Source organism: Cupriavidus sp. GW822-FHT02D05, from assembly GCF_058802485.1.
In genome coordinates, this window is the sequence record NZ_JBXAOE010000022.1 from 57,672 (window position 1) to 113,055 (window position 55,384).

At 61.4% G+C, this 55,384-nt stretch carries 55 protein-coding genes and 3 pseudogenes (1 of these 58 running past the window's edge); 28 read left to right on the forward strand and 30 right to left on the reverse strand.

Annotated features, from left to right (window positions below):
- Positions 1-603 precede the first annotated feature (603 nt).
- The 13 genes and pseudogenes from AC1RQK_RS26820 to AC1RQK_RS26880 form a co-directional block, all read right to left on the reverse strand.
- On the reverse strand, positions 604-2,331 hold the full coding sequence (locus tag AC1RQK_RS26820; RefSeq protein WP_492812114.1) for an ATP-dependent helicase: 1,728 nt from the start codon (positions 2,329-2,331) through the stop codon (positions 604-606).
- A gap of 9 nt (positions 2,332-2,340) precedes the next feature.
- Positions 2,341-3,132, reverse strand: coding sequence for an ATPase (locus tag AC1RQK_RS26825; protein WP_492812116.1), 792 nt, complete (start codon positions 3,130-3,132; stop codon positions 2,341-2,343).
- A gap of 61 nt (positions 3,133-3,193) precedes the next feature.
- Positions 3,194-3,811: an IncC plasmid conjugative DNA transfer DtrJ family protein gene (locus AC1RQK_RS26830; RefSeq protein WP_492812119.1), complete on the reverse strand. Its 618-nt coding sequence runs from the start codon at positions 3,809-3,811 to the stop codon at positions 3,194-3,196.
- A complete protein-coding gene (locus tag AC1RQK_RS26835) occupies positions 3,811-4,095 on the reverse strand; it encodes a hypothetical protein (RefSeq protein ID WP_492812121.1) in 285 nt (94 codons plus the stop codon). The genes AC1RQK_RS26830 and AC1RQK_RS26835 overlap by 1 nt, the downstream gene beginning before the upstream one ends.
- A 7-nt stretch (positions 4,096-4,102) precedes the next feature.
- Positions 4,103-4,609: a hypothetical protein gene (locus AC1RQK_RS26840; RefSeq protein WP_150984873.1), complete on the reverse strand. Its 507-nt coding sequence runs from the start codon at positions 4,607-4,609 to the stop codon at positions 4,103-4,105.
- Between the two features lie 9 nt (positions 4,610-4,618).
- A complete protein-coding gene (gene traD, locus AC1RQK_RS26845; protein WP_492812124.1) occupies positions 4,619-6,475 on the reverse strand; it encodes a conjugative transfer system coupling protein TraD in 1,857 nt (618 codons plus the stop codon).
- Between the two features lie 2 nt (positions 6,476-6,477).
- Entirely contained in the window at positions 6,478-7,740 is a 1,263-nt protein-coding gene (locus tag AC1RQK_RS26850) for a TraI domain-containing protein (protein ID WP_492812126.1), read from the reverse strand.
- Between the two features lie 14 nt (positions 7,741-7,754).
- Positions 7,755-8,843, reverse strand: a complete 1,089-nt coding sequence (locus tag AC1RQK_RS26855; RefSeq protein WP_492812128.1) for a type IV secretion system protein — start codon at positions 8,841-8,843, stop codon at positions 7,755-7,757.
- 23 nt (positions 8,844-8,866) lie between these two features.
- On the reverse strand, positions 8,867-9,619 hold the full coding sequence (locus tag AC1RQK_RS26860) for a conjugal transfer protein TrbJ (protein ID WP_492812130.1): 753 nt from the start codon (positions 9,617-9,619) through the stop codon (positions 8,867-8,869).
- 14 nt (positions 9,620-9,633) lie between these two features.
- The gene (locus tag AC1RQK_RS26865; RefSeq protein WP_492812132.1) at positions 9,634-12,087 is read right to left on the reverse strand and encodes a VirB4 family type IV secretion system protein; all 2,454 of its coding nucleotides are present in this window, start codon (positions 12,085-12,087) and stop codon (positions 9,634-9,636) included.
- A complete protein-coding gene (locus AC1RQK_RS26870; RefSeq protein WP_253927847.1) occupies positions 12,081-12,410 on the reverse strand; it encodes a VirB3 family type IV secretion system protein in 330 nt (109 codons plus the stop codon). The genes AC1RQK_RS26865 and AC1RQK_RS26870 overlap by 7 nt, the downstream gene beginning before the upstream one ends.
- A 1-nt stretch (position 12,411) precedes the next feature.
- Positions 12,412-12,756 carry a prepilin gene (locus tag AC1RQK_RS26875; RefSeq protein WP_492812134.1) on the reverse strand — a complete coding sequence of 115 codons (345 nt, stop codon included), beginning with the start codon at positions 12,754-12,756 and terminating at the stop codon, positions 12,412-12,414.
- 17 nt (positions 12,757-12,773) lie between these two features.
- Positions 12,774-13,826: pseudogene (locus tag AC1RQK_RS26880) on the reverse strand (TadA family conjugal transfer-associated ATPase).
- A 435-nt stretch (positions 13,827-14,261) separates the two neighbouring features.
- On the opposite strand from AC1RQK_RS26880, the gene AC1RQK_RS26885 reads away from it, so the two are divergent.
- The 14 genes from AC1RQK_RS26885 (at position 14,262) to AC1RQK_RS26950 (ending at position 29,109) form a co-directional block, all read left to right on the forward strand.
- Entirely contained in the window at positions 14,262-14,969 is a 708-nt protein-coding gene (locus AC1RQK_RS26885; RefSeq protein ID WP_492812136.1) for a VirB8 family type IV secretion system protein, read from the forward strand.
- Between the two features lie 17 nt (positions 14,970-14,986).
- A complete protein-coding gene (locus AC1RQK_RS26890) occupies positions 14,987-15,865 on the forward strand; it encodes a TrbG/VirB9 family P-type conjugative transfer protein (protein ID WP_492812138.1) in 879 nt (292 codons plus the stop codon).
- Positions 15,866-15,876: 11 nt separating this feature from the next.
- Positions 15,877-17,103, forward strand: coding sequence for a TrbI/VirB10 family protein (locus tag AC1RQK_RS26895; protein ID WP_492812140.1), 1,227 nt, complete (start codon positions 15,877-15,879; stop codon positions 17,101-17,103).
- Between the two features lie 34 nt (positions 17,104-17,137).
- Positions 17,138-17,914 (forward strand): lysozyme family protein, encoded by a 777-nt coding sequence (locus AC1RQK_RS26900; RefSeq protein WP_492812262.1) that lies wholly within the window; start codon positions 17,138-17,140, stop codon positions 17,912-17,914.
- Positions 17,911-19,131, forward strand: coding sequence for a TrbG/VirB9 family P-type conjugative transfer protein (locus AC1RQK_RS26905; RefSeq protein WP_492812142.1), 1,221 nt, complete (start codon positions 17,911-17,913; stop codon positions 19,129-19,131). Before AC1RQK_RS26900 ends, AC1RQK_RS26905 begins: the two co-directional genes overlap by 4 nt.
- Positions 19,128-19,586, forward strand: coding sequence for a lytic transglycosylase domain-containing protein (locus AC1RQK_RS26910; protein WP_492812144.1), 459 nt, complete (start codon positions 19,128-19,130; stop codon positions 19,584-19,586). The genes AC1RQK_RS26905 and AC1RQK_RS26910 overlap by 4 nt, the downstream gene beginning before the upstream one ends.
- A 16-nt stretch (positions 19,587-19,602) precedes the next feature.
- Positions 19,603-20,208 (forward strand): toxin co-regulated pilus biosynthesis Q family protein, encoded by a 606-nt coding sequence (locus AC1RQK_RS26915; RefSeq protein WP_492812146.1) that lies wholly within the window; start codon positions 19,603-19,605, stop codon positions 20,206-20,208.
- A 10-nt stretch (positions 20,209-20,218) separates the two neighbouring features.
- Positions 20,219-22,009 (forward strand): secretin GspD/PilQ domain-containing protein, encoded by a 1,791-nt coding sequence (locus AC1RQK_RS26920; RefSeq protein WP_492812148.1) that lies wholly within the window; start codon positions 20,219-20,221, stop codon positions 22,007-22,009.
- Positions 22,006-23,349 carry an ATPase gene (locus AC1RQK_RS26925; protein WP_492812150.1) on the forward strand — a complete coding sequence of 448 codons (1,344 nt, stop codon included), beginning with the start codon at positions 22,006-22,008 and terminating at the stop codon, positions 23,347-23,349. The genes AC1RQK_RS26920 and AC1RQK_RS26925 overlap by 4 nt, the downstream gene beginning before the upstream one ends.
- A gap of 29 nt (positions 23,350-23,378) precedes the next feature.
- Positions 23,379-24,008: a hypothetical protein gene (locus AC1RQK_RS26930; RefSeq protein WP_492812152.1), complete on the forward strand. Its 630-nt coding sequence runs from the start codon at positions 23,379-23,381 to the stop codon at positions 24,006-24,008.
- 11 nt (positions 24,009-24,019) lie between these two features.
- Positions 24,020-25,834, forward strand: a complete 1,815-nt coding sequence (locus AC1RQK_RS26935; protein ID WP_492812154.1) for an ATPase, T2SS/T4P/T4SS family — start codon at positions 24,020-24,022, stop codon at positions 25,832-25,834.
- Positions 25,835-25,844: 10 nt separating this feature from the next.
- Entirely contained in the window at positions 25,845-27,068 is a 1,224-nt protein-coding gene (locus AC1RQK_RS26940) for a type II secretion system F family protein (RefSeq protein ID WP_492812156.1), read from the forward strand.
- A gap of 19 nt (positions 27,069-27,087) precedes the next feature.
- Entirely contained in the window at positions 27,088-27,723 is a 636-nt protein-coding gene (locus AC1RQK_RS26945) for a type 4 pilus major pilin (protein WP_492812158.1), read from the forward strand.
- Positions 27,724-27,849: 126 nt separating this feature from the next.
- Positions 27,850-29,109, forward strand: a complete 1,260-nt coding sequence (locus tag AC1RQK_RS26950; RefSeq protein ID WP_492812159.1) for an adhesin — start codon at positions 27,850-27,852, stop codon at positions 29,107-29,109.
- Between the two features lie 62 nt (positions 29,110-29,171).
- Here AC1RQK_RS26950 and AC1RQK_RS26955 read toward each other — a convergent pair whose 3' ends face one another.
- The 6 genes from AC1RQK_RS26955 to AC1RQK_RS26980 form a co-directional block, all read right to left on the reverse strand.
- Positions 29,172-30,017, reverse strand: coding sequence for a hypothetical protein (locus AC1RQK_RS26955; RefSeq protein WP_492812161.1), 846 nt, complete (start codon positions 30,015-30,017; stop codon positions 29,172-29,174).
- 206 nt (positions 30,018-30,223) lie between these two features.
- Positions 30,224-30,868 (reverse strand): hypothetical protein, encoded by a 645-nt coding sequence (locus AC1RQK_RS26960; RefSeq protein WP_492812163.1) that lies wholly within the window; start codon positions 30,866-30,868, stop codon positions 30,224-30,226.
- A 51-nt stretch (positions 30,869-30,919) separates the two neighbouring features.
- Positions 30,920-31,480, reverse strand: coding sequence for a hypothetical protein (locus AC1RQK_RS26965; protein WP_492812165.1), 561 nt, complete (start codon positions 31,478-31,480; stop codon positions 30,920-30,922).
- 5 nt (positions 31,481-31,485) lie between these two features.
- A complete protein-coding gene (locus tag AC1RQK_RS26970; protein WP_492812264.1) occupies positions 31,486-31,680 on the reverse strand; it encodes a YqaE/Pmp3 family membrane protein in 195 nt (64 codons plus the stop codon).
- Positions 31,681-32,261: 581 nt separating this feature from the next.
- On the reverse strand, positions 32,262-33,476 hold the full coding sequence (locus tag AC1RQK_RS26975) for a FlhC family transcriptional regulator (RefSeq protein ID WP_492812167.1): 1,215 nt from the start codon (positions 33,474-33,476) through the stop codon (positions 32,262-32,264).
- A gap of 22 nt (positions 33,477-33,498) precedes the next feature.
- Positions 33,499-34,710, reverse strand: a complete 1,212-nt coding sequence (locus tag AC1RQK_RS26980; RefSeq protein WP_492812169.1) for a hypothetical protein — start codon at positions 34,708-34,710, stop codon at positions 33,499-33,501.
- A gap of 624 nt (positions 34,711-35,334) precedes the next feature.
- On the opposite strand from AC1RQK_RS26980, the gene AC1RQK_RS26985 reads away from it, so the two are divergent.
- The 6 genes from AC1RQK_RS26985 (at position 35,335) to AC1RQK_RS27010 (ending at position 39,218) form a co-directional block, all read left to right on the forward strand.
- Positions 35,335-35,646 (forward strand): hypothetical protein, encoded by a 312-nt coding sequence (locus AC1RQK_RS26985; RefSeq protein ID WP_492812171.1) that lies wholly within the window; start codon positions 35,335-35,337, stop codon positions 35,644-35,646.
- 101 nt (positions 35,647-35,747) lie between these two features.
- Positions 35,748-36,176 carry a hypothetical protein gene (locus AC1RQK_RS26990; protein ID WP_492812173.1) on the forward strand — a complete coding sequence of 143 codons (429 nt, stop codon included), beginning with the start codon at positions 35,748-35,750 and terminating at the stop codon, positions 36,174-36,176.
- 10 nt (positions 36,177-36,186) lie between these two features.
- A complete protein-coding gene (locus AC1RQK_RS26995; protein ID WP_492812175.1) occupies positions 36,187-36,939 on the forward strand; it encodes a hypothetical protein in 753 nt (250 codons plus the stop codon).
- An 18-nt stretch (positions 36,940-36,957) separates the two neighbouring features.
- Positions 36,958-37,500, forward strand: a complete 543-nt coding sequence (locus AC1RQK_RS27000; protein WP_492812177.1) for a single-stranded DNA-binding protein — start codon at positions 36,958-36,960, stop codon at positions 37,498-37,500.
- Between the two features lie 330 nt (positions 37,501-37,830).
- On the forward strand, positions 37,831-38,904 hold the full coding sequence (locus AC1RQK_RS27005; RefSeq protein ID WP_492812179.1) for a primase-helicase zinc-binding domain-containing protein: 1,074 nt from the start codon (positions 37,831-37,833) through the stop codon (positions 38,902-38,904).
- A gap of 101 nt (positions 38,905-39,005) precedes the next feature.
- Positions 39,006-39,218, forward strand: a complete 213-nt coding sequence (locus tag AC1RQK_RS27010; RefSeq protein WP_492812181.1) for a hypothetical protein — start codon at positions 39,006-39,008, stop codon at positions 39,216-39,218.
- Positions 39,219-39,286: 68 nt separating this feature from the next.
- Here AC1RQK_RS27010 and AC1RQK_RS27015 read toward each other — a convergent pair whose 3' ends face one another.
- The 3 genes from AC1RQK_RS27015 to AC1RQK_RS27025 form a co-directional block, all read right to left on the reverse strand.
- Positions 39,287-39,418: a hypothetical protein gene (locus AC1RQK_RS27015; RefSeq protein ID WP_492812183.1), complete on the reverse strand. Its 132-nt coding sequence runs from the start codon at positions 39,416-39,418 to the stop codon at positions 39,287-39,289.
- A 70-nt stretch (positions 39,419-39,488) separates the two neighbouring features.
- Positions 39,489-39,959 (reverse strand): hypothetical protein, encoded by a 471-nt coding sequence (locus AC1RQK_RS27020; RefSeq protein ID WP_492812185.1) that lies wholly within the window; start codon positions 39,957-39,959, stop codon positions 39,489-39,491.
- Positions 39,960-39,973: 14 nt separating this feature from the next.
- Positions 39,974-40,975: a PRTRC system protein D gene (locus tag AC1RQK_RS27025; RefSeq protein ID WP_492812186.1), complete on the reverse strand. Its 1,002-nt coding sequence runs from the start codon at positions 40,973-40,975 to the stop codon at positions 39,974-39,976.
- A 1,097-nt stretch (positions 40,976-42,072) separates the two neighbouring features.
- On the opposite strand from AC1RQK_RS27025, the gene AC1RQK_RS27030 reads away from it, so the two are divergent.
- Positions 42,073-43,266 carry an integrase domain-containing protein gene (locus tag AC1RQK_RS27030; RefSeq protein ID WP_492812188.1) on the forward strand — a complete coding sequence of 398 codons (1,194 nt, stop codon included), beginning with the start codon at positions 42,073-42,075 and terminating at the stop codon, positions 43,264-43,266.
- 86 nt (positions 43,267-43,352) lie between these two features.
- Here AC1RQK_RS27030 and AC1RQK_RS27035 read toward each other — a convergent pair whose 3' ends face one another.
- From AC1RQK_RS27035 to AC1RQK_RS27050, 4 genes are read right to left on the reverse strand one after another with little or no spacing between them, the layout of a single operon-like run.
- The gene (locus AC1RQK_RS27035; protein ID WP_492812190.1) at positions 43,353-44,243 is read right to left on the reverse strand and encodes a DNA/RNA non-specific endonuclease; all 891 of its coding nucleotides are present in this window, start codon (positions 44,241-44,243) and stop codon (positions 43,353-43,355) included.
- A gap of 51 nt (positions 44,244-44,294) precedes the next feature.
- Positions 44,295-44,864 (reverse strand): hypothetical protein, encoded by a 570-nt coding sequence (locus AC1RQK_RS27040; RefSeq protein WP_492812192.1) that lies wholly within the window; start codon positions 44,862-44,864, stop codon positions 44,295-44,297.
- 37 nt (positions 44,865-44,901) lie between these two features.
- Complete coding sequence (locus tag AC1RQK_RS27045; RefSeq protein ID WP_492812194.1) at positions 44,902-45,150, reverse strand: hypothetical protein; 249 nt, start codon at positions 45,148-45,150, stop codon at positions 44,902-44,904.
- A complete protein-coding gene (locus AC1RQK_RS27050) occupies positions 45,143-45,724 on the reverse strand; it encodes a DUF5131 family protein (protein ID WP_492812196.1) in 582 nt (193 codons plus the stop codon). The genes AC1RQK_RS27045 and AC1RQK_RS27050 overlap by 8 nt, the downstream gene beginning before the upstream one ends.
- A 33-nt stretch (positions 45,725-45,757) precedes the next feature.
- Here AC1RQK_RS27050 and AC1RQK_RS27055 point away from each other — a divergent pair, with 33 nt between their 5' ends.
- Together AC1RQK_RS27055 and AC1RQK_RS27060 are read left to right on the forward strand one after the other, a co-directional pair.
- Positions 45,758-46,036, forward strand: coding sequence for a hypothetical protein (locus AC1RQK_RS27055; RefSeq protein ID WP_492812197.1), 279 nt, complete (start codon positions 45,758-45,760; stop codon positions 46,034-46,036).
- A gap of 42 nt (positions 46,037-46,078) precedes the next feature.
- Positions 46,079-46,323, forward strand: a pseudogene (locus AC1RQK_RS27060) (IS5/IS1182 family transposase); the annotation flags it as partial.
- A gap of 311 nt (positions 46,324-46,634) precedes the next feature.
- Here the strand turns inward: AC1RQK_RS27060 and AC1RQK_RS27065 are convergent.
- Positions 46,635-47,276, reverse strand: coding sequence for a glutathione S-transferase N-terminal domain-containing protein (locus AC1RQK_RS27065; RefSeq protein WP_492812199.1), 642 nt, complete (start codon positions 47,274-47,276; stop codon positions 46,635-46,637).
- Between the two features lie 148 nt (positions 47,277-47,424).
- Positions 47,425-48,093: a LysR substrate-binding domain-containing protein gene (locus AC1RQK_RS27070; RefSeq protein ID WP_492812201.1), complete on the reverse strand. Its 669-nt coding sequence runs from the start codon at positions 48,091-48,093 to the stop codon at positions 47,425-47,427.
- Positions 48,094-48,388: 295 nt separating this feature from the next.
- On the opposite strand from AC1RQK_RS27070, the gene AC1RQK_RS27075 reads away from it, so the two are divergent.
- Positions 48,389-49,108, forward strand: coding sequence for an SDR family oxidoreductase (locus AC1RQK_RS27075; protein ID WP_492812203.1), 720 nt, complete (start codon positions 48,389-48,391; stop codon positions 49,106-49,108).
- A 116-nt stretch (positions 49,109-49,224) separates the two neighbouring features.
- Here the strand turns inward: AC1RQK_RS27075 and AC1RQK_RS27080 are convergent, their stop codons facing one another.
- Both AC1RQK_RS27080 and AC1RQK_RS27085 read right to left on the reverse strand, forming a co-directional pair.
- Complete coding sequence (locus AC1RQK_RS27080; protein ID WP_492812205.1) at positions 49,225-50,529, reverse strand: epoxide hydrolase family protein; 1,305 nt, start codon at positions 50,527-50,529, stop codon at positions 49,225-49,227.
- A gap of 173 nt (positions 50,530-50,702) precedes the next feature.
- Positions 50,703-51,611, reverse strand: coding sequence for a LysR family transcriptional regulator (locus AC1RQK_RS27085; protein ID WP_492812207.1), 909 nt, complete (start codon positions 51,609-51,611; stop codon positions 50,703-50,705).
- A gap of 138 nt (positions 51,612-51,749) precedes the next feature.
- Between AC1RQK_RS27085 and AC1RQK_RS27090 the strand changes: the two genes are divergently transcribed.
- The 4 genes and pseudogenes from AC1RQK_RS27090 to AC1RQK_RS27105 all read left to right on the forward strand — a co-directional run.
- Entirely contained in the window at positions 51,750-52,415 is a 666-nt protein-coding gene (locus tag AC1RQK_RS27090) for a gamma-glutamylcyclotransferase (RefSeq protein WP_492812209.1), read from the forward strand.
- Between the two features lie 81 nt (positions 52,416-52,496).
- Positions 52,497-53,471: a LysR family transcriptional regulator gene (locus AC1RQK_RS27095; RefSeq protein ID WP_492812266.1), complete on the forward strand. Its 975-nt coding sequence runs from the start codon at positions 52,497-52,499 to the stop codon at positions 53,469-53,471.
- A 218-nt stretch (positions 53,472-53,689) separates the two neighbouring features.
- Positions 53,690-54,514: pseudogene (locus tag AC1RQK_RS27100) on the forward strand (alpha/beta hydrolase); the annotation flags it as partial.
- A gap of 247 nt (positions 54,515-54,761) precedes the next feature.
- Positions 54,762-55,384: the 5' portion of an efflux RND transporter periplasmic adaptor subunit gene (locus tag AC1RQK_RS27105; RefSeq protein ID WP_492812211.1), read on the forward strand. 559 nt of this gene lie beyond the right edge of the window; only the first 623 of its 1,182 coding nucleotides appear in the window; it begins with the start codon at positions 54,762-54,764; its stop codon lies beyond the right edge, outside the window.

The window sequence follows — 55,384 nt, forward strand, 5'->3', positions numbered from 1 at the left end:
GCGGAGTGCATACGCCACCAATCACAGTGTGCTGCATGCCACCAGAGCCCGTGGTCGCGGGATACTTGCTCATGACGGACACAAGTTCGACGAATCGTCACGGAATCTGCCGCGTCGTGTTGCGCAGATCACTCGCCTGGAACGAGCGTTGGTCGGGAGACCCAGGGACGCGTAACCACTGTACAGACGGCCTGCATGGCCGAGACAGGAGCGCTCGCTCGTCTCCACGGGACGTGTCACGGCCAAGGGCACTAACCGCCACCCAATGCGCAGGCGGCCCCATCCAAATCGGCCCGTCGCGTAACGACATATAGACAGACGGCGCCGTCCGATATGATTTGGTTGGAGGCGATAGCGACCGGCTCGCTGAGCCAGTTGGTCATTTGGGCGAGCTTGCTGCTGGATGTTTGCTTAATGACGTCCAGTGGCGCACCGCCGCAACTCAGGGTGGAGTGGCTTTGGCTCCGGGCCACTGGCTGTCGTGGCGTGCCAAGTGTTCCTTAGACTGGTTTCTCAGCCGGCGGCTAGTGCCTGTCCTTAGGGCATTCACGAAGTCAGCCATCCCGACGGTACGCGGTTGCTCTACTAGGAGCTGTCAGACAACTAGGTTTGGAGCAACCCAGCTTCAAAGACGAAGCGTGAGGTGGGGTTCTTCTTTGCCGTGCTGATGAAGAGCGAGTCGCGTGCCCTTGTCATACCAACATAAAAGAGCCTTCTCTCTTCAGCTTCGGAAGTCCCTTTCTCGTCAGGTAGCACGGTCTCCTCAACCCGAATTAGAACCACTGCGTCCCATTCCAAGCCCTTCGCAGAGTGAAGGGTGGTAAGGACAATGGCATCGTTACAAGGCTCATTGTTCTTCCGCCGTAGGAACTCTAGTCGGTCCGAGAATGGACCGTTCAACCTAGAAAGTACGTCGTACGTTGTTCGGATAGCGCGTTTTGCCGCGTCGGCCTTCGCGTGGCGCAACATCCAATCGCTGACGCCCTCGAGGACCAGCGAGAAAAACTGCCGCTCGCACAAGGCTCGCCACTCGGAGAGCCGCTTCGAGAAATCTCTAAACGTATCGACCGAGCTATCGCTGAGGGCAAGTCCAGCGAGCTCTTTTACCTGGCGGAACTGTAGGCCCGGACCGATCTTCTCGTGGAGAGAACGAAGCTCGTGCACGCTGAGGCCGGCGAAGCCCAAGAGCGTGTCCATGCCACCGGATCGAACCCGCTGCACAAGTTCCAAAAGGCTTCCCATTAGGGCCGCCTCCGGACGATTGAGAATCGAGGTTCCGGATGCGCGGTAGTACTTGAGTCCGTGGGATCTGCATACTGCTTCGACCGGGTCCAGAATCCGGTTGGTTCGAGCCAGAATCGCCCCACTCCTACCGTCGCTGAGAAAGGGCGACAGCGCTTCTACAGCTGCTACCGCCTCGTCATATTCATCGCCGAACCGGCTAAACCCGATAGTCCCTCCCGGTCCCCGTTCTGCCGCAAGCGTCTTGGGAATCCGATCGCGATTGTTGACGATCACTCGATCCGCAGCGGCTAGGATCTCCGCGCGACACCGATAATTGCTTCCGAGTATTACCGGTTGAGCGTCGAATTGTCTGATGAAGGACTCCATGCCGCGGAAGCCGAGCGCCGAGCGAAAGCCATAGATACTCTGGTCATCGTCCCCGACAAGCGTGATCGTGGCACCGTGTAGGGCATGCTCGCACACCCATTGATACTGAAGTGGGTCAGTATCCTGAAACTCGTCCACGAGAAGATGATGAAAAGGATAGGGCTTGAGTGACCCGGATTGCATCCCACTTACGCTATGACGCAGCATGTCATGGAAGTCGAGCGCCCCATTTCGTTCAAGGGAGTCTTGATAGGCAGCCAGAAGCCGTCCTTCAGGGGTTTCTGTCGGCACGATGGCTAGGGCAGTCTTGAGGTTCTCAATGACTCTTATGGCATCGTCAAGCTTCCAATCGAGCTCCGCCGCTTGCAAGGCCTGATCGACTAATGCGAGACGCTCGCCATCCATCAGGATCGTTTGGCCCTTCGATCCTTTCACGCGGATTTGCTTATAGGCCAAGGAGTGGAACGTCCCCGCAATGAGCCGCCTCTTAGCAGTTTCCCCTGCAAGCGCGAGAATGCGCTCGCGCAGTTCCACCGCCGCATCCTTGCTGAAGGTGACGGCCCCCACAACGACCTCAGGATCCGACAGCAAGTGCGCTGCCTTCGTGGCCATAGTGGAGGTCTTACCCGCACCAGGGCATGCGACCGCAACGCAGTGGCTACGCAGCAGCACGACCTCCCGTTGGGCGGCGTTGAGTTTATCGAGAGACGGGGCGGGCATCGACGAGCTCTAGATCCCGCGGATCGTCGTCATCAACTTCAAGTGCGTAGTGTAGCTACGCAACGCCAGCGGCTGGAACTTGCGCAGGAAGCTGTTCACCTGGTCATTGACGTCGGACTGATCACGGATGCCGTTCCACACCATAAAATCAAACTCGTCCATCGTCTTGTCGAAATTGACCAGAACCTGCAGCCCGCGCAGCGAGAAGCGTGAGTACGCTTGGATCTCCATCTCCAGCGATGGCCGGGTAACCGTGGGCCTGAAGATGATGTCGTTCTTTGCCTTCATTTCCGCCTCCCGCATCTCGCAGTAGGCCTTCGCCACGCGCAACTGCTCGTCGACGTAGTCCTCAAGTTTGGCCAGCTCACGTTCGAGGAAGTCGTTGACGGTAGCCAGCTCGCTTCGGCTGAACGTCTCGGCACCGAAGCGCTGCAGGTTCAGGCTCATCCGGTTCAGGTAGGGCCACGACTGGAGGAACAGCGGGCGGAGCCGCGTGTGGTTCAGCTTCAGGCCGACTGCCACCACCGCGGCACCGGCTAGCTCGCGGAACAGCTTGCGAGTCTTCTCCACTTCGGCCTTCTTCTTCTCGGCGTCAGCGGCGGTGATCACACCGTCCTTGCGTAGGGAGTCCGCCGCATCGACCATCTCTTGAAGCTCATGCTCGACCGAACCCGGCTCAAGCGGGCCCGCATCAGTAAACCCCGAAGTTCCGGCTGTGGAGGGATGGTCGCCGGAGAGGGCGACCTCGGCCGGTAGGGTCATTGCATCGTCGATCATGTCGATATGTTCTGCGGTGCTCATGTAGGTTCTCCGTTGGTGCGGTATAGGGTCCGCGAATTGAATGCAAAAAATGCGAAGCAAGCTAGCGATTGACGTGGAATGAGGCTGCAAGACGCCAGCCAAGCACCCCGACCAGAAGTGCCGCAGCCGACCAGCAGTAAGCAAGCAGCGGCACGGGAACCAGAAGCGCCGACGCCCCGATGCCGAACGTAACCAGCAAGCCGTGCGCGGCGAGGTGAAAGGAGAGTGGACTCGCAAATCCGGCGGCAGAAGCTTTGATGCGCCTGGCAACGGCGCCATCGTTGAGCATCGCGATCAGAAAGACGATGGCGCCGAATGCCCAGGTGTGTGCGACGGCTGCCCGATACAGCGCGCGATAGATGGTCATCCAGAAATTGCGCACCCACCGTCTCCCGAGGTCTGACGCCCCAGCGTCCGAGAGGGCGGAGCTGGATGCTGAACCGGATAGCGAGGAGCGCAACAGCCCAGAGTCAACGAACCACGCACGAAACCGCTCATTCGCGGCACCTGTGGCGCCAGAGGCGCGCATTTCGCCCAGGACTGCCTCGACAGAGGTTTGCTCGTCGGCGCCAATCTCGAAGCGCTCGCTCTCCGGCAGCATGGGTGCGAGCACGCAGAGCATCAGCGGTGCGGCGAGCAACCAGACGCGGATATGCCCGGCAAATCGGCTTCCTGCCATCACAGCACCCACTGACGAAGAAGGAGAATGGGCAGAACGGCCAACGAACCAACGGCACCCCAAAAATGCCTGGGCTTCACGAGCGAAAGGCGTATGAGCGAAAAGCAGAATGCTGCGCGGCCGTAGCGGAACTCTTCCGGAATGGCGCCACGCTTCTCGGCCGCCATGTCCTGACGAATCCACGCTTGCATGCCTGCAGCGTCGTCCCACGCCACGCCGGACAAGCGGCCTGCGAGCTTGACCGGGAACATCCGGACGCTCTCCACGGCGTAGCGGATGGACACACCCATCTCACTGAGCATAGAACTTTGCGACATCGTATTCCTCGAAGTAGCGGCGGAAGGTGTGACCAGTCAGCACGCGGGCGGCGAGCTGAAAGGCAGCGCTGCGCTGCGTCACGACGCCCGGGCAGGGTTCGTCGACAACGCGGCATACATAGCCTGGTTCCTGCCTTGCCTCGAACACAGGGATCGGTTCGTTGTACGGATACCAGACGTTGTACTTCTCACCTTTGAAGGCGGCGTATCGCTTCTCGTAGAGCTCGTGCGAGCGCGAAAACAGTCCTTGCATGAAGGCGATGTTCGCGTCGCCGGCCTTACGCGCGGCCCGGTACGACTGGATGGCATCGACCAGCATTTCCTTGACCAACGGCTCTTCCCGGATGCAGAAGTTGAGGCCGATGTAGTCGACAACACGGCTGCACGCGTCGATCAGTTCGGGGGACACCGTGAACGCCGGCGAGAGCTTCGGCGACAGCTTGTATTGCTTGACCACTGCGCGGAACAGACTTGATTGCATGTCGGCGTACTATCCTTCGATGATGGGAATCCGGCCTTGGTAGACGGATCCACCAGAGATGCGCAGAAAATATTGCAGGTTGGGCAGCATAGTGATCAGCTGAGTCGGGATAAGCGGCGCCTTTTCCAGTTGCGTCGACCGCGAAACCGACCCGTTGAACTCGCCGATATGTGCCTCGGATCCAGTGCTCGTGCTGCTGGTGGTGGTGATGTTCTGAATCGCCGTTTCCCCAACTTTGTCCGAGAACCACTGGGCCGTGTCCGTGTCTTCCAATCGTAAGATGATCTGGTTGTTGAGATTCCCCAAAACCTGCATCATTTTTGCTGCGTCTCCCAGTTTCGCCTCCAAATCGGAGCGGCTTTGGAAGGCGACCAGGGCATTGAAGCCCGCGCCGCGGCCCTTGTTGAGGATCTGGATCACCTGCTCATTGATCGCTTCTGCCACCTCATCGATGACCAGCACAACCTTAGGCGGCTTCGCGTAGAAGTTGTAGATGGCCCCAGCCACCGACGCGACGTCGGACAGGATCATCGAGGCGATGGCCTTCGCGACGATGCTGCTGGAGAGGGAGTCCAGGCCGACGAACAGCACGGCCTTTTGCTTGATCACCTTGTCGATGTCCCAAATCTCGCGGTCATCGGTGAAATCGTCCGCCTTGGGGGCGAGCATGAGCCCCGTCTCCCCAGTGGCAAGCATCTGCAAGAGCGGAAGGACTGAGGCGATGATCCGCATGTAATGGTCGCGGTCATGGACAAAGGTGCCGACCAGGCCGTCGATGGATTCGTGGCCGCGGCCGACGTTGAAGTACCGCTCGGTGTACAAACGAACCATGGCCTCGATCAGCGTCCCGCCAGGCCGCTGCCCGACCTGCTGCATGTACGATCCCGCCTCGTCCTCCCAGGCGGTGAAGCCCATTTCCGCGAAGAAGCGCCGCAGAGCGCGGTCCAGCAGGTTGTTGATGCCGCTCTGCGCGTAATTCAGGATGGAACGCAGGTTCGGCTTGTCACCGACGTAAAGCTCGCCCTTGACGGCACGGTCAATGAAGAGGAATGCGAAGTCCCGGAACGGACCCTCTTCTAGCAGTTGCGCAATTCGGCTGGCGATTTCCGACGGCTGCGACCAGTTTTCTAGCGGGTTGAGGCGGATCGACTCGGATGGCGCCGCCTGCTTCCAATACAGGAACTTTCGGCCGGCGCGGGCGCATTCGCGTTCGACGCGCTCCTTCCATTCGCGGTCATTTTTAGGGTCCACAATAATTAAAATGTCGTCCGGATCGTGAACGACCTGGGTGCAAATGACCTCATAGGTGCGGGTTTTGCCGCTGCCGGTCGTTCCTGCCACAGCCGTGTGGCCCGGCAGCGCCTTGTAATGGAGCGGGACGTGTACCTTCTTCGGCTCCATCCCGTGGATCCAGGACTTTCCCTGCGGAGACCGGTCCCGTAATGCATTCGCCGGGGCAAATTGCCTCTCGACGACGGCGGCCACCTCTTTGGGAAGCCACTTCGGCAAGCCGGGAATGTCGTTGGTGGGCATCCGCAGTATGTCGTGAGCGATCTGGCAATGACGCTGTGTCCATTCGAACCCGGTGCCAAGGTACATGGCGTCTTCATCGCGCCGCATCTGTGCCGTGGTGTGCAGGAGGGCCTCGATGCGGATCTTGGTCAGCCACTTCGTGGAGATGGCCATGCGGAACTTCAGGGCCTTCCAGACTTGCGCCGCCCGCAGTGAGAAAGCGGCCAGGCAGAGCAGGGCGAAGTATCCCCAGTGCGGCATCCCGGACAATGGCAGCAGGACCAACGCACCGAGCCACCCGGTCGCGGCTCGCATCTCGAAGATCGGTCGAAAGTGGTTCACATAGTGTCGCATGCTCAAGGTTCCTGAACCGGAGGGCGCGATGCGAGAACGGCACTGATCTTCTCGGTCAGCACGAGATCGGTGCCCTGGACTCGCGCCAGAAAGGAAAGCTTCTTTAGGCTGTCGATCAGCGTGTCGCTAGACAGCCCATAGTTGCCCAGCGCCCGCTTTGGCAAGACAAGCCGGTTGCCCGCCCACGTCACCGGAACCTTCCCCGCTGTCATGTCCTGCGCCAACGCGAGGAAGAACTCGCGCATCAGGTTGGATGCATTCCCGAGGACGTCTGCGAGCCCTTCGGGCGCGGCCAATTCATCCGAGCCGCGACGGAGGCTGCGCCCACTATCCAGCTGCATTGGCTGAGCACTACGTGGTACTTCTTGGGGGCTGGGGCGATCCTGCTGAGGTGTCGCGTCGCGGGTTTCAGGTGCCGGAGTCCCCTTGGCGCCAGCGGCAGCAAAGAGGCTGATGACGGAGGCTGCGGCGCTTTCGGTCGGAGGCACCACGGCATGGGGCGGGGTATCAGCCGGGGCAGCCTTGACGGACTCTTGGGGCAGAGATCCCACAGCGAGCAAGTCCGCCGGCGGTGCCGGCGTCCCCACCGGGGCAAAGTCCGCGCGACGCGCCTTGAGCTCAAAGCTCGTGGTGGCGTCGACGGCAAGTCGGACGACCTTGTGCAGCAGCGATTCGAGCGTGACCGGGCGGGGTTCGGGGTTGATGGCGGCGAACAGTTCCGACAGCACTTCGCTGTCCAGGCTGGCCAGGATGTCCTGGCCGAGAATCTCGCGGGCGAGAAGGGCAGTCCGCATCCGTTCGACGGGCAGCGCCGCCGCACGGCGTGTCACACGGTAGCTGCCATCGCCCAGCCATGGACCAAAGGCGCCGTGCAGTGCCGGCAGCCATTCGGCGCCGTCAACTGCGCGGTGAAATTGGAAATGCCTGCATGGCTCGTCCAGTCTGGAGCAGCACGCTGCGAGGAAGAGGGCGTACAGGTATTGCGGCTCAAGGCGCCGACGTTGCTCCGAGGGCTTATCCGCACCGAACTTCTGGCCACCCGACAGGCGCATGGCGAAGTAGGCCACCTCGACGGTGGCACGGAACGCGCCGCCCGGCTCCGCGTGCTCTTCAGGGCGTAGCGGCATCGAGGAGAACCAGACGGCGCACCGTTCCAGGATCGCGGTCCACTTCTTCGCGAATACTGCCGGCTCGGCCTCGTTGGCGTACTGGCGGATCAGGTCGGTGCGCGACTGGTGCGCGGCCAGAAGCTCGCCGATGGTCATTGGGGTATGCATGTTCACTTCACCATCTTCCCGCCGAGCTTCCAGGCACCGCGGCCTGCGGCACGCAGCGCACCGCCGCCCGAGACGCCCCCGCCTGTGCCGAACAGCTTGCCGGCGATAGCGGGGATCTCCAGAGAAATCAGTATCAGCATGATGGAGATAGCCAATGCGTACACGCCCGCCGCCATGGTGTCGGTGCCTACATCATTGACACTGCCTAGCGTGGAGTCCAACGTGGTTGTCACGAGACGGGAAATGATCGCCGCGACAACGATGTACAGCGAGCCGCTGAACATGTAGTCGAGCCATGCCGTGAAGTAGCGACGCGTAAAAGACGAGAAGGCAAGCGCTACCGCGATCGGGCCGACCACCACGCCTACCGCGACCTGCAACTCTCCAAGCATCGTGAAGAAGTAGAAGATGATCGCTGCAAACGCGCAGGCCAGAAAGGCAAGGAACAGAAGGATCGCAGCAACCATGGACTTCAAAATGTTCTCTAGGCTGAACCCGCTCGTGGCGATCCTGACGTACGAATCCCAGAGCTTGCCGGCCGTTGTGATGATGCTTGCGCCCGGGGTGACCTCTGCACCATTGATCCGCGTGGCTAAGGCATTGAACCACTCGAAAATCCCCGGCCCGAACTGGTCATAGCCGACATAGATCGCAGCAAAGATCCCAATGAGGGTCAATTCCTCCAACAGATCCGTCCAGGCGGCGGTGGCGTCCCCGGTCCCCGCGAAGCGGAAGCCGGCCAAGACAAGCGTGATGACGCCCAAGCCGAAGGCCAGTTTGTCTGCTTCGGACCGGACCGTATCGCTAAGCCTGAGTGCGCCCGCCGAAAGCCCGCTTCGAAGACCCTGGATCTTCGCCGCAGCCTTTCCGAGCCCTTCCCCAACCGTTCCCGGCGGGGAGGTATAGACCGACGTGCCGTTACCGGGTTGCGTGCGGCCCGTTGTCCCGCTACCGGTCGACCCGGCGCCGGCTGGCGTCCCGATTCCGGGAAGATCCACGGTTTCGCTTTGCGCGAATACGGCACCAGCCCACAAGCTGAGAAGGACCGCCGCGAAGGTGGCGACCAGCAGACGCGCGAAGCGAGACGGCATGACAGGGGCTCGAAAGGTACGCATCAGTTCTTGAACACCGTCTGGCGCAGTTTGTTGAGTTGCGCTTCCTGATCGCGCTGGATCTGCTGCGTCACGTTCGTGGCCTCGGTGTCGGCGGCGAGTGCCCTCTGGTCCTTCGTAGCATCCGACTGTGCCTTGGCACTCATGAGCTGCAGCACGTCGCTGTTCTGGCTGGCCAGCACGTCGAGCATGTGATTCGTCGCTTCGGCGGTCGCTTGGGCGGTAGGGGAGAGTGTCATGTCTTCCTGGATCTTCGCCCTCCGCTTAGCGAGAGACTGATTGCTTCGCGCAATGTCGCTAGCCAGCGAGAAGAGCTGCTTAGCTGCCTTGTCGCCTTTACCCATCAGCGTACGTTGGTCCTGGAACCATTGGTCGGGCGTCTTTCCCGACTGAACCACAAGACTCTGGACGCGCGATAGGAAGTCGGCGTTCTCGGAGACGCCACCGTAGAGGGACTGCAGTGCCTGGCCGTACTGCTCATGCTTGGTGATGTCGTCCTTGATGGCATTGGCTTGTGCCATCATGGCGGCGGGGTCGAGTCCTGTGGCCTGCAGCAGCTGATTCAGCATCATCTTGTACTGGTAGGCGATGTTGGTGTTCTCATACACCTCGGTCTTCAGGGCCTGAGCGGCCGTCAGTGTGTTCTTTAGGAAGTTGGCAGCGTCGAACACGGGCCAGCCGCTTGCGAATGCCGGCGTAGAGGCGGATCCAATCGCCAGCGCCAGGAGGCCTGCAGCAGTCATGCGTTTGATCATGATGAGAATCTCCTTTATTTGCCGGTGCGGGCGAGGATCTCGCGCACATAGCGTTGTTGCCAGCCTGGTTCGCCCGGTGCCATGTGCCGGTCCAGCACAGCTTGGGCATATCCGTCCGAGCGCAGCATGGCGATCATCTCGTCGGAAAAATTGGTTTGCAGCATGCGGGTCTGCGATCGCGTCACCAACAGGTAGTCGCGGTTCGGAACGGCATCATTGATCATCTTGACTTGATCGAGGGTCAGGCCGAAGGTCTCGCAATACAGATCGGTGTCTGTGAGCGCCTGGTTGTTTGGCAGGTAGATCAGCGAGCCGACGTTGTCCTTGAGAATCTCGAAGTCGGCAACACGGACGATCTGCCGCAGCGACTGGGTCGCCATGCGGATTGCACCGTTGAGCTTGCGGATCGTTGTGACCCAGTTCTCCAGTCGGCTATAGACATTCTTGTTCTTGAAGAAGAAGCCGGCCTCCTCGACCTCGATGACAACGTGCGCGATGCCGTCCATCGTCTGCTTGATGCGATAGAAGGCATAGTCCACGAACAGCACCGCGGCCGCAGGGAACTTCTCCATCAGGGACCCCATCTCGATGGCGAGGTCGTCGCTCACATCGAAAGCGTCTTCCACGTTGTCGAAGAAGTGTCCATATTGGCCGCCGGTGGTCCACATCTGCAGGCGCTCGCGCAGGTCTGAGTGCAGCAAGGTGCGGAGGTGGGTCAGCGTCCATTTCTCGCGCGGATAGCGAGACAGGATCTGCACAGCCTCGAAGATGTCGGTGCGCTGCTGGGGGGAGAGCCGAAACTCGTCGTCTTCCATCGCCAGACCGAGCCATTCGACCAGGTACGAGAAATTGGCGGGATCTGCCACCAGCACAAGCGGATTGACCTTCGTCGCGGCCTGGGTCTCGCCAGTGATATCAATGAACTTGCCCCCACCCAGCAACGTGGTGATGCGGGTAGAGCGGTCCTTGTCAAAGCGGATGCGACGCGCCTTTTGCCTACCAGCCTGCGACATCAGGAAGTTCAGCATCACCGATTTGCCAGCGCCGATGGGGCCCAGCATGAGCAGGTGGCCGTTGCCGCCTGGTTGATGCAGGTCCAGGTTCTGCGCGGTCCGGTACCGTGTAGGTAGGCAGGTTAGCGACGGGATCTCGATGCCGGCCTTGTCGGTGAGCCAACCGTTCAAGCTAGGACCATTGTGGACGGCTCGGACCGGCGCGATGTCGGAGAGGGCGGGCGTCTCGACGAACTGCAGCCGGCGCTGCTTGTCCCAGCGGCCGGGCAGGGTGCTGTTCCAGGCAGGCATCAGATTTGCCTTCTCCCGGATCGACCCGAATCCCGCGTTCGTCAGCGCGCCCACCACTTCGCTGACGGAGCCTTCAAGCTCATTCTCCGTGTCGCCGTAGACGATGATGGAGATGTTGGCGAATCCATGCTGCTGGCCTTCCGCGGTCAGACGCTTCAGTGCCGCCCCGGCCTCCTTGGCGAGCTGCTCACGTCCCTCGTCGTTCTCCGGCTCTTCCTTCGATGCATACTGCTTGATGATCGACCAGACGTTGAAGGCAGCGACCTTGTAGAATCGACGCACGGCCTCGATGTGCTTCGTCGCCTTGGCGGTGTCGAGGAACCGGAACATCAGGCAGATATCGAGTTCGGCATCGATCTGGGTCAGCACATCAAGGGCCGCCTCCTGAAAGCCGAGCCACTCCTTGACAGCGACGATGGCGCCATAGCGCTTGCCATGCGCGGACTCGAAGATCAGCCGCTCAGCACCGGCCGTGACTTCTGACTCGGTCAGGTGCGTGTCGAGCAACGTTATCGGATAGCGGATGCGACGCTGAGGCACAGTCGGGTTGGCGGTCTGATGGAGTTCGGCCAGCGCGTCCTGCAGAACCAGCCGTTTCAGCCCCAGTCGGACGGCGCCGCCCTTGAAGGCATCCAGCATCGATTCGAAGCGCTTTGCGTCCGCGCTCATCCTCTCGACGTCGAAGGCGAATGCGTTGCGAGCCAGCAGAATGTCCTTCGTCGTCTCTACCGCTGCTGGCACAAACGCCCGACCTCCAACGGTCATGTGGTAGCTCATCTTGTCGAACACTTTATCCATCCCGTTTTCCGGCGTGTAGGCCAGATGCAGGCTATGGGCGTTCGTGAAGTACTTCCCGGTCGTCATGTGCTGCCGGTTCAGCTCGTCAATGCGCGCATCGGACGGAGACGCAAACTCACCGCCCACGTATCGCTTAGTGCGACGGTGGCGCAACCGCCACCACGCAGTCACCCGGCTGTCGAAAGAGCGACAGGCCTGGTCAAGCTGATCTCTTGCCGAACTGATATCGCTGGCGTTTGGCGCATCCGCGTCAATACCCATGAACTCATAGCTTGCCAGCAGGGACCCGTCCTTGTTCAGGACAAGCTCGGGCGTAAAAGGGGTGAGCCAGGGAGCGATTTCCTGGAGGGGGCGGCGCTTTAGCATGGGAGGTCGCTATCGAAACCGTAGGGACGGCGGAACCGGGCGTGCATGCGACCATGCCACGGCATTGAATCGTACACGTCGCCGTAGTGATTGAAGACGTTCAGCACCTGGTTCCACCATGGATCCCGCGTGGTGATCCAGCGCAGCAGGCCGTGAACCACGATGCCGAAGACCAATGCCGCAACGGGCAACTGCCAACCGGCCCTATAGGTGACGTAGATCAGCAATGCTGTGATCGTGCCATTGGCAATGGCAAGGCCTCGGACCGCGCCACCGATCATGCGCGGAAGAGAAAGCGAGCGGCTGACGTGGTGGCTGCGCATGTCAGAATCCGGAGCACGCGGCGCCGATGCCGTAGTTTTTGAGGATCGGGACAGCTGCCGCCGCGATGCCAATACCAACGCCTGCGAACGAGACGAACTTCATGATGGTCGACTCGGCGTTGGCGATGCCAATCGCGGCCAGCACAATGATGATCAGGCCGGCCACGAACAGGAACGTGGTGTTGAAGAAGCTTGCAATCCCGCAAATGGTGTTGGTGAGACCGGACAGAAAGCTAGCGTCAGCGGCAGCTGCGGGAGTAGCGACGGCCATGAGCAGCAACAACGCGACACCGGGCGGTGTGGCCAACTGCTTCTGTGCTGCCTTTAGGGAGTTGCGAAGGGACATAGGTAAATAGCTCCTGGTTAAAAGACCCGTTTGAGTACGTAGTTGTTGTCGTCGAACCCCTGAATTTCCAAGACTTCGGAAAGGTGACGCAGCTCGCCGGTGCGGCGCATGTGGACCACATAGTGGAAGCACTCGGCGATGAGCTTGCGCATATCGTTGAGTTCCCAGCGAGACCCTGGCGGGATGCCGAGCATGGCCATGCCTTCCAGGCGCGAGAGCGCAGAGCGGGCGGTGCTCGCGTGCAGGGACCCCATGCCACCATCGTGGCCGGTGTTCAGCGCCTGAATGAAGTCGAACGCTTCGCCGCCGCGGACCTCACCAACGAGGATGCGGTCTGGCCGGAACCGGAGGCTTAGCGCGACCAGCATTTGGGTTGTGACTTACTTGTCGGTATTGCTGAGTAGCCGCACCGAGTTTGGAACGCTCAACTTGAGCTCTTGCGTGTCCTCAATGGTGATCACGCGTTCGGTGTCGGGAATCTCGCCGACCAGGGCGTTAAGCAGTGTGGTCTTGCCTGAGGAGGTGCCGCCAGCGACGAGGATGCTCTTGCGCTGGCGAACCAGGCCTGCGAGCGCGTGCATGACTTCGTCGTCCACCGCACCGGGCGGGAAGATCGGGGCTTCGGCTTCGCGGCTTTTTGCGACGGCCGCTGAGAAGGCGCCCATCCTGACGTAGTCGGCAAGGGTCAGATTGGTGTCGCGATGGCGTCGGATGCTCAGCGCGTGGCCGTCGATCGCGGTGGGTCGCATCACGGCTGCAATGCGCAAGCCTTGATGACCGGCGTTGATGATGCCTTGGTGCGTTCCTCTGACAGCCGACTTCTGTACGGACGAGGCGAGCGATCTGACGGCGCCTTCGACCATGGCGGGATCGAGCTTGATGTCGAGCTTGAGCAGCTGGCCCCTGCGCTCGATCCAGATGCTGTCGTGGCGGTTGATCATGACCTCCGCCACCTCGGAGGACTCCATGTACGGACGGACGGGCGACAGCGACTCGAAGAACATGCCGACGGCACTGTCTTCCAGTTGGCTCAGCTGTAGTGCGGGGTGGTCGAAGGCATGGGTAGACATGCCCGCTATTGTTGATTCGCTGCCGGATGACGTGAGCGTCGAAAGCTCTACGATTTTCGCGAGTTTTCTCAGAATATCGGAGAGGAGGGCTGTGCTGCGCCCGGCGCCGTGGCTGGCTGCAGCTCAGGTCACGACCTTATGCGCACCCCTTCGGGCCGCCTAACGGACTTGCTTAGCCCGGACTCCCGGTTGCGTTTCGGGATGAACGTTAATCATGATTCACAGTATTCCCCGGAAAACTCACACAAACACGTCGCCTTTCTGGTCTTGCATGATTGCCTCTGTTGGTCATATCCGGACCGGCGAACACGACGGATCGTGCGACGCAGAGACGACAATGGAATTACCCAGAAAGCTGTTGAATATCACATAGCTTTTGACGGCCGGTGGGGTAGCAATTGCTGGTTCAATTAGCAGCATCCAATAGGACGCCTCATGCGACTGCTCTCCCGAAAGACCGATTCCAAAACCGCACTGTCCCCGGCCCCCGGTATGTATGCCGGAGAGAGCGGCGAACAGGTGATCTTCGACCGTACGACCCGACTCTCAGTCGAGCGCAATCACTGGAAGCTTGCCACGTTGGGACTGGTCGCGGTCGCGCTGGCCGCGATCCTCACACGCCAGCCGCCTGAGCCGCAGGTGCGCGCGTTCGGTGTCTCGGCGGACGCCGGTGGCAAGCCCGTCGTGCGTGAGTTGGAGGCGTACCAGCCCAGCAACGTTGCGATCCAGGCCGCGTTCAAGGACCTGGTGGTGCGCTGGTTCACTATCGAGCCGATTCTGACGGAGAAGATCGAGGACTCGCGGATGTCGAAGAGTCTGCGGTCCGTCAAGGAGCAGATGATCGGTGCGGCGCGAGGCCAGTTCGATGACTGGGTCGTCGACGATGAACCCGTCAAGGCGGTGAGTGCATCGCCTGGTCTGACGCGTGAGCCGAAGGTGACGAATGTCTCGGTGCTGCCGGATAGCACGGTGGTGGTCGACTTTGTTACGACCACGGTGGAAGAGGGACGCAAGCCTAAGCCCACTCGTTATGCACTGACCGTGCGCTACCAGATCAAGCCGCCCACGGGCGAGGCCATTCTGGGCCCTAACCCTTTTGGCGTACACCCGGTCTTCTTTACCCTTCAGAAGTCCGGCGCCTGAACATCATGGATTCCCTCATGCGTAACCGACTCTCGTCGCTGGCCATCGCCGGCGGCATCGCTCTCGTTCTCTCGTCACCGTTGGGCTTTGCCGCCGACAAGGCGGCGCGCAAAGGCCTCGGTGGCGTACCGCCGCTCGGCGTTGGTGACATCAGCGATGCGATGAACCCGTTCAATCCGCTTAATGGTGGTGCCGATCCGGTCGCGCTGCCAGCGGACTCGCGTCTCGTGGTCTTCACGTACAGCCAGGACCAGATCTTCCGCGTACTGTCGGCGCCGCTCAAGACGACGACGATCGAGTTCCCCACCGGGGAGACGATCGCTTCGGAGCCGGCCTGGGGTGAGAACGTCCGGTGGAGCTATGACACCGACGGCATTAACCACATCTATCTGCGCCCGCACGCGCCAGGCCTCGTCAATACGCTCTCGGTGAACACGAACAAGCGTAGCTACGAGTTCACTCTGGTGTCGTCGCCTCTGGGCGGCATGTTTTATCAGAAGGTCCGCTTCAACGTGCCAGAGCCGATGATGGCGAAGGTGAAGGCTCGGGGCGGAGATGCGCCCGGAGTAGGCGGCGCTGAGCCGGACCAGGCTGCACAGCCTTCGCTCGGTGTCTCCCCGGACAAGCTGAATTTCGACTACTCGGTGGGTGGCGACGCGGAATTCCGTCCCGATCAAGTCTTTGACGATGGTAAGGCGATCTGGATGCGCATTCCCAAGGGCGCTGACTGGCCCGTCGCGCTGGTGAAGGACGGAAGCGACTTCGTCGTCGCGAACTTCATCCGCCGTGGCGAGTTCCTGGTGCTGCAGCGTCTCGCGGAGAACGTGGTGCTGCGCTCGGGCAATGCTGAAGTCACTGTGCGACGCGGTCGCCGCCGGCTGCTCGGCTTGTTCTGAAGGGGGCCAAGGTGAAGAAGACGCAAGTCGAGGACGTGACTGACGCGCAGGCTCGCGCGACCAAGGGGAAGCTTCCTCGCAATATCGTCTATTCGTTGGCGACCGTGGCGGCGGTTGTCGTCGGCACGCTGGGGTACTACTACCAGAGCCGCAGCGATGCGGAGACTAAGCAGAAGGCAGAAGAACAAAAGGCCGCGCGGCTGCGCGACCGCACCTCCGCGTCGGAACAGGGCAACAGCCTGGACCAGGAGATCCGCAAGCAGCAAGAAGAAGCTCGCGCCGAGGCTGCGCGCCAGAAGGTGCTTGCCGGCAAACAGATCGAACCGGCAGGCAAGGCACCCATCCTGACCGCACAGGATTTTGGTGGCAGTGGCCAGAGTCAGGGTGGCGAGAATTTGTCAAAGAAGAGCAACGAAGATGCGCTCTTCACAGCGCCCATCTTCAAAAGTGCGGGTCAGCTGAAGAATGCGCGGGCTTCGGGGCAGGCGAACCTATCGGGCCTGCCCGATCCTGCGCAGATGCGCGCAATGCAGCAGGCAGCGGCGGCGGGCGCCGGTGGCGTGGGTGTGCCCCCGGGCCAGGAACCTGCGACGGTATCTAGCGACCGGCAGTTCCTGAACGAGACGTCGGCGACGAAAACCCTGCGCACCAGTTTCTCCGGCGTACTGCCGAAGTGCACGCTGAGCCGCGGGTTCGTCATCCCGGCCACCTTCGTTGGCGGCAATAACTCGGACAAGCCAGGTGAGTTCCGCGCGACGGTGGATCAGGACGTATACGACACGGTAGATGGGACCTGCAGGGTGATCGCGGCCGGCACGACGCTGGTCGGCGCCTATAGCCCAGACATTGCCATTGGGCAGGAACGCTTGCTCGCGGCATTCATTCGGATGCAGATGCCGAATGGCAAGGTTGTGCCTCTCTTGGGTATGCAGGGTGCGGACCCGAATGGCTACGCCGGCATTAGCGGCGACGTCAACAGTCACTTCTTCAAGATCTTCTCGGGTGCGGTGATCATCGGCTTCCTGGAGCAGCGATTCAACAACACGGCGACGGCCACCACAGCGACGCCGGGGGGACTGACCACCTACGGCAACACCGCGGGGCAGGTAGCGGCGCAGACCGCGCAGACCATCCTCAATCGCAACCAGAACATCCGGCCGACGATCACCACCGAGCCGGGCCAGAGGATGCTCGTGCAGGTCAAACATGACATGGTCTTGGAGCCCTACCGTGATTGAGCGCGCATGCCTCTTAGCGACGGCGCTCGCGGTGATGCCTGCCATCCCGCACGCGGCAACGATCGAGGCGATTGTCAGTCCGACTGCGGTGGTCGTGCGTGCGGATGGTGCCGCACGGCTGCTGAGCCTCCCCGGTAAGCCAGTGCTGTACTGCGGGCTGGAGCGCTTCCTGGGCGGGTCAGCCCAGCTGATCGGTGCGCAGATCGAGGCTGGCGGCGCACAGGGCCCGGAGATTGTCCGGGAAGGAAAGACGATACCGCTCGCCAGCGTGTTTGCCGGTGAGGGCTGGCTGCGGCCGACCGAATTGACCGAGGCCGCGCAAGAGGCGATGGTCGAGCGTCGTGGCGGCTGGGCTTGCGCACCGAAGGCTGCACCGTTTGCGGCCATGAGCCGTCGCGTGGATCCGCTTATTCTGGCGGGCATCGCCATGAACGAGTCGGCCTATCGCGGCCGGCCGTGGCCGTGGACCCTCAACGTTGCCGGACGCGGCATGTTCTTCGCCACGCGCGAGGATGCGCACGCGACGGTCAACCGGCTGCTTTCCGCCCGGCGATGCGACTTCGACGTCGGGATTATGCAAATCAACTGGTGCTACCACGGCCAACGCTTTGCCTCCCCCTGGGAGGCGCTGGCGCCGGCGACCAACATCCGCGTGGCGGAAACGATCCTGATGGAGAACCTGCAACGGAGCGGGTCCGCGATGAAGGCTGTCGCCTGGTACCACAGCGCCGATCCGAGCCGCGGCGGTGCCTACTTTGCTCGCTTCATGACCCACTTCAAGCAACTCGATCCGGCGACCCATACCCAATGACCAAGTCCATTATTTTCGCCGCCGCGCTGCTCCTTTGCGGAACCGTTGCCGCTGCGCCCACCGATCCGTTCGATTTTGACTATCAGGTAATGGCAGCTGCCGCCGCACGGCCCGCCATGATCTTCAACGACGGCAGCAGCACCTACATCCAACCGCGCCCCGGGCAACAGGTCGTCGCGGAAGGGGGCCAGTCTTCCGGTCCGTACGTAGTACTCGAAGGGGTGCCCGAGGTGGTGCGCTACACGGCGAACGGGAGCGCTGTCACGGCGCGTTGGAAGCGGTCCCATGGTTTTACCGGCGAGCCTGCGAATCCGACTGGCGACCTGCCGCACGCCTTCACCAGGTTCAGCGGCCGGCTGGCGATGATCGGCGGCCACAACGGCCTCGCGTTGGTGCGCCAGAGCGAGACCACCTTGGCGCTGGCACCGATGATCAAGACCATTGCGCCGACCGGCTGGACCGGGACGGCGCAGAAGGATATCGCGCTCAGCGAGGAACTGCGCTTTGCGACGCGGGCCGGGGAGAACTGGGTGCAGGCGCTCGAGCGCCTGCTGGCGCAGCGCGGTCTGTACGCGGAAGTGGATTTCGACCGAAAGAACATCGCGTTGCGGGCCACCCCGCCCAAGTCTCTGGAGATTGCGGCTTCCGGTGCAACAGCGGTGGCAGCGCCGGCAGCACCAGCGCCCGAGCTCACCGCGGCGGCCACCGATGCCAGCGAGGCCGATGGCTCCGCGCTCAACGCCGCCTTCAATGCGGAGGCGATTCGCGACAACAAGGCCGGTCGCATCGAGATGCGATTCCCTGCAAAGCCGACGAACCTGCTGGTGCAGGGGGAGGGCGGGCGCGAGATTGATACCGATTGGAATGAAGCCGAAAAGGTTTTGTCGTTCCGCACCGCCGATCGGTTCACTGTGCGCGGTGACGGCAAGGCTGTGGAGGTCGCGCGCGTGCCCGGCATTGCCTATCAGTTCCCCCGCGACAACGCGGCTGGCCTCGAGCGCGTCTTCGAGAAGGACGGGGCCACCTACCTGAGTTTCCGCCAATCGCTGATCGCGGTGTCGGTGCGGGATGAGGCCAACCAGTCGAATGGTGAGCACAAGGACCGGTACTACAAATACAGCGGCATCAGCGCGCGTCTGATGGTGACGGCCGACGGCAAGACGGTCAACGTGACCCGCCAACCCGAAGTCCGTTTCTATGAGCGGGCGGCGTCATGAGGCGTTTGCTCAAGCGGGTGTCGCCGCTAGTGGCGCTCGTGCTCTCCCTCTGTGGACCGACTTTCGGCTGGGCGGACTGCCTGGACGATGCCGCGATGTTCCACCAGGTGAGCCCGGTGTTGCTGCGAGGCATCGCGCAGCACGAGTCTGGGATGCGGGCCAATGCCGTCAATCGCAACGCCAACGGCAGCGAGGATATCGGTCTGATGCAGATCAACACGGTGCATCTGCCGAGGCTCGCCCGATTTGGAATCACCCGGCAGGCGCTGTTCGAGCCTTGCACGAATGCCTATATCGGCGCCTGGATTTTGCGAGAGAACCTGGATCGATACGGGCCAACTTGGGATGCGGTGGGAGCCTACAACGCGGCTTCGCCGGATAAGCGTCTCAAGTACATCAACCGTATCTACAGCACGCTCCAGCGCGGAGCGCCGGCCAACCAAGCCATTAGATAACCGAAGGTAAAAAGTCATGCTTCCCATTGATCAGATGCGCCGGTTGAGCCGGACTGTTCTTGCCGCGAGCGCGTTGTGCGTGTGTGTCGGTGCCCATGCGGCCGTACCGTCCGCGACGCCGTTCGGCATAGAGCCAACAGGCAACTTCGAACCCGCGGCGCCGCTCAAGGGCGATGGCTGGCAGCGTCTCGCTGCAAACACGAAGGCGAAGTCGCCCAAGGCGGCAGGGCCAGCGGTGCCCGCTGCGAGCGATATCGCGCCCGCGTCGGTTCCCCCTGTACTGGCCCCTTCGCAACTCGTTGCGGCTTCGGCAGGTGGAGCGCCTCTCGCGGCGGGCAACGCTGCCGCGCCTGCCGCCTGGACAGTGTCGGCGACGGACGGGAACTACCGGCAGCTGATCGAGGCGTGGGCTACCCGTGCGGGGTGGACGGCCGCACCGTGGGAACTCGACAAGGATCTTCCGATTGTGGGGAACGACTCGTTCCAAGGTGACTTCAAGGCAGCGGTGCGTCACGTCTTGGAGGCGACCGAACTCACCGACTACAAAGTGAAGCCGTGCTTCCACTCCAACAACATGGTGCGCGTCGTGAAGCTGACCACCAAGTGCGATCTGACTCAGTAAGGCCATGCAAATGAACCGAATCTTTCGCCCCACCGCCGTCGCCTTGCTCGTATGTTCGACACTGGCCGGTTGCGTCTCGCCGCGCCTGCTCGAGGATACTAGGCAGGCGGCCGAGGACACCCGGGCCCAAGGTGATGCAATGACCGGCGCGCTCTATGCCCGGATGCGCCGCGACCGCGCCGCCGTTGAGGCTGAACAGGAAGTGTCCAAGCCTTTCCTCGTGGGCAGAGCTGTTCCGACAGCGCGAAACGTTACCCTCCCGCTTGCATTGCGCAACAACGTCGACACCTGGGTGATCTTTCCCGAGCGCGTCATGCCGCTGGCGGTAGCTGGGCAGCGCATCACGATGGCGACCGGGATCCCGGTGAAGGTCGAATCGGATGTCTATCTTCCGGCAAGCATGCTGCTGCCGCGCAGCATGATGTCGCAGGCCGGGCAGATGTCGCGCAACCAGCAGGCCGGTGGCGCGATGCCGCAGGCGATGCCCGTGCTGGGTCAGGCACCTGCCCTTGGTGCCCCGCTTCCGACCGGCCTGCTGGGCGGCACGCCCAGCATGGCCCAAGCGACACCGCTGGTGGAAAGCGCCTTGAACGTTGAGTTCAAGAACAGCGAGAAAATGCCACTCGCCAACATGCTAGACCTGATTGCGACGCGCCTGGGCATCAATTGGGAATACAGCGCCTCGAAGGGCGTGATTCGCTTCTACCGCCTCACTACCAAGACCTGGCAGTTGCCGATGAAGGCGGGCACCAGTTCCTTTACCACCGAGTTCAAGGAGAGCGCTCGGGGCTCGAACGGCAGTTCCGGCGGTAGCGCCGAGCAGACCGCGAAGATCGATGGCGCGGTGAAGTCCGAGAGCAAGGACATCGACGACCTCGACGGTATCAAGAAGAGCATCGTGCCGGCCATGTCGATGGTGGGCAGCGCCGAGATCAATCCGGCCACTGGCATTCTGACGCTGCGCGATACGAAAGAGGCTGTCGAAGCGGCCGACGAGATCGTGCGTCGCCAGATCGCTATCTACTCACGGATGGTCTACCTGAAGTTCCAGACGGTTGATTTCACGATCACCGACAACGGCGAGGCGGGGATGGACTGGAATGCGGTGCTCACCAAGGCACTGGACCGGGTGCCGGGCTTCACCTTCAGCGCGCTTTCGCCAGCGTCGCTGGTTTCGTCCAGTGCCGGCAGCTTCGGCCTTGGGATCACCTCGGGCGGATGGAATGGCACGCAGGCGATCGTGACTGCGCTGAAGCAATACGGCACTGTCACGACGTCCGTTGCGGTTCCGCTGGCGATGCGTAACCGCCATGCAGCGCAGTACAACAATCGTCGCGAGTATGCCTATGTGTCTGCCACCACGCCAGCGGCATCGACGGTCGGCGGCACCGGCGGTACACCGGGCATTACCACGTCCACGGGTACCGTCGGCTTCAAGCTCACGGTGTTTCCGGACGCGACTTCACGCGACGACGTCAACCTGACGCTGGCATTCGACCAGTCGGCCCTCGACGGCCCGATCCAGACGTTCACCTCGGGCAGCGGCGTGAATCAGCAGTCCGTGCAAGTGCCAAAGACGATTGCCAAGGGCATTCCGGCCCAGGACTTGATTGTGCGCAACGGGCAGACTGTGATTGTGACCGCGTTCGATCAGACGGATACGCAGATGACGCACCGCACTCTCGCCGACTTGCTCCCGACGATCGCCGGCGGCTCTCTGACCGCGACGAAGTCCCGCACCCTGACGTTGGTCCTGGCCACCGTGATGATTGAAGATCAGGGCGAGGCCCAAGCGCAATGATTCTCGACATCCACGGCAAAAAGCTGGTTTTCGGCATGCAGTGGCGCACGCTGACCGGCAGCGGCGCGCCTGCGACGCTGGCGGCCAATATTGCGCGGGAGGTAAAGGCCGCGCGTATCTGGCACGAGGATCAGTCGCTTCACATGGGCTATCTGGACGCCGCGGACGGCCAGGCCAAGATCAAGGACAAGCTGTACTCAGGTGCCGCCACGTTGGCCCGCATCCCTGACGTCGTGCCCAATGCGTTCTTTGTGTTCCGCCTGGACGCGCCTGCCCAGCCACCGATCTATCTGGTCTGCGGCGTCGTCAAAGGCCGCCCCCGCGTGGGCTTCGACCAGGTGGTGCACGACGAGAAGACGCTCGCCCAGCTTGCAGCCGATTTCCCGACGAAGTGCGACGGCGACTTCAAGCTGGTGGGCAACGCGCCGGAACTGATGGCCTTGCTGCCGGCCGACCGCCGGATCACACATTTGCCTTTTGCGCTGGAAGCGCTGGCCGCGCAAGCGGGGCCTGGCGCGCTGCTGAAGAAGCCCGGTGCATCTTCCCAGCGCAAACGGTTGCTTGTGCTCGCCACCCTTGCGCTGGTGGGGGCGGTCGGATGGAAGTATGGCAAGGCGGAGTACGACGCCTATCAGCGCCGCCTGCACCCACCGCCTCCACAGAAGACGCCCGCGGAACGCTATGCCGAGGACCTGGCCCAGCGAGCGGCAACGCCCGTCGCGCCGGTGGCCACCGCGATGGCGTCATGGTATCGCTGGTTTGCCGATGCAGTGCCGCTGCAGATCGGCGGCTGGACGCTCGCGGCCATCGCCTGTCATGACGTGTCCACGCCGGAGACGACATGCCTGTTGACGTATGAGATCCAGCAGGGTGCCAAGGGGCTGACCAATCAGACGTTCCTGGCTGCGCTGCCCGACCAGTTCGGTGTGCCGACCTTCCTGGCCGGCGACACCAAGGCCGTGGTGTCCGCCCAAGTGCCGGTCGGCGCCCGTACACCTCTCGGGACAGTGCTGGAGAAGCTGCCGACGGCGATGGACTTGCGCGTTCGGTTTGGCTCTCAATTGCAGACCCTCTGGCCGGTTGCGTCCAAGGCCGAGCTCAAGGACGTCGCGATCTTCGGCACTGTCCCGACGGAAGGGGCTGCCTCCCTGACGCACCCGGTTGTCTCCAGCGCCTGGGAAATCACCGGACCGCTGCGCAACCTGAGCGAGTTCAAGGGATTCGGTCCGCAGGTCGTGGTGAAGACCATCGAACTCGCCGTGAACCTGAACGCCGCTCCCGACCTCAAGCAATCGAAATTCATGTTGACGGTCAAGGGCGATGCCTTTGCCCGCAACTGAGAAGGAAGACTGAAATGCGTGCTTACCCGATGACAATCCGCCGCGCGAGCGTGGCGATGTTCACACTCCTTGCGTGCGGCGTGGTGCTTGCCGATGACGACGTGTCGATCACACGGAAGCTGATCGAGGCCGATGGCAAGGTTGCGCTGCAGAAACTGGAGCAGGATCTTGCCAAAACCGCTCCCGCTCCGACCTTGACCGCCGCGCCGGCTGGCGCCACGACGGTCAAGGCCCCCGAGCGCTCGCCGCAGACAATCGCCCTTTATGGCGTCGACGGCCGCGGTGCTGGCGGCGCCGTGAATCTGCGCAGCTACGTCAGGTGGGGTGATCAGGTCTATCCTGCCCGCGTTGGCGCGAAGTGGCGCGGCTTCACGGTGGCCGACATTTCGGCAGCCGGCACGACGTTTGCGCGAGGCAAGACCAAAGTATTCGCCCCGTTGGTGGAAGAGGACGCGGCCGTGCTACTGGAGTCTGGGCGAGCGGGCGCACCCGAGGCAGCAACAGCCAGACAAGCCGCGCCGCTGCCTGCTCAGGTCCCAGGGATGACGCCGGGCTTCCCACCGGCGCCTCAGATGCCCGTGCCCCAGCCTGCATTCCAGCCTCCGGTCCCGACGCCGCCATTGCCGGCGGCGGCGCCGGCGTCCGTGGCACAACGGTGAGGGGCGCCGCAATGGCACTGTTCAGCAGGCGCGACCGAGCGGACGCCAAGGTCGCCGGAGTCGGGGGCGTGACGGTTCTCACCGGCGCGGCGCCGGCCTTTGCCGCGTCTGCGCCCGCGAGGCCATCAATGACAGGCGCCGCGGCGATCGCTGCGCCGGCGGAAGAGATCGGCACGGTCGACGAGCTCCCCATCTTCATCAAGACGCTCTACGACGAGTTGGACATGGCGCCATCGCTGCGGCATGGCATCTGCCCGGTGCTGGTGGAAGCTGCGGGTGGTCCGGGCGTGCGCGGAAAGTTCGCCCTGGTGGTCTCGCGGGAGATGGCCACGTCGGACGAAGCGGAGGAGATCATGCGGCAGGCTCGCCTGCTCTATGACCAGGCCGCACCGGCCACGCACCTCGCGGCCACGCAAGTCATGGTCGCGCTATCCCGTGGCAGCGTCGATCCGCGCGGTGGGGTCGAGACCGACTACGTCATCGGCCGCCGGCGCCCCGCCAGCGCGCTGTGGAACAACTTCGAGGCCGCAGCGCGCTTTGCGTTGCGAGAGAAAGCCTCGGATATTCATTGGGAGGTGGAAGACCAGGGGACGCATTCCCAGATTCGATTTGCCATCGACGGCTATCTCGTGGCCCCGGCGGAGTTCCGGATGGAAACGGGCGTGATGCTCGATACCCTGTCCCATATCTGGCAGAAGGGGAAAGGGGGATCGCAGGGCGTGTTCAGCCGGGTCCTGCCCCAGCAGACCAGCATTCGCACGCGCATCGACGGGGAGGCACTGGTATTCCGCTGGGCATCGATGCAGAGCGCCACTGGCCATGTGACGGTCATGCGGATGCACCGCGAAGAAGCCCAATCGCTGGAAGTGGACTTCGTCAACGACCTCGGTTACTTCGAGCAGCAGGCCCAGCTGCTCGACCGAAACACGATGCACCTCGGCGGCGGCACTGTTCTCGTTGGCGTCGTTGGCTCGGGCAAGACCACAACGGCCCACGCGATCATGCAGCGCCTGCCGGCCTGGATGAACAAGATGGCGATCGAGGATCCGGTGGAGCTGCTTGCCAAGGGCACGCACCACTTCTCGGTGTCGCGCACGCTCGACGGTGCGAACCGGGATGAAGATCCCTTCATTGCTGGGAAGCGCCAGATCAAACGGATGAACCCGCATTTTGTGATGGTGGGTGAGCTTCGAGATCACGAATCGGCCGGGCTGTTTCGAGACGTGGCGGGCGCTGGGCTGCGCGCGCTGACGACTGTCCACGCGCCGAGTGCGCTGACGGCGGCGGACCGGCTCTCTGACGGTGAACTGCGTATTCCACGCAGTGTCCTCGCCACGCCTGGCTTCATCAATCTCTACGTCTATCAGGCATTGATGCCGAAGACCTGCAGTTGCGGCCTCCGGCATACGGCGATGAAGGAAGCCCTTGGCGCGAGAAAGCTGCAGCAGATCGAGCGCCTCTTCCGCTTCGATGTCGAAGGCATTCGGCTACGGAACCCGCAAGGGTGCGAGCTTTGCCGGCGTCCCAATCTGCCGGAGCTGAACGGCGCCCGCGGCCGGACCGTGGTGGCCGAGATGTTCGAGCCTGACGAGCAGGACCTGGCCTATATCCGCGACGCCAAGAACGTCGAGTTGGCGGCATACCAGCGCAGCAAGCGCCAGGTCGGCTTCGACGTGCCGGACAGCACCGGGAAGACCGTGTTCGAGGTCGCCATTTACAAAGTCTTTGCCGGCGTGGTGGACCCGCGTGAGGCGGAGCGCCTGTGCTCGCTCGACGCCTATGAAGCCAGACTTGCCCGCCAGCGTGCGCGCGGCGAAAAGCACTGAGAGGAACGGCATGTTCAACAAACTAGCACAGTGGCTGGTTGGGCTGGCCCAACGCAAGGTCGGCGGCCAGATGCTGAAGGCGGGCGATCAAGTATTCATGGACCGCTTGTTCTGGGCCAAATATCGCTTCCGCAGCATGCGAGCGACGTACTACGGCGATCTGGCAAAGCGAATTCTCCACATGCCGGGGGAGCCGGTTTCCAACCATTTCGCCAAAGACGCGGCGCGGCGCGTTGGCGAGCCGGTAGGCGTGCTCGCGGCGCACTGGCTTGCACGGTCCGAGGGGATCGACGGGCAGATGCAGCGCTCCCGGCTGACGGAGATCTTCCGGGGCACGATTCCGGACGAGGACATTCCCATCCTCGCCGTGGCGGAAGAGGGCGGCGACATTCGGGAGGGCCTGGAAACGCTGTCGCGCAACCTTACCGCGCTTGGCGAGGCGCGCGCTGGCATTGCCATGACGCTGGCCGGCGTGGTCATGACGGTGGTGATCCTCCATGCCTATCTCGGCGCCCTGGCGTTTCTGATCGGCCCGGCCATCGACAAGTCATTCAGCGCAATGCTGGATGTGAGTCAGTACGGTCCCATTGCATCGACCTTCCACCACGCCTCGACGTTCCTGCGGCACTGGGGATGGTTGCTCGTGATTGCCGAAGTCGCCGCCGGCGTGTGGGTGGTTCGGGCCCTGACCCGCTACGTGGGGCGCTACCGCGGGTGGCTGGACCGCAGGATGCTGGCGTTCGATTTCTTCCGTCGATTCCAAAGCGCCCAGTTTCTGGCCGGTCTCTCGGCCGTGACGAAGAAGTTCGGTGGGGATGCACGCAACCTGTTGGACGGCCTGGTGCTGATGCGGGCCAATGCCTACCCGTACCTGGCGTATCACATCGAGCGCATCGAGTTGAACTTGGAATATGCGCCGAATGAGGGTGGGAAGGTGTTCGATACGGGTCTGTTTGACCGCGATACCAGCTACCGGATTCAGGACATCGCCGAGTACGAAAGCGACCTGTCGAAGATGCTCCACACCGTGTCGGAGGACCTGCTCAAGACGACCCCCCAACTCATGCAACAGCGCGCGTCGCGCTTCAATCGTCGCGCAACGATCATCCTGATCGTGATCATCACCGCGCTTGCCTTCATGCCGGCCTTTATGGCCCAGGAAATGAAATCCCGCACCGCCATGGCGGCCATGGGCGGCAAGCGCCCGATTCCCACCCAGACGCAACAACCCTAACCCAACGAGGAATACCAACATGAACGCATTGCAGAAAGAAACCAGCCTGGAACAGGTCGAGATGGACGAATCGGGTGCGGATTCGGGCGCGCAACCGGTGCGCGATGTGAGCCGTATACCGGAGGGCAGCCGCAATCGCCGTACGCGCCGCCAGTGGGGCGGGGTACTGGATGAGTATGGCTTCTACCTGCTGCTGGCAGGCCTCGCGCTGGTGGCCATCCTGGTACTGTTCTCGCGCAACCAGACGGATACTCAGGTCCAGCAGCTGACCACTGAGCTGAACGGCGTCATTGGGAAGGTCAAAACCAGCTACCGCGGCCAGTACAGCAAGGTCAGTATTTCCGCACTAATGGGCAACGGTGTATTCAAGGACTTGACCACGATGACCGAAACCGGCTCCGATATCATTCTGCAGCCCGGTGGTGGCAAGCTGACTGTGACCGCCGGCCAGTTGCTCAGCGCGAACGACTCGCTGCAATGGTCCGTCCCGCAGCAGCCGGACGCCGCTTGCATCTCTATCGTCGCGTCATACCAAGGTAGTGCCGGCAAGATCGTCGTGAACGGGACGACCATCAAGGCAGTTGGCGGCTCTGTCGACCCGAGCAAGGTGTCATGCTCGGGTGGCAGCAATACCATCGACCTGTACATTGCCTGACCGGCGAAAGCTATCGTGTTTTGGTGAGTTTATGCCGGTCAGCGACACCGGCTCTGCTGGCATAGTCGTTGGTATTGCCGCCGCCCTGCCTCGTTCAGGGCGGCGTTCTACTTGGAGGTAGGCTAGATGTTTCTGACCGAAGCGGCGCTTCAACTATCCGTCGCGGCGATTGGCGCTGCTGTGATGATTCACAACACCAACAACCTCATTGACGACGCGTTGGCCGCCGGTACTGGCCAGTACATGTCCAACGTGGCGAGTGCCGTCAATACCTATGTCTTCGACAACATGACGTTGCTCGCCGGTAGTCCGAATGGGCCGACGACGATCAATGCGGGTAGTGTATCGGCGACCGTCGCTAGCCCGCTTCACCCCACGGTGCAGGATCTGATTAACCTGAAGTTGCTGCCGATCGGGCTCAGTGACACTAGCCCGCTCGGGCTGTCCTTTCGTGTGGACCTGGTGCCGACCAACTGCAGCGCGGGTCTGACGTATTGCACCATCCCTGGATCGATGTACTCGACCACGGCATACCGTGATGCCAGCGGCAACATTCGTACGGACCAGATGGCTACGGTTGTCGCGGCCGCGGGCGTCGATGCTGGCGTGTCCTACGCGGAGAGTCCCGCGGTCATTACCGGGATGGCCGCGAGCTGGTCTGCGCCCAATCCCCTGTCTGGAGGCAATGCGGGCGTGCTGATGATGCGGGTAGGCAACACGTCGCTTCTGGCGCAGAGCATGAACCAGTTCTACAAGCGGGATGGTTCGTTGAACCTGACCGGGCCGATGGATGCGAACAACCAGGCGATGAATGCCGTTGGGAACTTGCAGTCAAACGGTGCGGTATCGGCGAATGGCACCGTGACTGGAGGGGCCCTACGCTCCAATAGCGATGCTTCGGTCGCTGGGAATGCGAGCGCGAATGGTGTGTACGGGAACTACGTGCAGTCCAACGGAAATGCCTATGTAGTAGGTACTGTTCAAACAGGCAAGGTCAACGCGAACGAGGTTCAATCATTCGGAAATGTGACCAGCTCTGGATCGATGGTTGCCAGCGGCTATCTGTACGCTGCAGGTGCCGTCGTGCCGTCCACCGGCGGCGGCCAGCAGGTCTATGACGGGTGGGGCTGCGGCGATCCTCAAGGCGCGATCCGTAGCGATCCGAACGGGAAGATTCTGTCGTGCCAGTCTGGTGTTTGGCGGGCGGCGTCAGGGGGCACGGGCATAGTCGACTTTACGGCTTGGTATCATCCGTGCGGCACCGGGACGTTTTACGACCCGTATGGGAACGGTTCGGGTTACGTCTACACGATTACTTACGCGAACGGTTCGACCAGGAGTTTTATCGCGTCGGACTTTAACGATTGCAGCAGCGGCGGAGGCTGAGGCAGGCGTTCCAATGCAAAAGAGCCGGCACTGCCGGCTCTTTTGCATTCAAGCTTCCCAGCTTACTGGCATTGCAGGACCACCACGCCGGTCACATCGCCGCTGGACGGCGTGGGCATGGCGTAGCCGATGGCGAGGAGCGGCTTCGCCTGGGACGTCCCCATGGTTTGGACGTGATGAAGCACACCGGACGACTGGAGCACGCCATTGAGAACGGTGCCCGTCACGGTAGAGGTGGCGTGCGAGTCGGAACCGATAGCAACGTCCAGCGTGAACGACTGAAGCGAAGGACCGGCCATGTCGATTACGGCTGTCGCGGAGTTTAGCTTGCCGGGTGCATAGTTGCCACTAACAGCCGTGGGCGCCGTGCTGGCGATGGCGCTGCAGTTCCGTTTCGGAAAGGAAAGATCGGGTTGTAGTGTGAGGTCTCGAAGCAGCGTCAAGGGCTTGCCCGCTGCATAGTGAGCCCCTTGATTTACGCTGAAATTGCCAATGTTGCTTGACCCGTCCGTCCAGCGACCAATAGCGAAGTCACCATTACCGGCCACATCGACAATTTTGCCGGTCGTCAGCGAGATCTGGCTGTTTGCATCGATCCCGATCTGCTTGTAGGCGCCTTCGGCCGTTGCCTTCTGCAGCGAGCCCGGGAATGCGTTGGAGGCGATGGACTGAAGCACCGACTTGGTGGAAGTCTCGGTCTGCGGCACGAAGATAACGGCCATCGGATCAGCGGTGACAGCCGGCGCGGAGCCTTGCACCACTATGGTCGGGGGCGGCGGTGCCGGCGTGACAGCGGCCGGGGTCGCTGAGCCACCGCCGTCGCCACCGCCACCGCCACCGCAGGCTGCCAGTGCGAGGAGCGAAGCGACCGAGATCGCGGAGAGAGACAGTTTGATCTTATTTTGCATTTTTCTTCCCTTCTAAACGTTGAACATTGCGGCCCGCCCTCGGATCGCATAAGTTCATCCTACTTGGCCCACAGCGAAGTCAAGTTGCGCTGGCATCTCGACAAAAGTAAACGAGAACTTTTGCGTCTTGTTCGATGCCCTATTTGGGCACTGCAGAACCACAACGCAGCTGACGTCGACGCTCGAAGCGGTTGGCGGCAGGCTCTCTACTTGGTGCCACTGTTCCTGAACATTCGCTCGTGCATCCAGCCTTCGCCCGTTGCGACCAGAACGGTCTCGGCGCGTATCTTTTCGCTCGTCGCTTTGAGTTGCGGGTATGCAGCTATCATCTCCGGAACTCTGGCCCAATCCGCGGCATCGACGATTTCGTACGTGTAGTTGACCTGAGAGACCTTAGAGCCGAGCATGTCCGCTGGTTGGGTGAAGTTGTCGACATCGACGACCTTTGCTCTGCCGGTACAGAAGCCGTCCCAGTTGTCAATGTTTCCGCCCGCACCCTTCACCAGGAACTTCTTTCCTTTATTTGTTAGCGCGTACTCGGTAGCTGGGATCGGAGTTTTGTTCCAAGGATTCCCACTAGGCATCTCTGCGTTCGTCTCGGACAACAGACCTACGTCTGCCAGGGCAGCCGCCTTCTCGGGATTCTTCAGAAAGCGAAGGCCATCTTTCTTCTCGATCGTGAACGGAAACGACTTGGCGGGTGCCATGACGCAGGCGCCGTTGGACTTGTCGTAGTAGTCCTGAATGGCCGCCTTGAAGTTGCTCTTGTTGGCATCGTGCTTGCTGCCGCAGCCGCCGAGGGCAAGCAGTGCCGCCGTCAACACGATCAGGCGTGCGAACTTAGTTTTCATTTGGTCGTGTAATATGCGAGAGCAAACGTTCTACATGGATCGGCGAGACAATCAATACCACTGAAACAACCACTCGCCATTGGGCTGCTTGACTGCGGTGTAAGTCCTCCTTGTGCTCTCCTCACTCTGAGGGGAAACATAGTCGGCGGAGAAGGAGATAGCATTCGCCGTTCTACGCTGCCAGCCTGCAATTCGGACTGGATTCAGACAGCCTGATTTGTGATATTGCATCGCCGAAAGAGGGCTGTGGAATGCCCAGGTCCCTGAGTTTGGGTCAGTGAATTGAGTCATCCGGCTACTGCTAGCGCCGCAAGCCGAGAGCGCGACCATATTCTCGATCGCGGGGCGTGCATCAGCGATCATGCGATTGATCTCCTGCGCTTGCCCCGCAGTGATCGCGTTTGCAGTCCGCTGCTTAATCTCCTGTGGAACGTAGACTATTGTGCCAGCGGGCGAATTTCCGTAGGTGCCATTGGGCCTTGAACCTAAGGTAGTGTTAACTGTACTGAGCACCTGATTCACAGAAGCCAGTCCGCTGTTCAGGTCCTGGCAACCGCTGATAAGAAGTGCCATGGTCGGGGCAATGAATGCGAGCAATCTGCTGTTATCCATCGTACTTACCTCCGTGCGCCTATGGCGGCGTCTATCTTCTTATTCGTCTTGTACTGGCTGAGTGCATAGGTCGACCAGATTGCTGCTGGGACCCACCCTATCAGCGTAATCTGGAGAAGCAGACAGATGAGACCGGCAAAGGGGCGGCCGATGGTGAAGAACTGAATCCACGGTAGGAAAATGGCGAGAAAGAGGCGCAATTGTTTCAAGTCCGGTGACGGTTAGTTGGAAATGTCGACGGTAGTGAAGCTGCAGGTGCACAGCGCGACATCTCGATGTATCGGCAGATGCGAGCGAGCCTGAACCCCCAAAACGAGGGGGGCCTTCACCCCATTTCGTGGGGGGCGGCTTCAGTTGGAGCGCTTTCCTCCGAGGGGCGGTTCAGCCGCTGTAGAGATGCGTGCGGCAACGGTTGCAGAGATGCGGCTTCTCGTTGGACAAGATGCCCTCACGGACCCAGAGCCTAATACTTCGAGATCCGCACTTGTTGCACGCCACGCCACGCCATGGCCAGCGGCGCAACCTGGATTTTCGGCGAGATACTTCCTGAGCGTCGGGGTCGCTCGGGCCACCACCACGCGGAGTATCACAATCGAGAGATACGGTACGAGGAATCCAATCGCGGCCCATAGCAAAATGTTCCGCTTCCATTTTCGAGCGAGAAGCGCCGTGAGCACGGCCGAAACGTACAAAACCAAATTCCAGTCTTGTGCCGCGCCAACATAAATAGTGGAGGACGTGCTCATCGAAAATCCTGACGATTATGGCAAAAGCGCCGATTCTAATGGAAAGTCAAAAATCTCGGCTCTGACCCCCACTTAGCGCGCCGCTTGCGTTTCGCGACGGTCTGATGGCTGAGGGAGGCAGAGCAGCTCGGGCACGCGAAGTTGTGAGACAGCTCGATCCGGGGGCCAGTGTTTGCGATCAGATATGGCGTGCTGCAAATCCGGCAAGGCGCCAGTTCGACTTCCGCGCTGGACGCCATCGCTCGGCAGATGTGGCAGGCGCGATCCGCGGTCAGCTTGAGATCAGATCCGAAGAGGCTCTGCATGATGTCGAAGGCCGCAATGAATGCGGCTGGGACGTTGGAGCCGGTGGCCAGGGCCATCCGATACAGCGAGACCATCATCGTTGCTTGTTGACGATAGGTTGGGGCCTCGAAATACCAATTCAGGGAGCTGGGTACCTTGCCGCTCGGTGACGAGACGCCGTGGATGTCCATGTAAAGGCGGCGGCTGGTCGTCAAGCTGATGGCGAGCAGGGAGCCGACAGTGGAAGCGCGGCAGTGCTGCCGAATCAGCATCTCGCTGTAGACCTTAGATTGGTATCGGTGCAGTCGCAGGTTGGACCATGAGTGCTTGTGCTCTAGGCGATCGGCCCGAATGGGCGTCGATGCCAAAAAGTAATGCGCCAGCGCTTCTGGGCTGATACGGTCCGATTGATACTCAGTCCAGAAGAGCTTGCTGGAGATCCGCCACCGGAAGATCGGAAACTCGACCTGGGCGATTCCGAGATCCAGCACGTGCTGGGGGACCTTGCGCAGGTGGTCGGCCAGTTCCTGGCTGATGCCGAGCAGGGGGGCGGCAAGGACGCCGGTATGAAGCAGCTCGACCAGCATCCACAGGTATTGCCGGTTGTTGTAGAACAACCGGATCTGATCCTGGCCGTTGAGCCTGGGGGTGTCCTTGCGCAGCTTGTCGATGGCCAGTGTGCTGGTGGTATGGTCGGTCAGGCTTTTCCAGTCGTTGACCTCCGTGAGCGTGGGTGTCACCACGAGGAAGGGTGTTCCCATCAGGTCCCGGTAGGCAGCCTCATTGGTGCGAATCGAGTCTAAGTTCTTCTTGCTGACACGCAGCGTCAGCTCAAAGTCCCGATGCGAACCGAGGGCTTCGGTCAAGAAGTCCGTCAAATAGTAGTTCGCGGATCGAATGCGATCCTGTGTCATGCGGGAAAGTTTCAGTCCGTTGAAGGTGTTGCTGCCCTGGCTAATGATCATTATATTTTCTCGACCCTATTATTTATTTAGAAATGTAGGCTTGCAAGTCGTTGCTCAAGCGGTTAGAGAAACTCGCTAGCACCTCAAACGTTGGCCGATACATGTCCTTCTTGTTTTCAAGTTGAACGGTGAGCTGCAGTGCAGAGAACGAGGAAATAAGGCGCTCAAAATTTGTTAGGAGCTGCGTCAACTCGTTATGTACGTCGCGACTCGACGCGAGTCTATTTTCGGCGTCGCGTACTTCAACTTCCAGTCGGGTGCGCTCTGCGAGAAGACTATCCATTTCGCGCTTCGCCGCCGACATGCGGTCGTTCATCGCGGTGAGGGCGTCTTCCAGGCTCGCATAGCCAGGCGGAATTATCTCAACCGTATCGGGTTGGGTACCTTGCTTACCCTTGGCGTTGGAGACTGCGACCGCTTCCTTCAGGCGCTGGTTTTCCTTCTCAGTCTCGTCAATAGCCATCTGTAGCCGGCTGAAGGCGGAATTGGCGCGCGAAAGATCGTTCTTGCTGGAGGAAAGGGCGGCTTCGGCTTCCTGCCGTTCACCTTTCAACTGCGTGATCTGCTCGCGTAACCGGCGAATCTCGAAGTCTTTCTCCGAGTGCTCCGATGCGCTGTCGGCTAGCTCGTTGGCGGCCAGTTCGAGCTTGTTTTGAACTTCTTGAATCTCAATATCTTTCGCACGAAGCCGTTCGATAAATGGGCGAATTTCGGATCGCTTCATTTTCGGGTTGTTCGCTTTCTCCTCTGCGAGAAGATCGATCTCTTCGGTTGTGATGTCGGACCGAATAAGAATCGCCATCTCTCCCTGGTTGAATGTCGAAAGAGCGCCGTTGTTGTTCAGAAACTTCCGGTACGACGACATGTAGATGCGGGCGCTGGCCTTCTTGAGGTCGAAAGCTCTCTCGGCGATCACGTAAAACAGTGAAAGGGCCTTATTGCGAGCGCCGCGATTATCACCGAGGGCCATAATCAGGTCTTCGGTCAAGGCATTGTCAATTAGCGAGAGCTGGCCGCCGATAGTGACGTGCTCCGTCTTGATGCGCTGTATCGACCCGCGTACTACGCGCGTGGCCTGGACAATCGCCTCAATCGTTTCATCGCTAATCTCGCCTCGCAACGTGTCTCGAAGTTCGTGCGCCACTCGATCGATCTCATTGGAGATAGGGAACTCGAAGGCCGGGGGCAACTGAGGCTGGTGCCTGGCAATCTCCTGACGGTTAGGTTTGGTCATCCGCGTTGTTTCTTCCGATTGTCGTTATTTGCGCAAAGGTGCGCGTAGTCCTTAGCCTAGCCCGAACTTTTTTTGTCAAGGGCGGCGTGTCGCGAGTGAAAGAGTACGAAAGCAGGGCGCGGTTGTGCGCGGTGAAAGCTCCGATCTTTTGCATCGCTTTTTCGGCTAGGCCAGAAAAGACGCCCAAGAACTAGCAGCTATCGGCATGAATGACTCTAATATTTAGGGGTTTACCCCTACGGTTGGGGGCCGACTCAAGTAGGATTTATATCTGTCGTAAAAGAAGAGGTGCCCGTTATGCGTTAATCATGATTGACACTATTCCCTGAAAAGATCGCACAAATATGCGAGCTTTCTCCCGAATAGTCGGACCCCACAAGATGTAGAGTGAAGGCACATCAGCGTCCTAGACGCATCGACTTCGCAGGGGTTCCACGCCCTTGCCCTCTGGATGCCGGCATCACCGGTTTCCGATATCCCCGCCACGCCTCGGCGTGCTTGCGTGATGCCTTGGCATGACGCAAGCGCTTTGTCGTTTGAAGGATTCCTTGCTCTTCCGAGCATCGAACTTTTCCTGGCCGTCGCCAGGACATCCACTGCAATCTGTTTTCTGGAGAGAAAACCATGGAATCCTTCTTCGTTCGCGCCATCAAGTCGCCAATCCGTTTGTTCATCTACGTCATGGTTCTTTACCTGGCATCGCATAGCGCGCTTGTCGCGTTCTTCGTGGTGATTGTTGTCGTGTCGATGGTCTATCACTCGGTGGCAGGCACGGCGAGCAAAGCGACCCCTGCCGCTCCTGACGTTGTGGTACCGCGCCATATATCGTCGCAGGCAAGCCCGCCTGTTGACGAAGATCGCAGCATCACGCCGCAGTATGCGAAGTCTGCTGTGATCACACCCTTCCCGCGCTCGGGAATGAGCAGTCGTTCCTAAGCCATACCTGCCCTCGTCAAGAGGGTGGGCCCCTCACCTGTTCCGGGAACCCGCTACCCGCCGACAGGTGGTCCATCGGGTGCTCGCATGGAGAACCCAAAATGGAAGCCAATCTCATCGGCTGGCAACTCGATATCTTTGGTGGCGAGTCAGCTGTCGTTGCTCCCGCCAAGAACCCCGACCCCCTTCCTGACCCTCACACCTGGAATGAAGACGTGCGCGAGAAGATGGTCGACGCGCTGATCGGCCTCGCGTGTGACAGTCGCCGCGGGGACAACATGCCGGAGTCCCTGCTCGACTGCGCAGAGATGCTCCGTGCTCGCATGACCAACCGTGCCGTCGACCATGAGGATTACGCCATGACGCTTGGGTGGATCTTCGAGATGTGGGACGGCGCGATTCCATACCGCTATGTCTGCGTCGTCAACGCAATAGACCCCGAGACGATGCAGGACGTGATTCTCAACAATCCCCGGCTGGCACGGGACCTCGACGAGGTTCGGCTGCTGTCGCGAGGCACGCTGGTATGAGGTGACGAATATGCGATTCCTCAGAACCATGTTGGACGCCTTGTTGGGCACTTCGCCACCCCCTGCTACGAAGGATGTTCGTGTCGGCATTGGCGCGTCGAATGAGGCGCAGTTGGCAATCGATGGCATCCCCCACCTGTTCCGCAAGGAAGCCTCTGGCGTCGCGCATTTTGTTGCGACCTTCGAGCGCGTGGTCGGCACTACTGAATTCGGTCAGAAGCTGCTGCCTTCGGTGGTTCCCTACTGGAAGCTGGTATCGGTGAGCCAGGGCCTCTCGCTTGGCGAAGCCGTTGAGCTTGCTGTAAGGGCAGGCAAGGTGCCGGAGGTTGCTTCACCGCATGCTTCCTCGCGTACAGGCCAGGAGGGAAGCCCTGCGGCGAGGACGGAGCCGACGCCTGCGCGGCCGGCGACACCGACTGTGAGAGCTGAGTCTGGCGCCGGCGATGCAAGGTACGCCGAGGCGGGGGGAACGCTCAAAAGTTGGGGCTTGGCCACCTATCCGGATCGCAAGAAGCCTGGTCGATCCTACGAATCGTTCACGGTGTGGCTGGAGACCCCTTCAGGGGAGCGCAGTCTTCACGGTGAAGGGCTCAAAGACGCGCTGGCGGAAGCCGGCTGCAAGGTGGGTGACTCCGTTCGCATCAAGCGATTGCGAAAGGTCAAAGTGCAGGCGTTCCGCGCCAGCGGCGACCCGAAGCTCGACGCCATGGGCAATCAGATCTTTTGGGACAAATGGCTCTGGTCTGTGTCCCGCATTCATTAACACTTCAAAGGAGGGCCAATGGCCTCTATCAACAAAGTCATTCTTGTCGGCAACCTTGGAGCGGATCCCGAGACCCGCTATCTGCCCAGTGGTGACGCCGTGACCAACATTCGCCTGGCCACGACCGATCGCTACAAGGACAAGACCAGCGGTGAGATGAAGGAATCGACCGAGTGGCATCGCATTGCATTCTTCGGCAAGTTGGCCGAGATCGCAGGGGAGTACCTGAAGAAGGGCTCCCAGGTCTATATCGAGGGCCGCATCCGCACTCGCAAGTGGACCGACCAGGCGGGCGCGGAGAAGTACAGCACGGAGATCGTGGCTGAACAGATGCAGATGCTGGGGTCGCGCCAGAGCAATAGCGGAGGCCTAGACGACTCGTATGGTGGCGGTGAGAGCCGGAATAGCGGTTACGGTGCGCGCAATGGTGGGACCCCTGCAGGCGGTGCTAACGCCGGCGCAGGCGGTCGAGGGCAACAAGCCAGCGGTGCTCGCCGACAGCAATCTGCTCCTGCTCCGTCCAATGGTTTTGAGGACATGGACGACGACATACCGTTCTAGCGGTTTGCTAAGCCGTGTGCGGGAAAACTGCAAGCACGGTTTGACGAGAGGCCGCTGGGGAGATGATTTCAAACCAGAGGCCTACTCTACAAAAGTGCTTTTAGACGGCACATTAAGTAAGCTGATTTGGCTTTCTGTCCCACGAATACTGGCTTACGCCGGCATTCGTGGCGCATCTCTACGGCACGCAGAAGCGTGCTCTCGTCTGTCTGTTCCCAGTGGTAGCTCGTCATGCTGAAGACACGACCTGGTCACCCGGGTCGTGCCTTGAGCAAGCGTTCCTCCGCCTGTCTCAGGCATCGACCCATCCTCCCATCTGGAGAAATCACAATGAAATTGCGAGACATCATCGCGAATTGGACTCCCGCACAGTGGGAGGCCTTGTTGCTGCAGTACCAGCTGCCAGCCAGCTGCTTGACCGGCAATCCTGGTCCTTGCCCTATCTGTGGTGGCACCGATCGCTTCACGTACGACAATAAGTCGGGCCGAGGTGATTGGGTCTGCCGCAAGTGCAAGGATGGCAGCCCGATGGCGGGCGATGGGCTTCAGCTCATTTGCCGGTTCACTGGCATGTCTTTCATCCAGTTGGCCCTTGAGATCGAGGGGGAGCGCATGCCTGCACCGGTGGCGCAACGCGATTGCGCACGGCCCGCTGTTGCACCTCGTCGTCGGCTGGACCCCGCGAAGGCCGCGGCTCGTCTAGATCGGATCTGGGGAGGCGCGCAGCCCTTGCGCCCAGGCGATCGTGCCATGTCCTACTTGAGCCAACGTGTCCGAGGGTTGGATGCGGCACCGTCTACGGCAATTCGTCTGGCGCAGTTGGAGTACTGGTACGGCGGGAAGGTGCTCGATACCTACTGGGCGCTTGTGTGTCGCTTCACCTTACCGGATAGCCGCATGGCTACCTTGCATCGGACCTATCTGGATGCCGAGAAGCCAAGCAAAGCCACAATCGTTTGCCCTGCCGGCGAGATCCTGAATAGCAAGCGCAACGAGGTTAGCGCGCTCCCCCTAGCGGGCGGGGCGGCGCGGTTGATGGCGCCGGTCGATGGTGTGATAGGCGTCGCTGAGGGGCTGGAAACGGCCTACGGCGCCTACATGTTGCATGGGGTGCCGGTCTGGTCTTGCCTAAATCGTGTGTTGCTGAGCCAGTTCGTCGTTCCACCAGGGCTTGGTATCCACACGGTTCACATCTTTGCGGACTTCGACCAGATCGACGCAAAGACTGGGAAGTCTCCTGGCATGGCCGATGCGTTGAGGTTGCAAAGCCGGCTCCGCGCGGAGGGTTTCACGGTGGTGCTGCATCGGCCGCTGGTTCGCGGAACCGATTTTTGCGACCAATGGGCTACGGCCTATAGCCTGCGCGGGATCGCTGCACGCGCGCCGGGACTGGTCATCTCGTAGTTTTTCAAGCCGCGCACGTAGGTGCGCTTTTTCCAACACTGCCCTGTGGGTTCGCCCGTGGGGCGAATCCGTCTGCGGGCAGCTCTCTGAGAGAGGTCGATATGCAGAAGGGTTTCACTGTTTTTGTTGGCCACCTGGCCATTCGTGCTATGCGCACCACGGCGGACGGCGACGTACAGGCCGCCAGCCAGTCGGAGGCGCAGAGCTTCCATGTCTACCGCCGCGGACCCAACCGTGCGGAACAGTTCCAGCGCACGGAGGAGAGCTTCGACGCTGCATTTGCCTACTGTGTGCAGCCTACAGCGGTGCACTAAACACGACGACCATGACGACAAAGCCCGGCAAATCTGCCGGGCTTTTGTCGTTTCTAGGATCGGGCGAATTATCCGCGCGTGCGGGCGAGCCACGCCTTTCCCAGCATGAGGGCGCATTCGTAGAGTGCCCACGCCGCGCCGGCCGCAGCCCAGAGGCGTCCCATCCTGTTGTAGTCGAGCGATGCGAGGTAGTCGAACATTTGGCCTCCGAAGAGTAGCGGTGATGGTTTCAGTCTATCGTCCAGCGGTACGTGTCAAGGCGCAAGCTGGCTAGAAGAACCGATTCATCGCGTTGTTGAGATCGAGGAGCGCGGTCGCGGGTAGTCCGGCCTCCGCCTCTGCTTGCTCCGCTCCGGCAGGTAGGCCGACGGTCGGACCATTGTGATCTGCTGCAACGACCTCCGATATGCTGGCCGGCGTTGGTGCCGGCGTTGGAGCTGGCAAGGGCGCGAGGGGCGGCGTGGAGGGGATGGCGACGTGCTCGAAGCTCTCCTGTGCGGGCTTGGGAGTGCTAGGCGCTCGCGTGGCCTGGGCATGGGTGGGGCGAACGCTCGGCGCCGAAGCCTCGAGCAATCCGGAGGGTGGCAATCGCAGGCCCATGCGTTGGGCCGCCAGTCCAATCTCCGCCAGACGCCGGAGCGCACGGGCGCGATGGCGAGCGCTCTCGATCGCGGTGAGATGGTCAATCAGATCCGGATTGTCGAACTCCGTGAACGTCAACTTGATCGTTAGCTTGTCCATCGCGACCGTCCCATTCAAGCTGCAGCGCGTGCCTGACGCGATGCCCCGATTTCGTAGAAGCCGTTGACGTTGCCAAAGCACGGAGACTTGAGCACTTCGATACGGGTGCGCGGGAACGCAGCCCGGATCGCCGGAAAGTAAAGGGAGCCACCACCACCGGTGAGCACGATCGAGCGAATGTCCTCGGTCCGACCAACACGGGTCTGCATTTCCTTTACCGCGGTTTGGCACACCGCGCGTCCTTGTTCCAGCAGCGGCTGGAGCGCAATCTCCTTGTCGTAGAAGAGAAACGGCTTGCTCTCGCGCAGTGCCTTGTCAATCCGCTCGATGCTCGTGACGGTTTCGCCTTCCTGCTCGGAGATCATCGCGGCGATCTGCTGGTAGATACGGGCTGCACCGCCAGGCACGCCGCCACTGCGGCGGTCGTCCATCGTGAAGCCACGGGCCACAACCCAATCGGTGGTGAAGTAGCCAACATCAATCACCAGGTGAGAGTTCTCGCTGTCGTAGGCGCTACCGCTTTGGCGCATGAACGTGACGAGGGAGCCCAGGGGCTGGGGCAGTCCCACCACGTTATGCACGACGACCTGCCCATGGCCGAAGTCGTGCCGGCCGCAGAAGCGTTCCTTGAGGTAGGCGGCATATTTCTGGACGGTGTGAACCGGGAGGCCCAGCATCAGTTGCGTGATCTCGGTTGCGCCAGTGTAGTGGAGCGCGCCGCCCAGCAGCGCAGCGTATTCGGGCGTGGTCACGAAGTCCTCGGACAGTGTGCGGCCGGTGTTGCCATAGGCCGTGCTGATTGAGACGTCAGGGCCGACCTCATAATGGCTGCCCTCGACCGTGACGTTGACGATGTCGCGGGCCTTGAAGAAGCCGCCGCCGTTCCCAGTCAGCGTGTTCGCAGATGCCGGCGGCGCGAGGGAGGGGAACATACGGTGTACCGTCTCGGCGCCCATGCCATAAGCGAATTTCGTGTTTCCATAGCCAACGTCGACCGCGACCGTACCAAGTTTCATTTTTTGCTCCAATTGTGTGATGAGAGTCGTCGGCTGGAAGGGCCCGCGTGCGCATAGGGCGCTGGGCTTTCCGGGTGGCGTATCGGGTCCGTAAAGTGCCCCCAATGTGCCCTTGAGCGGTATGGACTGAGCCGGTGCCGTATGCGGGCCATGATGGTCCCGCAAACTGCCCCTAATCTGCCCCGAAAGTGCCCTTGCTGCCGACCCTTTGAATCTACCTGCCCTGAAGCGTTGTCAAGGGCGCGAGATCTTCGAAATGGCGCGCTCTTTCCCGGTTGCGATGTCCAGCGCCATCCCTTATTCTCTGTCCCACACCCAGCGCCCCCGACGCATCGACCTCGCCGCCACTTGCGCGGCACCCCTCAGCAGCTGCGCGAACACGTGCGGATCGCTTCTATGTTCATGCCGGACAATGCACCGGCATTTTTTTCAATCAAATCAAGTGGCCAGTGTTGGACAGTGAGGACACCGGACACCGCGATAACAAGCCGATCAGCGGGCTACTTGTGAAAGTAGACCAGAGTAAGGACGAGTCCGAAGCCGGACACCGGACAGTGTTCGGGCCTTTCCTACATGACACGCACCCTTTCAGCCGGATGGCTGGGCACGGATCACGAAGCTCGACACACTGCGGTGGAGATGATCTGGCTTTGGGGTGGGGAGTAATACGTGCAGGCCATGACGGTCTGTCCTACGTGCTCCTGAAGATGACGACCCGGTAGGCGCAGCCGGCACCAGAAATGCGCAACAGGAATCGGCCCCCATAGGTTTAAGGGTGGCGTCGGGCAGGGCATGAACCCTGGTCGTCGCCAACCGGCATCGAACGATGCGACGGGGGAGGTCGGCCGCGGGCGCCAGGCAGCTAGCCTGAGCGCACTGTGGACAGTCGGATGGCATTGCTTCCATGCATCTGGCTGATCGGTTGCTATCGCTAAAGGATGGGAAGTGGGACCAGGTTGAGGGGGGACTCAGCAAACGCGGTGGTGGTGCGCCGCGAGGAAGGTTGGATGTGGCGTTCGGGGCGCCGCACCAAGATGGCTCGCAACGGTGCGAGTTGGCGTTGCTCGTCTATCGCGGGCACACAGAGCAGAGACGGCATGCTTCGTACAATTCAGCTTCGGCCACTACTGGCGGCCTATTCTCTTCCCGAGCGGTTCAAATCCGGGTTCGCAGTACTGGCGGGCGAGAACCTGCATCGCGCCCACAGTGAGACCCGGGTCAGCGGGCGCGGGTTGTCGCAGACCACCCAGCGCCAGCGCGCGCAAATTCTGCTGAGCATGGCCGTGGAGCTGCACGATGGCGGCTTCGGGTTGACCTCTCCCTACAGCCTGCGGCAGAAGCACATCCGATGGCTGGTGCGCCGGTGGGTGCTGGAGCGCGGGATGGCGGTCGGCTCGGTCGAGCTACGGCTATCCCACCTGCGCGCGCTGTGTGCGTGGATGGGAAAGGCAGGATTGGTCGGGAAGCTGGATGACTATGTGGATCGGCCGGAGGGCTATCAGCGCAGCTACGTGGCGCAGTCGGACCGGTCCTGGACTGGCAACGCGGTACGGGCGACGGAGCTGATCGAGAAGATCACCCAGACAGATCGCTATGTCGGCCTTCAGCTCCGTATCGAGGCGGGGTTCGGGCTGCGCGCGCAGGAAAGCTGGCGGCTGCGCCCGCGGATGGACTTGCTGCCTAGCGGGCAGCTGTTCGTGCGGGAGGGGACGAAGGGCGGCCGGCCCCGGCATGTCCCGATCGAGTTCGATTGGCAGTATGACCTTCTAGTCGAGGCGGCGCAGGTTGCAGCCCAGGTGAACCCGGGCCGCGAATCGATGATACCGGCGCAGTACAACCAGAAGCAGTGGCGTCGACGGTTCTACGCGGTGCTGGAGAAGCATGGGGTGACGAAGAAAGGCGAGGGCGTGACGGCGCACGGTCTGCGGCACCAATATCTTCAAGAGATGTACGAGCGCATCGCTGGGCAGCAGGCCGCGGTCAAGGGAGGCCGGAAGGTCCTAGACCCGGCCGCGCACCGGGACGCGATGGAGCGGGTAGTGAGCGCGGCTGGACATAGCCGGGCCAGCAAGGCGAACGCCTACCTATCGAGCTTCCAGACGATGTCGACGCTGGGAAAGCCCGCAGTCACCTTAGAGCAGGTGCGGGGGGCGGTGCTGGCGGCGGCCGGAAACAAAGCGAGCGCCGCGAAGGCGCTCCGGATCTCGCGTGCAAAGCTGTATCGGGTCTTGGGGACCGAAGGCTCACAGGCGCTACTTGCCAAAGCACCAGGAGAGGTAGGCGAACAGTAAGACCAAGGCTGTTGCGTCGATGATGCGCCCACGGTAGCGGTGGAGCAGGCGGGAGATGGATAGGATCGAGTGCATGGGTAGTCGGATTAGAAATGGAGGGCGGCCACAGCCATGACGAATCGCGCGGCGGGCGAGTCTTGAAAGCGCGTAGCCTCGGCCTCGCTGGAGGACTCAGCCTTTGTGAGCGCGCCAAGGGGTGCGAGGCGACCAGTCTTCTCGCCCGGGTGCGGGGTCGGTGGCGGCAGGTTGATGGCGTTCTGCCGCGCAGAACGGGAGAGCGCCGGGAACGGATCGACGCCGGCGAATCGGGCGAGTTCTTCGATGCTGACGACCGAGTACAGCAGCTTGCCATCATTGCGCGCAATATAGGCTGCAGCGCCGGCATTCGGGATAGCGATCGCCTTCCAAAGATAGCGGGGCACTGCCACCCGGTCTCGCAGGCGCAGCGGCGCGGGGCCGTAGACGGCGCCGGTCACGACGTAGACCACGCCATGCTGGCGGGCCAGGCGCCTGGTGGAGGTCTCGATGTGGCTCCACAGGCGACGGTTACTTGCCGGGTCTTGCGGCACCACATTGGCAAGGCTGAAGCTCTCGGCCTGCCCGGCCTTATCGGCGAAGTCTCCCGAGGGCGCGAGGTGGCCCCGATCGTAGCCGGAGCGTGCGAAGTCGGCCAATGCGGCGCGGCCGGACGGGGGGAGACGTGGTTCTTCGTAGAAGTCGCTGTCGCGGGCCAGCTGACGTGCCGACATCACAGCATCCCCCGTGAGCCGTTCTGCGGACCAATGCGGCGCGCGAAGCGTCGTGTTCGACAGCACGGCGTAGCTACTGAGGCAGAGCTGCTGTGTGCGTCCCTGTGCAGTGACCACGCTGGGCGGAGTGGAATTGAGGAAGAGCTTTCCGCATGCGGCGGAGCCGTCGGCGTATGCGAAGCCCGCTGCGGTTGAGATCAGGCCGGCGAACAGGAAGTGGCGAAGCATGGTTTCTCTTGGGAGTGATCGTGCTTCTATCTTGCCGTGCGCCCGCCGATGTCAAGGCGCCGCTGCCGGCAACTGATCGACTGCGTTTGCAACCAGGTCCTCAATCAGCCCGAACCCCTCCCGGTCTTCATCCATGAGTTCCGCAACCGTCGCTTCGAATGGATCGATCCGGATCCAGGGCTTGCCATCGATGCGGATCAGCCTGGCACGGCGAACGAGCTTTCGGTACCGTCCTGCATCTTCGAGCACGGGCGCGACAGGCAAGAGCGTCTGAAGGCGCGTCTCCGGCTGCGCCAGGTGTGCGGCCATGGCAGCGAAGATTGGGCCCTGTATGGCCCAGTCCCCATTGTTTGCGGCAAGCAGGTTCAGGAAATAGGGGAGGTCGGAAGTGGTCAGCTCCTGTCGCGCCAGCGCCGCAATCTTGTGCTTGTCGGTGGGGCGATGGTCCGCCCGCGTGTTCCAAATGGCCTGCAGGCGGGCAAAGACGGCGTCCCGGCCCTCATCCATCGCGCAAGGGGGCGTCGAGATCCCGCACTCGGCGCAGGTAACGACGGCTTCCAGGCGGCCGGCGAGAAAAAGCGCCTCACCTTCACAGTGGGCGCAGGGTATGAGTCCGTCCATGGCGAACATCCGGGTGGAAACCCGGGATTATGCCGCTTCAAGGAATGGTCGCGGACATTAGGTAGCTGTAGGACTTCTCCAGCACCTCCTGGGCGGCCTTGCGCTGGAAGCCGGAGACAACTTGGGCGTCCTGGGCCGCAGCTTGCCCAACCAGCCAGAATTCGTTTAGCCAGTGGCCGGCCGGCCACTGAGGGCCACCCCGCATGCCCAGTTGAATGGCACCGCGGATAGCCAGAATGGTCGCGATGCTTGCCTCGTCGGTAAAGTCGTTTGAGTTGCTATTCATTGCTGCTGCGATCGGTGGTCGAATGTTGCCGTCGGCATTGCTCGGCCATTTGTTGTCGAAAGGTTGGAAACCCGTCATGCAGTTGGCCATCGAGGTGCCGCCCGGCTACTGTTCTCCCAACCATTTTCATGAGCGCGGCGGCTGAGCGGCACTCGGTCGGCGTGTCGATTGCATAGACCATCCGGCCAGGCGCTGTCGGCACCTCATTCAGAGGCAGCCATTCTCCGTGTTGCTTAAACAGGAACGGAACGCCGGCTTCACGGCATTGGTCACGGAGGTCGCGGGGCCAAATGGGATGCATCGGCCGTGCGTTGGGGCCGTTCTCTCCGCCGACGACGACCCAGTTGACCTGTTCGGAGCCCACGTGCCGCGGCGGTTGGGTCTCAAAGGGATCGCTACGCAACCAGATAGGATTCAGCGAGATCCTGCTGAGAAGCGGCTCGACGCTGAGCCAATGGATCGCCGCAGGCACGCTCAACAGCTTTGGCACGTCGCGATCGGCCTCGGTCTGGTTGCAGACGGTGGCGCCGAGCCACACATTGCGCCAGCCGGCGCCCCAATCCGGGGGCAGCATCGACGGGGCATTGCCAATGCGCTTCGATAGGCAATGCCCACGCCCTGGACCGCAAAGCAGATGCACGCCTCCAGATTGTTGAAGACCGTCGACGTGGGCAGTGGGCTTCTCTTCATCGCGCAGCAGGTAATACTACTAGACTGCTGCAGCGGCAGCACCCTTAACGATGGCCCGCTTGGCGTCGAGCCAAGCATGAGCTTCCGCCATTTGGTGTCCCTGCTGTTTGCGCCACCGGTGGCAATGGCCTCGTATGCGCTGTCTTTCGACCTTTGCTGGATCTTTGGCCCATCCTTCAGTGCGAAGGAATACTGAAATTTGCGCGGCGAGAAGGCTCAGGATAGGCCGAAGTCTGGCGGCGCACGGTGGCGCGACGAGGCCATCGACGGCATTGCGCGGCAGGGGCGAGGGGAATGGAAGAAGGTCTGCGGCAACCACCCCGCTCGCTGGTGGAGAACCTGATGTACCGGCTCAAGACGTTCACGGGCAATCGCCTGTGGGCGCGTGGCATCGGCTCTCAAGCAACAGAAGTGGCGATCCGCGTAGGTGTACTTAACCGCATGGCGGCTCTCGCACGCCCGCATTCCGTCCGCATCGCTTGAATTTCGGATCACACGGCGGTCCTAGCGCCGGGCGGCTCGTGCTCAGCCGACGTGTGACATGAGTGTATACGGTAGCGGATGCAGCATTTTTTGGTGGACGCCATCCGCATGCAGTTCCACTCGCAATACCGTTTTGTACCCGCATTGACCGGGAGCCCGACGCAGTGGCGATTGTTCATGCCTTTGAGGATACGCACGAACGTCGCTTCGCACGTGGCCGACCTCCGCTCGTCGCCTTCGTTTATACGCAGGCCACGTTTGGAGGGCGGCGATAGTTCCGGGCCGCACCTGAAATCCCGGCGTTAAGGGACTTAGGCAGCCTTCGCAGCCTCATGGATGTTGACCATCTCGGTTTCGTCCTTGATTGCTTTCAGTGCAGAGGGCCGGGCATTGATGCGTGCGATGTATGCCATCAGATTTTTCAGGTGGCCAATTTGCGCGCCGGAACGCTCGTGCCACATCGTCGCCCAAACATAAGCATCGGCGACCGTGAACTGTTCACCGGTCAGGTAAGCGCGGCCGTCTGCAAGGCGTTCATCAAGCACGGTGTAGGCGCTGACGAGTTTGTTCCGAGTCCACTCCGCGCCCGCTTCCGTCTGCAGCTTGCGCATTAGCGGGATGTGCTTCTGTGCGATTTCCGTTGCGATGAACGTGAGCAGTTGATCGAGCTTCACGCGCTCAAGCGTGCCATGCGCCGGGATCAGCCCGGCTTCCGGGTGCTGGTCTGCAAGGTACGACGCGATGATGGTCGTTTCGGTTAGCAGATCCTTCTGGTCGTTCTCGAGGGCAAGGACCGGCACGTATGCGAGGGGATTCACTTCCAGGAAATTGTCGCCGTTAGACGTGGTCTTGCCGAACACATCGTAATGAACCAGTTCCGGGTTCAGGCCCAGTTCGTTGGCAATGAGTTGGGCTGCAAGGGAGCAGGTGGCTTGGGCGATGTAGAGTTTCATGATTGGGTCCTTGGGGGTCTCGTAAGCGTTGCGCTTCGAACCACCAGGTCCGTCGCGCCAACTGACCCAACTCTAGTGATCGCCCGGAATAAGATAAACAGGCCAAAGTGACCTGCTGTGTCTCCGCGTTGGAGACAATCCAAAAACCTCAGGGTTGTGGCGTGTCCGGCGTGTGAGTTGTCCCCTTGGTCATCATCGTGCTCACGAACTTGGTAAACTTCTGCAGCTCCGGACGCGCAGCCGAGCTCTCCGCCCATACCAGCCGGAAAGTGTGCCGGCTCCGGGTGTAGGGTTCCAGGACAGCCTCCAGCTTTCCAGCCTGGAGCGCGTCCTGCACTGAGAACTCCGACATGCAGGTCAACCCCAACCCCTCAAGCGCGAAATGCAGCCGCGCTTCATTGCTATTGCAGACGACCCGTGGCGCGAGTTGCGGCGGCTGTTCACCCTCCTCGAGGAGCAGTGGCCACTGCATAAGCTGGCCATTGTGCGGCATTCGGTACTGAACGATTGCGTGGTTGGCCAAATCGCTTGGGCGCTGGGGCCGACCATGCCGCGCGAGGTAGTCGGGCGCCCCCACGATGAACAACCGGAAGCTGCCGAGCTCGCATGAGGCGAGGCTTTCGTCCTCGACGTTCCCTGTACGGATGACCACGTCATAGCCCTCTTCGACGAGTTTGACCTTGCGATTGTCGCAGTCGATATCAAGTTTGATGTCCGGATTCTGAATCTGGAATGCAGTCAGTGCCGGCAGAAACTGCACGCTGACGAGCGGGATGCTGATGCGGAGTCGCGAGCGCGGCGTTTGAGTAATGTCCATGATTCCCTTCCACTGACGAAGCCACCGAAACGATATCACGAGCCTTGGGACCCCAGTCGGCGGTTTCCTAGGCCCACGATGACTGAGTGTCGCCTTGAGGGAGACAGATTGTATCCGCGCCGGGGATTTATCCCAGCGAAGGGGATCGGTATGTTCGTAGCTGCCCGATTCAGGGGCCCGAGTTCGCCTGCTCCATTGTTTTGGTGACCTCGCGGGCCAGGGCTTAGTCCATACGAGCCGGAACAACTTCTGGCTGCCGTCTATCAGTCTCCTCGAGACGCTTTTAATCGGAACCATGTTGACTCAATCATTTGCAGGTAAAACCATTCTTATCGCTGGCGGCAGCTCGGGCATGGGCCTGGCGCTCGCCCGGAAGGCCGTTGCGCTGGGCGCGATTGTTCATGTCATCGGCCGCTCGCAAGAGAAACTCGACGCCGCACGCCTAGGTATTGGCGACATCGTGACGCATCGCGCTGATATCGGGGTCGAAGCCGATGTGGAAGCCTTGGCAGTGAACATCCCCCACGTCGACCACCTCGTATGCACCGCGGCGGACCTGGCCTTCAGGCCCTTCGCCGGTACTTCGAACGAGGATATCGAGCGGATGCTCGGCGGCAAGTTCTGGGGCCCGATCTACCTGGTGCGCCACCTTACGAAGCGCCTTGCGAAGGATGGGTCGGTGACGTTCTTCAGTGGAGCGGCAGCCTACAAGGCGATTCCAGGCGCAAGCATTGTTGCGGCGCTGAATGCCAGCCTCGAAGGCCTGGCGCGCACCCTGGCGCTCGAGCTCGCCCCCATTCGCGTCAACGTCATTTCTCCTGGCGTCGTTGACAGCCCGGTTTGGGACTTCCTTCCTGGCGACGCACGTTCCGATACGCTTGGCGCAATCGGCACCGCCTTGCCGCGCGGACGTGTTGGCACCGTTGATGAGCTTGCCGATGCAGGACTATTTGCGATCAGCAATGGCTTTATGACCGGTTCGGTTCTGCATATCGATGGCGGCAACAACGCCTGAAAGCGGGTCGCAATAATGAAGATGGGGCTGGCTGTCAGGCCAAACTCATGTTCACCTTGGTCAGCCACTATTGCTTCGGTGGCTGGCCAGGATTGCGGTAACAAGCTCTCGTAGTGCTACGCGGTATACTTGCGCGCAAACGCCTTCCGCAGTTCATCGACGAAGATCGTCGGTTGCTCGAATGCTGCGAAATGACCGCCGCGTGGTGCGCGATTCCAGTAGTAAAGGTTGCTATAGGTTTGCTCTGCCCAGTGCTTCGGCGGCGTGATGATTTCACCAGGGAACACCGTCACTGCAACCGGCAACGTCAGTGGCACCGAGTTGAAGGTCAGGTCGAAGTTTTCGGTGTACATCCGTGCCGACGATGCGCCGCTGTTGGTCACCCAGTAGAACATGATGTCGTCGAGCATCTGGTCATAGCTCAGCACCGATTCCGGATTGCCGTTGCTGTCCGACCATGCTGCAAGCTTCTCGTAAATCCAGGCGGCCTGCCCGCTCGGCGAATCGGCCAGGGCATAGCCGATGGTTTGCGGACGCGTCACCTGAAGGCGATGGTAATCCGAGCCGTTGTTGGCAAAGCGGATGCACTGTTCAATCGTGATCTTCTCTTCCGGCGTCGGATCGGACGGTAGGGTGGCGGGGACCACGAACGGGAGGTTGACGTGAATGGCTGCCAGTCCGGGGAGCTGCTGGCGGCCCATTTCGGTCGTCACCACACTGCCCCAATCGCCGCCTTGTGCCACATAGCGCTTGTAGCCCAGTCGCTGCATCAGTTTCCCCCAGGCTTTTGCAATGCGCTGGCGGCCCCAACCCTTGGCAGTCGGCTTGTCGCTGAAGCCATAGCCGGGCAGCGATGGCAGCACCAGGTGGAATGCGTCAGTTGCCTGGCCGCCGTGGGCAGTCGGATTGACAAGTGGTTCGATGGTCTCGAGGAACTCGACGATAGAGCCAGGCCAGCCGTGCGTCATGATGAGCGGCGTGGCGTTCTCGTGCTTCGAACGGATGTGAAGGAAATGGATGCCCAGTCCATCGATTTCTGTCTTGAACTGCGGATAGCCATTCAGACGAGTCTCTACGCGGCGCCAGTCATAGCGGGCGCGCCAGTATTCGACGAGCGCTTGAACCTTGGCCAACTGGGCCCCCTGTTCGTCCGTGCCCGCGGTCTCACGCTCTGGCCAGCGGGTCGTGTCCAGGCGACGTTTGAGGTCATCGAGGTCAGCTTGTGGCACCGCAATGCGGAAGGGAACGATGGCGGCAGAGGGAGTGCCTTTGGGCGCTGATGCAGCGAATGCGTCGATCGCCGGGATTGCTGCGGCACCGATAGCTGCAGCGACCTGGAGTACGCGGCGACGCGCCGGGTCAATCTGTTCCTGACCGGCATTATCGGCGCTTGATTGCTGAGAGTCTGCTTGGTTTGACATGAGTGTTGTCGCTAATGCGATGGTGAATCGCGATGTTCTCCCGGCACACCAATGTGTCTGGGGATAGCGCAATCTACCGACACGGCTCACGTTGATAAACCGCCTGGCAGGCGACTCTCTTTTGCCAGAGCGAGAACAATCGACCTAGGGCCCCGAGCCGCAGGTCGACGAAGCTAGTCTTTCCGCTGCAAATACGCCACGATCTGATTCAACACGGCGCGCGTCTTCGCGGGCATTTTCAGGCCCAGCGGAATCATGGCGTGCACGGGAGGCCCGGGCACGTCAGAGTCGGGAAGGACGTGGACCAATCGCCCGGCATCGACATGTGGCTGGGCGACGCGGTCGTGGATTTGCGTGATGCCAAAACCTTGCACTGCTGCTTCAACGAGTGCGTGACCATCGGCCAGCGCGAGCACGGGATTGAGCGACAGCTCCTTGATATGCGGGCCGTCTGCCACCTTCCACGGCCGCAGACGGCCGGTGGGTCCGCGAAACACGATGGCATCGTGACCAGGCAGGTCGGCGGGGGAGCGGATTTCGGCGCGCTGCTTTAGATAGTCGGGCGAGGCGTAGAGCCCCAGGCGCAGATCGCACAGCTTTCGGACAGTCATCTCGCCGTCGTTCGGCAGGTCGCCGATGCGCACGACGATATCCCAGCCTTCGGAGACGGGGTCGGACATACGGTCGCTGAGTGCAAGCTCGAACGTGAGGCGGGGGTGTCGTTGCCGGAGCTCGGCCAGCGCGGGAAACAGAAGGCGGCCGAAGCCGGCAGGCAGATCGAGCCGCACCTTGCCGATGGGCTCCGCGCGTCGGGCCGCCAATGCCTGGCCAGCCTCGCGCAGTCCCTCGAGCGCAGTCTCCGACGCCATCAGGTACGTCTCGCCGTCTTCGGTGAGCCGGACAGCGCGGGTGGTGCGCTGGAACAGGCGGGTCCCCAGCGCGGCTTCGAGTCGCTGAACCGACTTGCCGACGTTGGACTTGCTTGTTCCCAATCCCTCGGCCGCGCGCGTGAAGCTGCTGCTTCGGGCTACGGCGACGAAGGCCTCGATATCCGCAACGGAAGCATCTATGCGATCAGACATTGTTTCCTACCCGGAGACAAACTGTCGCAGTTTAGCATGTTTATCAATTGAATTCCGACACCAATAATGCTGCCATATCCGCGACATCGCGACATCGATTCGCGGCCCCCTCGGCCAAATGTGGCCAAGAGAGAGAGCATGTACACCAGAGAGTCTATTCATTCAGGGGCCTGGCTGGGGAGCTTGGGCCTTCCCAAGGCCCTTATCTGGACCCAAGTCCAAATCGACGCATCGCTCGCCGCCACGATGCGCAGCAGGCCTCCCGGCGAGGACATCTGGGTCTTCGCCTACGGGTCCTTGATGTGGAACCCATTGCTCAACTTCGATAAGCGCGAGGTGGCGACCCTTCAAGGCTGGCGCCGCAGCTTTTGCATCCGGATGGTGGCGGGACGAGGGTCGTCAGAAGTGCCAGGAAGAATGTTGGCCCTCGAACGAGGAGGGGCCACGCAAGGGGTAGCGCTCCGGCTGGCTGGGGCACATCTCGAAGACGACCTCCGAGTCCTATGGGTGCGCGAAATGATAGCGGGCTCTTACGTGCCGACCTGGGCCTCGCTTGAACTGGCCGATGGTTCCCAAGTGACCGGCATCGTGTTCGTCGCCAATACAACCGGCATCCAGTACGAGCGCGACGCCAGCGTGGAAAGCATCGCGACAATCGTCGCCGACGCCAAGGGGGCCTTTGGGTCCAACGCCGAATATGTTCACAAGCTGGACCGTGCGCTGTCCGATTGCGGGCTGAGGGATGAATACATCGCCGACCTCGCCAATGTGCTCCGACAAAAATCGAACGCAACGGCACCGTAGAGGTCTTTCGCCACCGCCATCTCACATCAGAAACACAAGTCGCGTTGCACTGGCAGCGGCACATTGCTCATCATCGAGATCATGGACAAGCTTCAAGCAATGCAGGTGTTCACCCGGGTCGTCGAGACCAGCAGCTTCACGCGTGCCGCCGAACTGATGGACCTGCCAAAGGGTTCGGTGACGCGCGTGATTAAGGAGTTGGAGGCGTATCTCGATGCGCGACTGTTGAACAGGACCACACGAAGCCTGAGCGTAACATCCGCCGGTGCGGCGTACTACGAGCAATGTGCGCGCATCCTTGCCGAGATTGATGAGGCAGAAGCCTCCTTCACCGATGCACCGCGCGCGCCGAAGGGCAAGCTGCGTGTCGACATGGCGAGTTCCATCGGCCGCTTGATCGTAGTGCCCGCCCTCGACGAATTCCGAGCCAAGTATCCGGACATCGAGCTGACGCTGGGCATTGGCGACCGGCTGGTGGATTTGGTCCAGGAAGGAATTGACTGCACCTTGCGCATCGGCAATCTCGACGATTCCACCCTCGTGGCGCGGCGCGTCGGAGTGTTCCGATTGCTGACCGCCGCCAGCCCTGGCTACATCCGCGAGTTTGGGGCGCCGAAGTCACCACACGTCCTGGAAAGGCATAGAGCGGTGAACTACTTTTCGAGTCGCACCGGCCGCATGATCAACATGAACTTCCAGATGGCCGGCGAATCGATGAACGTCAAAGTGACTTCGATGCTTGCCGCAAACGACGGGGATGCGCATCTCCAGTGCGGGCTCAAGGGGTTCGGCCTCATCCAGGTTCCGCGCATCCTGGCGCAGCCGCACCTCGATAGCGGAGAGTTGGTCGAAGTATTGTCGGAATGGAGCCCCGCGCCCCTTCCTATCTCCGCAGTGTTCCCACAAAGCCGGCATCTCTCGCCACAGGTACGCGCCTTCGTGAACTGGGTCGCGGAGATATTCGAGCGCTGTACGCTCCTTCGAAATTCTGCTTCAGGCTTCGAGGCAAATAGTCCCGTCAAGCAAGGCAGCGAGAACTCTGGCCGCGGCTCCTGAGCGGCGCTCCGAAGCATAGAAGGGCGATGCGCTCGCGCCAGGTTGGCGCCTGCATTGTTCACGAAACATGAAAAGTCATCCATCCCAGCGGCTAATTATCTTCGTGCGCGCTCGCAGTACAGTTCGGCGCGGTGCACGTATGGCGAACCATGCATCGGGGTGACCGAGTCGTCTGACTCGCGTAAGACCCATCAGGTCCTCGCAGCAGATGTGAACAGACTGGCGTAGCAATGCATTCGAATCTCGAGACACAGGAAATTTCCATCTTCGGGCATGCGCAGGACATTACGTTGCGCTCCTATCGACCGAAGTCTGAGAAGGCAACAGTGCCGATATTGGTCTACTGCCACGGGGGTGGATTCGTCGGGGGTGACCTCGGCGAGGCCGACTACCAGGCATCGGTACTGGCAGAGCAGGTTCGGGCCTGGGTTGTTTCGGTCGGCTACTCGCTAGCCCCCGCGCATCCGTTCCCCGCAGCGCCGGAGGATGTCTACCTGGCATTGCAGTGGGCAGTCGAACATGCGCGGCAGTTCAAGGCCGACAGCCATCGCATCGCCGTGGCCGGACACGACGCGGGGGCAAGCATCGCCACTGGTGTTGCGGCCATGGCTCGAGACCGCGGCGTGATTAGCCTGGCGGCTCAAGTTTTGATTGCGCCGTTGCTAGACCCCAGCATGACGCGACTGGTGCACGGGCCGGCGGGCTCCGGGCCGGAGGCGGACCCGCTCAACCGTGCGCGCCAATACAAGGCGTATCTGCCGGGGATGGCGCAGTGCGTGCACCCGTACGCCGCTCCGCTGGATTCCCGCCGGTTGGCCGGCCTGCCGCCGACGCTCATCGTCAGTGCAGAGCACGATGGGGCGAAGAGCGAAGGAGAGCAATACGCGGGGCGGCTGATCGTGGCTGGCGTGCCGACAGAAGCACGTCGGTACTCAGGCGTTCGCCACGCCGAACTACCCGGCAATCCGGCGGCCCTCAACGAAGTCGCAGGCTTCCTGCGGCGGCATCTGGCAACGAGACTCGACCCAGCATCGACCCGATGAGCCCTGCGGCGCACGTACGGTAACTGCCTGGCTATACAAAAAACGCGCCCAGGCCCCCTCTTTCACATTGTCTCCATGCTCGACACAAAGTGACCAAAAAACGGGTCTTTATCAGCGGCATTGCGCGGTCAATACTGGTTCCCAAGCTTAGAGCCACACCCGCGAGACGCACCGAATGGATGGAGCTCCTGGACCGCAGTACCCGATTTGCTTTGAAACGACTTAAGACGGAAAAGGATTCTGAATCATGATTACCAATCGCAAGAAACTCTCGATGGCAGCAGGCATTCTGCTTGTCGTGGGTGTGACGGGCCTGGCGCTCACCCACGGCAGTGACGGTCCCGTAGCGAGCGCCACGGCTGCGTCGCCTGCGCCTGCCGCGCCCACCATTGACGTCGACGCGGCCACCGTGATCAGCCAATCCATCGTGGAATGGCAGGATTACTCAGGCCGGCTCGAGGCCATCGACAAGGTCGAGATACGTCCGCTGGTGCCTGGCAAGATCGTGGCAGTCCAGTTCAAGGACGGCCAACTCGTCAAGAAGGGCGATTCGCTGTTCACCATCGACCCGCGCCCCTATCAGGCCGAAGTCGACCGCGCCGCCGCGCAATTGGCCGCCGCCGAAGCGCGCGCGAGCTACACCACGAGCGACGCGGCGCGTGCCGACCGCCTGATCGAAAGCAATGCTATCGCGCGCCGCGACTTCGATGAGAAGCACAACGCCGCGCGTGAAGCGTCGGCTAGCGTCAAGGCCGCCCGTGCGGCACTGGAAGCCGCCAAAGTGAACCTCTCGTATACCGATGTCGTGGCGCCGGTGGCGGGCCGCGTGTCGCGCGCCGAGCTCACCGTCGGCAACATCGTGTCCGTCGG

What these genes read in the sequence shown, in the direction of transcription:
- AC1RQK_RS26820 (WP_492812114.1), bottom strand. Translation starts at nt 2,331, where the DNA reads ATGCCCGCCCCGTCTCTCGATAAACTCAACGCCGCCCAACGGGAGGTC.
- AC1RQK_RS26825 (WP_492812116.1), bottom strand. Translation starts at nt 3,132, where the DNA reads ATGAGCACCGCAGAACATATCGACATGATCGACGATGCAATGACCCTA.
- AC1RQK_RS26830 (WP_492812119.1), bottom strand. Translation starts at nt 3,811, where the DNA reads ATGGCAGGAAGCCGATTTGCCGGGCATATCCGCGTCTGGTTGCTCGCC.
- AC1RQK_RS26840 (WP_150984873.1), bottom strand. Translation starts at nt 4,609, where the DNA reads ATGCAATCAAGTCTGTTCCGCGCAGTGGTCAAGCAATACAAGCTGTCG.
- traD (WP_492812124.1), bottom strand. Translation starts at nt 6,475, where the DNA reads ATGCGACACTATGTGAACCACTTTCGACCGATCTTCGAGATGCGAGCC.
- AC1RQK_RS26850 (WP_492812126.1), bottom strand. Translation starts at nt 7,740, where the DNA reads ATGACCATCGGCGAGCTTCTGGCCGCGCACCAGTCGCGCACCGACCTG.
- AC1RQK_RS26855 (WP_492812128.1), bottom strand. Translation starts at nt 8,843, where the DNA reads ATGCCGTCTCGCTTCGCGCGTCTGCTGGTCGCCACCTTCGCGGCGGTC.
- AC1RQK_RS26860 (WP_492812130.1), bottom strand. Translation starts at nt 9,619, where the DNA reads ATGATCAAACGCATGACTGCTGCAGGCCTCCTGGCGCTGGCGATTGGA.
- AC1RQK_RS26865 (WP_492812132.1), bottom strand. Translation starts at nt 12,087, where the DNA reads ATGCTAAAGCGCCGCCCCCTCCAGGAAATCGCTCCCTGGCTCACCCCT.
- AC1RQK_RS26870 (WP_253927847.1), bottom strand. Translation starts at nt 12,410, where the DNA reads ATGCGCAGCCACCACGTCAGCCGCTCGCTTTCTCTTCCGCGCATGATC.
- AC1RQK_RS26875 (WP_492812134.1), bottom strand. Translation starts at nt 12,756, where the DNA reads ATGTCCCTTCGCAACTCCCTAAAGGCAGCACAGAAGCAGTTGGCCACA.
- AC1RQK_RS26885 (WP_492812136.1), top strand. Translation starts at nt 14,262, where the DNA reads ATGCGACTGCTCTCCCGAAAGACCGATTCCAAAACCGCACTGTCCCCG.
- AC1RQK_RS26890 (WP_492812138.1), top strand. Translation starts at nt 14,987, where the DNA reads ATGCGTAACCGACTCTCGTCGCTGGCCATCGCCGGCGGCATCGCTCTC.
- AC1RQK_RS26900 (WP_492812262.1), top strand. Translation starts at nt 17,138, where the DNA reads ATGCCTGCCATCCCGCACGCGGCAACGATCGAGGCGATTGTCAGTCCG.
- AC1RQK_RS26905 (WP_492812142.1), top strand. Translation starts at nt 17,911, where the DNA reads ATGACCAAGTCCATTATTTTCGCCGCCGCGCTGCTCCTTTGCGGAACC.
- AC1RQK_RS26910 (WP_492812144.1), top strand. Translation starts at nt 19,128, where the DNA reads ATGAGGCGTTTGCTCAAGCGGGTGTCGCCGCTAGTGGCGCTCGTGCTC.
- AC1RQK_RS26915 (WP_492812146.1), top strand. Translation starts at nt 19,603, where the DNA reads ATGCTTCCCATTGATCAGATGCGCCGGTTGAGCCGGACTGTTCTTGCC.
- AC1RQK_RS26920 (WP_492812148.1), top strand. Translation starts at nt 20,219, where the DNA reads ATGAACCGAATCTTTCGCCCCACCGCCGTCGCCTTGCTCGTATGTTCG.
- AC1RQK_RS26925 (WP_492812150.1), top strand. Translation starts at nt 22,006, where the DNA reads ATGATTCTCGACATCCACGGCAAAAAGCTGGTTTTCGGCATGCAGTGG.
- AC1RQK_RS26930 (WP_492812152.1), top strand. Translation starts at nt 23,379, where the DNA reads ATGACAATCCGCCGCGCGAGCGTGGCGATGTTCACACTCCTTGCGTGC.
- AC1RQK_RS26935 (WP_492812154.1), top strand. Translation starts at nt 24,020, where the DNA reads ATGGCACTGTTCAGCAGGCGCGACCGAGCGGACGCCAAGGTCGCCGGA.
- AC1RQK_RS26940 (WP_492812156.1), top strand. Translation starts at nt 25,845, where the DNA reads ATGTTCAACAAACTAGCACAGTGGCTGGTTGGGCTGGCCCAACGCAAG.
- AC1RQK_RS26945 (WP_492812158.1), top strand. Translation starts at nt 27,088, where the DNA reads ATGAACGCATTGCAGAAAGAAACCAGCCTGGAACAGGTCGAGATGGAC.
- AC1RQK_RS26950 (WP_492812159.1), top strand. Translation starts at nt 27,850, where the DNA reads ATGTTTCTGACCGAAGCGGCGCTTCAACTATCCGTCGCGGCGATTGGC.
- AC1RQK_RS26955 (WP_492812161.1), bottom strand. Translation starts at nt 30,017, where the DNA reads ATGCAAAATAAGATCAAACTGTCTCTCTCCGCGATCTCGGTCGCTTCG.
- AC1RQK_RS26960 (WP_492812163.1), bottom strand. Translation starts at nt 30,868, where the DNA reads ATGAAAACTAAGTTCGCACGCCTGATCGTGTTGACGGCGGCACTGCTT.
- AC1RQK_RS26965 (WP_492812165.1), bottom strand. Translation starts at nt 31,480, where the DNA reads ATGGATAACAGCAGATTGCTCGCATTCATTGCCCCGACCATGGCACTT.
- AC1RQK_RS26975 (WP_492812167.1), bottom strand. Translation starts at nt 33,476, where the DNA reads ATGATCATTAGCCAGGGCAGCAACACCTTCAACGGACTGAAACTTTCC.
- AC1RQK_RS26980 (WP_492812169.1), bottom strand. Translation starts at nt 34,710, where the DNA reads ATGACCAAACCTAACCGTCAGGAGATTGCCAGGCACCAGCCTCAGTTG.
- AC1RQK_RS26985 (WP_492812171.1), top strand. Translation starts at nt 35,335, where the DNA reads ATGGAATCCTTCTTCGTTCGCGCCATCAAGTCGCCAATCCGTTTGTTC.
- AC1RQK_RS26990 (WP_492812173.1), top strand. Translation starts at nt 35,748, where the DNA reads ATGGAAGCCAATCTCATCGGCTGGCAACTCGATATCTTTGGTGGCGAG.
- AC1RQK_RS26995 (WP_492812175.1), top strand. Translation starts at nt 36,187, where the DNA reads ATGCGATTCCTCAGAACCATGTTGGACGCCTTGTTGGGCACTTCGCCA.
- AC1RQK_RS27000 (WP_492812177.1), top strand. Translation starts at nt 36,958, where the DNA reads ATGGCCTCTATCAACAAAGTCATTCTTGTCGGCAACCTTGGAGCGGAT.
- AC1RQK_RS27005 (WP_492812179.1), top strand. Translation starts at nt 37,831, where the DNA reads ATGAAATTGCGAGACATCATCGCGAATTGGACTCCCGCACAGTGGGAG.
- AC1RQK_RS27010 (WP_492812181.1), top strand. Translation starts at nt 39,006, where the DNA reads ATGCAGAAGGGTTTCACTGTTTTTGTTGGCCACCTGGCCATTCGTGCT.
- AC1RQK_RS27015 (WP_492812183.1), bottom strand. Translation starts at nt 39,418, where the DNA reads ATGTTCGACTACCTCGCATCGCTCGACTACAACAGGATGGGACGCCTC.
- AC1RQK_RS27020 (WP_492812185.1), bottom strand. Translation starts at nt 39,959, where the DNA reads ATGGACAAGCTAACGATCAAGTTGACGTTCACGGAGTTCGACAATCCG.
- AC1RQK_RS27025 (WP_492812186.1), bottom strand. Translation starts at nt 40,975, where the DNA reads ATGAAACTTGGTACGGTCGCGGTCGACGTTGGCTATGGAAACACGAAA.
- AC1RQK_RS27030 (WP_492812188.1), top strand. Translation starts at nt 42,073, where the DNA reads ATGCTTCGTACAATTCAGCTTCGGCCACTACTGGCGGCCTATTCTCTT.
- AC1RQK_RS27035 (WP_492812190.1), bottom strand. Translation starts at nt 44,243, where the DNA reads ATGCTTCGCCACTTCCTGTTCGCCGGCCTGATCTCAACCGCAGCGGGC.
- AC1RQK_RS27040 (WP_492812192.1), bottom strand. Translation starts at nt 44,864, where the DNA reads ATGGACGGACTCATACCCTGCGCCCACTGTGAAGGTGAGGCGCTTTTT.
- AC1RQK_RS27045 (WP_492812194.1), bottom strand. Translation starts at nt 45,150, where the DNA reads ATGAATAGCAACTCAAACGACTTTACCGACGAGGCAAGCATCGCGACC.
- AC1RQK_RS27050 (WP_492812196.1), bottom strand. Translation starts at nt 45,724, where the DNA reads ATGCTGCCCCCGGATTGGGGCGCCGGCTGGCGCAATGTGTGGCTCGGC.
- AC1RQK_RS27055 (WP_492812197.1), top strand. Translation starts at nt 45,758, where the DNA reads ATGCCCACGCCCTGGACCGCAAAGCAGATGCACGCCTCCAGATTGTTG.
- AC1RQK_RS27065 (WP_492812199.1), bottom strand. Translation starts at nt 47,276, where the DNA reads ATGAAACTCTACATCGCCCAAGCCACCTGCTCCCTTGCAGCCCAACTC.
- AC1RQK_RS27070 (WP_492812201.1), bottom strand. Translation starts at nt 48,093, where the DNA reads ATGGACATTACTCAAACGCCGCGCTCGCGACTCCGCATCAGCATCCCG.
- AC1RQK_RS27075 (WP_492812203.1), top strand. Translation starts at nt 48,389, where the DNA reads ATGTTGACTCAATCATTTGCAGGTAAAACCATTCTTATCGCTGGCGGC.
- AC1RQK_RS27080 (WP_492812205.1), bottom strand. Translation starts at nt 50,529, where the DNA reads ATGTCAAACCAAGCAGACTCTCAGCAATCAAGCGCCGATAATGCCGGT.
- AC1RQK_RS27085 (WP_492812207.1), bottom strand. Translation starts at nt 51,611, where the DNA reads ATGTCTGATCGCATAGATGCTTCCGTTGCGGATATCGAGGCCTTCGTC.
- AC1RQK_RS27090 (WP_492812209.1), top strand. Translation starts at nt 51,750, where the DNA reads ATGTACACCAGAGAGTCTATTCATTCAGGGGCCTGGCTGGGGAGCTTG.
- AC1RQK_RS27095 (WP_492812266.1), top strand. Translation starts at nt 52,497, where the DNA reads ATGGACAAGCTTCAAGCAATGCAGGTGTTCACCCGGGTCGTCGAGACC.